General features: G+C 58.3%; 45 protein-coding genes (2 of these 45 cut by a window edge). 31 read left to right on the top strand and 14 right to left on the bottom strand.

Features of this window, described 5'->3' with window-relative positions; translation table 11 throughout:
- Positions 1–1,725 carry the 5' portion of a hypothetical protein gene (locus AC781_RS08285; RefSeq protein WP_141675827.1) on the bottom strand. It extends 336 nt beyond the left edge of the window, so the window shows 1,725 of its 2,061 coding nt (coding positions 1–1,725); it begins with the start codon at positions 1,723–1,725; its stop codon lies beyond the left edge, outside the window.
- 133 nt (positions 1,726–1,858) lie between these two features.
- A complete protein-coding gene (locus AC781_RS14080) occupies positions 1,859–1,996 on the bottom strand; it encodes a hypothetical protein (RefSeq protein ID WP_156850315.1) in 138 nt (45 codons plus the stop codon).
- Between the two features lie 29 nt (positions 1,997–2,025).
- Between AC781_RS14080 and ffh the strand changes: the two genes are divergently transcribed.
- Positions 2,026–3,504, top strand: a complete 1,479-nt coding sequence (gene ffh, locus AC781_RS08290; protein ID WP_083076827.1) for a signal recognition particle protein — start codon at positions 2,026–2,028, stop codon at positions 3,502–3,504.
- 83 nt (positions 3,505–3,587) lie between these two features.
- Here ffh and AC781_RS08295 read toward each other — a convergent pair whose 3' ends face one another.
- Together AC781_RS08295 and rplS are read right to left on the bottom strand one after the other, a co-directional pair.
- Positions 3,588–5,252, bottom strand: a complete 1,665-nt coding sequence (locus AC781_RS08295) for a tetratricopeptide repeat protein (RefSeq protein ID WP_067776429.1) — start codon at positions 5,250–5,252, stop codon at positions 3,588–3,590.
- Positions 5,253–5,367: 115 nt separating this feature from the next.
- A complete protein-coding gene (gene rplS, locus AC781_RS08300) occupies positions 5,368–5,712 on the bottom strand; it encodes a 50S ribosomal protein L19 (RefSeq protein WP_067776432.1) in 345 nt (114 codons plus the stop codon).
- A gap of 225 nt (positions 5,713–5,937) precedes the next feature.
- On the opposite strand from rplS, the gene AC781_RS08305 reads away from it, so the two are divergent.
- Positions 5,938–6,537, top strand: a complete 600-nt coding sequence (locus tag AC781_RS08305; RefSeq protein WP_067776433.1) for a hypothetical protein — start codon at positions 5,938–5,940, stop codon at positions 6,535–6,537.
- A gap of 22 nt (positions 6,538–6,559) precedes the next feature.
- On the opposite strand, the gene AC781_RS08310 is transcribed toward AC781_RS08305, so the two are convergent.
- On the bottom strand, positions 6,560–7,456 hold the full coding sequence (locus tag AC781_RS08310; protein WP_067776436.1) for an ABC transporter ATP-binding protein: 897 nt from the start codon (positions 7,454–7,456) through the stop codon (positions 6,560–6,562).
- Positions 7,457–7,478: 22 nt separating this feature from the next.
- Positions 7,479–8,816 (bottom strand): dipeptidase, encoded by a 1,338-nt coding sequence (locus AC781_RS08315; RefSeq protein ID WP_067776439.1) that lies wholly within the window; start codon positions 8,814–8,816, stop codon positions 7,479–7,481.
- Positions 8,817–9,029: 213 nt separating this feature from the next.
- Between AC781_RS08315 and AC781_RS08325 the strand changes: the two genes are divergently transcribed.
- On the top strand, positions 9,030–11,780 hold the full coding sequence (locus AC781_RS08325) for a hypothetical protein (protein WP_141675828.1): 2,751 nt from the start codon (positions 9,030–9,032) through the stop codon (positions 11,778–11,780).
- Between the two features lie 15 nt (positions 11,781–11,795).
- On the top strand, positions 11,796–12,899 hold the full coding sequence (locus AC781_RS08330) for a hypothetical protein (RefSeq protein WP_067776448.1): 1,104 nt from the start codon (positions 11,796–11,798) through the stop codon (positions 12,897–12,899).
- Here the strand turns inward: AC781_RS08330 and AC781_RS08335 are convergent.
- Complete coding sequence (locus tag AC781_RS08335; RefSeq protein WP_067776452.1) at positions 12,896–13,687, bottom strand: hypothetical protein; 792 nt, start codon at positions 13,685–13,687, stop codon at positions 12,896–12,898. The two genes, AC781_RS08330 and AC781_RS08335, sit on opposite strands and share 4 nt — an antisense overlap.
- Positions 13,687–14,085, bottom strand: coding sequence for a Jag family protein (locus AC781_RS14085; protein ID WP_172801750.1), 399 nt, complete (start codon positions 14,083–14,085; stop codon positions 13,687–13,689). The genes AC781_RS08335 and AC781_RS14085 overlap by 1 nt, the downstream gene beginning before the upstream one ends.
- A 296-nt stretch (positions 14,086–14,381) precedes the next feature.
- On the opposite strand from AC781_RS14085, the gene AC781_RS13715 reads away from it, so the two are divergent.
- From AC781_RS13715 to AC781_RS08385, 10 genes are all read left to right on the top strand, one after another.
- Positions 14,382–15,005, top strand: a complete 624-nt coding sequence (locus tag AC781_RS13715) for a type II secretion system protein (protein WP_067776457.1) — start codon at positions 14,382–14,384, stop codon at positions 15,003–15,005.
- A gap of 38 nt (positions 15,006–15,043) precedes the next feature.
- Entirely contained in the window at positions 15,044–16,108 is a 1,065-nt protein-coding gene (locus tag AC781_RS08350) for a 3-deoxy-7-phosphoheptulonate synthase (RefSeq protein WP_067776460.1), read from the top strand.
- An 81-nt stretch (positions 16,109–16,189) separates the two neighbouring features.
- The gene (gene galB, locus AC781_RS08355) at positions 16,190–19,168 is read left to right on the top strand and encodes a beta-galactosidase GalB (protein WP_067776465.1); all 2,979 of its coding nucleotides are present in this window, start codon (positions 16,190–16,192) and stop codon (positions 19,166–19,168) included.
- A gap of 159 nt (positions 19,169–19,327) precedes the next feature.
- Positions 19,328–21,778: a tetratricopeptide repeat protein gene (locus AC781_RS08360; RefSeq protein WP_067776469.1), complete on the top strand. Its 2,451-nt coding sequence runs from the start codon at positions 19,328–19,330 to the stop codon at positions 21,776–21,778.
- A gap of 220 nt (positions 21,779–21,998) precedes the next feature.
- Positions 21,999–22,175 carry a hypothetical protein gene (locus AC781_RS14090; protein WP_172801751.1) on the top strand — a complete coding sequence of 59 codons (177 nt, stop codon included), beginning with the start codon at positions 21,999–22,001 and terminating at the stop codon, positions 22,173–22,175.
- Between the two features lie 44 nt (positions 22,176–22,219).
- Positions 22,220–23,059: a tetratricopeptide repeat protein gene (locus AC781_RS08365; protein WP_172801752.1), complete on the top strand. Its 840-nt coding sequence runs from the start codon at positions 22,220–22,222 to the stop codon at positions 23,057–23,059.
- 84 nt (positions 23,060–23,143) lie between these two features.
- Positions 23,144–24,061, top strand: coding sequence for a tetratricopeptide repeat protein (locus AC781_RS08370; RefSeq protein WP_067776475.1), 918 nt, complete (start codon positions 23,144–23,146; stop codon positions 24,059–24,061).
- 107 nt (positions 24,062–24,168) lie between these two features.
- Positions 24,169–26,691, top strand: coding sequence for an SEL1-like repeat protein (locus AC781_RS13720; protein WP_067776478.1), 2,523 nt, complete (start codon positions 24,169–24,171; stop codon positions 26,689–26,691).
- Between the two features lie 92 nt (positions 26,692–26,783).
- Positions 26,784–27,968: an SEL1-like repeat protein gene (locus AC781_RS08380; protein WP_067776481.1), complete on the top strand. Its 1,185-nt coding sequence runs from the start codon at positions 26,784–26,786 to the stop codon at positions 27,966–27,968.
- A 38-nt stretch (positions 27,969–28,006) separates the two neighbouring features.
- On the top strand, positions 28,007–28,549 hold the full coding sequence (locus AC781_RS08385; protein ID WP_067776484.1) for a hypothetical protein: 543 nt from the start codon (positions 28,007–28,009) through the stop codon (positions 28,547–28,549).
- Here the strand turns inward: AC781_RS08385 and AC781_RS08390 are convergent.
- Complete coding sequence (locus tag AC781_RS08390; RefSeq protein WP_067776604.1) at positions 28,531–29,289, bottom strand: class I SAM-dependent methyltransferase; 759 nt, start codon at positions 29,287–29,289, stop codon at positions 28,531–28,533. The two genes, AC781_RS08385 and AC781_RS08390, sit on opposite strands and share 19 nt — an antisense overlap.
- Before the next feature lie 168 nt (positions 29,290–29,457).
- Here AC781_RS08390 and AC781_RS08395 point away from each other — a divergent pair, with 168 nt between their 5' ends.
- Genes AC781_RS08395 through AC781_RS08405 form a run of 3 tightly spaced genes read left to right on the top strand, consistent with a single transcriptional unit; the run spans position 29,458 to position 32,007 of the window.
- Positions 29,458–30,063: a hypothetical protein gene (locus tag AC781_RS08395; RefSeq protein WP_067776487.1), complete on the top strand. Its 606-nt coding sequence runs from the start codon at positions 29,458–29,460 to the stop codon at positions 30,061–30,063.
- Between the two features lie 16 nt (positions 30,064–30,079).
- Positions 30,080–31,402, top strand: coding sequence for an amidohydrolase family protein (locus tag AC781_RS08400; RefSeq protein ID WP_067776490.1), 1,323 nt, complete (start codon positions 30,080–30,082; stop codon positions 31,400–31,402).
- On the top strand, positions 31,378–32,007 hold the full coding sequence (locus AC781_RS08405; protein ID WP_197677912.1) for a 3'-5' exonuclease: 630 nt from the start codon (positions 31,378–31,380) through the stop codon (positions 32,005–32,007). The genes AC781_RS08400 and AC781_RS08405 overlap by 25 nt, the downstream gene beginning before the upstream one ends.
- A 31-nt stretch (positions 32,008–32,038) precedes the next feature.
- On the opposite strand, the gene AC781_RS08410 is transcribed toward AC781_RS08405, so the two are convergent.
- The 3 genes from AC781_RS08410 to AC781_RS08420 all read right to left on the bottom strand — a co-directional run bounded on the left by AC781_RS08410 (position 32,039) and on the right by AC781_RS08420 (position 35,723).
- A complete protein-coding gene (locus AC781_RS08410) occupies positions 32,039–34,585 on the bottom strand; it encodes a DNA translocase FtsK (RefSeq protein WP_067776493.1) in 2,547 nt (848 codons plus the stop codon).
- Between the two features lie 113 nt (positions 34,586–34,698).
- Positions 34,699–35,403 (bottom strand): LamG domain-containing protein, encoded by a 705-nt coding sequence (locus AC781_RS08415; RefSeq protein ID WP_067776496.1) that lies wholly within the window; start codon positions 35,401–35,403, stop codon positions 34,699–34,701.
- Between the two features lie 182 nt (positions 35,404–35,585).
- Positions 35,586–35,723 (bottom strand): lipoprotein, encoded by a 138-nt coding sequence (locus tag AC781_RS08420; RefSeq protein ID WP_067776499.1) that lies wholly within the window; start codon positions 35,721–35,723, stop codon positions 35,586–35,588.
- Between the two features lie 205 nt (positions 35,724–35,928).
- Between AC781_RS08420 and AC781_RS08425 the strand changes: the two genes are divergently transcribed.
- From AC781_RS08425 to aroA, 5 genes are all read left to right on the top strand, one after another.
- Positions 35,929–37,569, top strand: a complete 1,641-nt coding sequence (locus AC781_RS08425) for a beta-N-acetylhexosaminidase (protein WP_067776501.1) — start codon at positions 35,929–35,931, stop codon at positions 37,567–37,569.
- 155 nt (positions 37,570–37,724) lie between these two features.
- The gene (locus AC781_RS08430) at positions 37,725–38,807 is read left to right on the top strand and encodes a type IV pilus twitching motility protein PilT (RefSeq protein ID WP_067776504.1); all 1,083 of its coding nucleotides are present in this window, start codon (positions 37,725–37,727) and stop codon (positions 38,805–38,807) included.
- 27 nt (positions 38,808–38,834) lie between these two features.
- Positions 38,835–39,926: a type IV pilus twitching motility protein PilT gene (locus tag AC781_RS08435; RefSeq protein ID WP_067776507.1), complete on the top strand. Its 1,092-nt coding sequence runs from the start codon at positions 38,835–38,837 to the stop codon at positions 39,924–39,926.
- A gap of 23 nt (positions 39,927–39,949) precedes the next feature.
- Complete coding sequence (locus AC781_RS08440) at positions 39,950–41,011, top strand: peptidylprolyl isomerase (RefSeq protein ID WP_067776510.1); 1,062 nt, start codon at positions 39,950–39,952, stop codon at positions 41,009–41,011.
- Entirely contained in the window at positions 41,001–42,326 is a 1,326-nt protein-coding gene (aroA, locus tag AC781_RS08445) for a 3-phosphoshikimate 1-carboxyvinyltransferase (RefSeq protein ID WP_067776513.1), read from the top strand. The genes AC781_RS08440 and aroA overlap by 11 nt, the downstream gene beginning before the upstream one ends.
- 33 nt (positions 42,327–42,359) lie before the next feature.
- Here aroA and AC781_RS08450 read toward each other — a convergent pair whose 3' ends face one another.
- A complete protein-coding gene (locus AC781_RS08450) occupies positions 42,360–43,280 on the bottom strand; it encodes a hypothetical protein (protein ID WP_067776516.1) in 921 nt (306 codons plus the stop codon).
- 203 nt (positions 43,281–43,483) lie between these two features.
- Here AC781_RS08450 and purM point away from each other — a divergent pair, with 203 nt between their 5' ends.
- The 4 genes from purM to AC781_RS08470 all read left to right on the top strand — a co-directional run bounded on the left by purM (position 43,484) and on the right by AC781_RS08470 (position 47,770).
- The gene (gene purM / locus AC781_RS08455; RefSeq protein WP_067776520.1) at positions 43,484–44,479 is read left to right on the top strand and encodes a phosphoribosylformylglycinamidine cyclo-ligase; all 996 of its coding nucleotides are present in this window, start codon (positions 43,484–43,486) and stop codon (positions 44,477–44,479) included.
- A 42-nt stretch (positions 44,480–44,521) separates the two neighbouring features.
- Entirely contained in the window at positions 44,522–46,441 is a 1,920-nt protein-coding gene (locus tag AC781_RS08460) for an amidophosphoribosyltransferase (RefSeq protein ID WP_067776523.1), read from the top strand.
- A 36-nt stretch (positions 46,442–46,477) separates the two neighbouring features.
- Positions 46,478–47,086, top strand: coding sequence for an RNA polymerase sigma factor (locus AC781_RS08465; protein ID WP_067776526.1), 609 nt, complete (start codon positions 46,478–46,480; stop codon positions 47,084–47,086).
- A gap of 120 nt (positions 47,087–47,206) precedes the next feature.
- Positions 47,207–47,770, top strand: coding sequence for a hypothetical protein (locus AC781_RS08470; protein WP_067776530.1), 564 nt, complete (start codon positions 47,207–47,209; stop codon positions 47,768–47,770).
- A 65-nt stretch (positions 47,771–47,835) separates the two neighbouring features.
- Here AC781_RS08470 and AC781_RS08475 read toward each other — a convergent pair whose 3' ends face one another.
- Positions 47,836–49,248 carry an MATE family efflux transporter gene (locus AC781_RS08475; protein ID WP_172801753.1) on the bottom strand — a complete coding sequence of 471 codons (1,413 nt, stop codon included), beginning with the start codon at positions 49,246–49,248 and terminating at the stop codon, positions 47,836–47,838.
- A gap of 181 nt (positions 49,249–49,429) precedes the next feature.
- Between AC781_RS08475 and AC781_RS08480 the strand changes: the two genes are divergently transcribed.
- From AC781_RS08480 to AC781_RS08500, 5 genes are all read left to right on the top strand, one after another.
- Positions 49,430–50,953 carry an ankyrin repeat domain-containing protein gene (locus AC781_RS08480; RefSeq protein WP_067776536.1) on the top strand — a complete coding sequence of 508 codons (1,524 nt, stop codon included), beginning with the start codon at positions 49,430–49,432 and terminating at the stop codon, positions 50,951–50,953.
- 21 nt (positions 50,954–50,974) lie between these two features.
- A complete protein-coding gene (locus AC781_RS08485; RefSeq protein WP_067776539.1) occupies positions 50,975–51,205 on the top strand; it encodes a hypothetical protein in 231 nt (76 codons plus the stop codon).
- Between the two features lie 604 nt (positions 51,206–51,809).
- Positions 51,810–54,434: a two-component regulator propeller domain-containing protein gene (locus AC781_RS08490; RefSeq protein ID WP_141675830.1), complete on the top strand. Its 2,625-nt coding sequence runs from the start codon at positions 51,810–51,812 to the stop codon at positions 54,432–54,434.
- Between the two features lie 26 nt (positions 54,435–54,460).
- Positions 54,461–57,283, top strand: coding sequence for a hypothetical protein (locus AC781_RS08495; protein WP_067776545.1), 2,823 nt, complete (start codon positions 54,461–54,463; stop codon positions 57,281–57,283).
- Position 57,284: 1 nt separating this feature from the next.
- Positions 57,285–57,671, top strand: partial view of a hypothetical protein gene (locus AC781_RS08500; protein ID WP_067776548.1) — the start only. The gene runs 975 nt beyond the window's last position; 387 of the gene's 1,362 nt are visible here — the first part of the coding sequence; it begins with the start codon at positions 57,285–57,287; the stop codon falls past the right edge of the window.

The raw sequence follows: 57,671 nt of genomic DNA on the forward strand, positions 1-57,671 counted from the left end.
TTCTGCCAGAGAATAGACTGTTCCGCCGTTTCCGAAGGTCGATACCCGGAGAGTTTCAGGCATCATCTTTTCCCAATCCTTGCGGGACAATCCTTCCTTGAGGGCAAGTTGCTCCACTTGGGATAACAGGGCGTTCCACCCGGAAACGATCTGGCTGCGATCCCTGACGCTTGCATACAAAGCCACACGGGGAGCTGTCATTTGATCCAGAAGAGGCTGTGTCGCCGGGGAAATATCTTTCGGGAAAGAGCCCTTTCCGTCCACCAGAAGAGCTGAGTCCGTACCCAGCCCTTCCCACATGGTGCGGCACGATTTCCACATGGACTTGACGGTTTCCGCATACTGCCTTTCCTCTTCCAGCGTTTTGCGGCTGGAGATGCCTCCTCCTATCGTCGAACCGTACCAAATACAAGCAACAGCATTTTCCACCATATCCGCCAATGTCTTCGCGGCAGCCGGATTCACGGTCTGCTCCATCAGAAGAATCGTATCCGGATTGTCTGCCAGTGATGCCAGCGCCAGCGACCTGCCATCGTCGAACCATACAGACTTGCTCCCCGTCATTTCCACATGAAGACCGTCCTGCTCCCATGCGATGCATGTCGATGCACACGGTTCGGGCAACCCTTTGCCATCGGCCAGCGGATCAAGCACTCCGGCAACGGCGGCTTTGGCATCCTTCATCGTCTGACGGTCGGGCCAGTCGGCCATTTCCACGACTCGTTCCAGCAATTTTCTGGTTCCGGCATAGCGAGCCCGCTCGTTGGCTTCCATCGCGGCCACCAGCTCCTTGCCGGTATACATCAGGAAATTGGGCCGGTATGCCATCTTATCAGAGGCAAAAGCCAGCTTATCCGTCTTCAAAATGGATTCATCGGCATTGGCCGCCAGCTTGAGCTGGGTTGCAGGATCTTCCGTCATGGAGAGAATAAGCTTCCCATCGTGCACCGCACCCAGCACATAAATCTTTCTCCCCTTCAATCCCTCCAGCAGCTCGGTCAGAGGTTTCTTCATATTCGACTTCATGCTCTGGCCAAACACCCGCAACCGATCCGCCAATTGCGAACCTTCGATGCAAATGCCTGAGAAATGAACACCCGAATAATCACCCTCGTGATACACGCCCGCCCACTCTCCGGCACGCGATTTCAGCATGGCAATCATGGAAGACATCTGGGCTTCCACCATCGGCATCATTGAGCGTTCAGGGGTCACGACCGCCAGCAACGGAGGCATTGTGCCCGCATGCGCCCAGCCTTTCGCCGCAACCAACACATCCACCATGGCCTGGTCGGACAAACCGGAAATCCATGTACCCAGCGCTTCGTCGTCTTCCAGAAACTCATGCAGAGTTCGGCTATCCTTGGCGGCACGCACAGCTGCATACAAGGGAGCCATGCTGCGCATGCTCTCCGCCGATCCCTTGCCGCAAGCAATCACCGCATTGCGCACGCCAAGCACCGGCAACGGCACGTCGACAGCTTGACCGTCATTGAACAACCGGACGAGCTTCGAGCCGCACAAAGTCGTGGCTGTCTCGCCCACATCGAACGCACCCATGACGAATTCGGTATCGGCAGGAAAAAGCGACAATGACGATTGGAAATTCGAGCGATACTTCATCTCGGCGGTTTCAAGGCCGTTGCCCTGCCAGGACGCAGCCGGAGCGGGTTCCTGCGCATACACGCAGGGAATAAGCAAAGCTGCGAGGAACGTCGTCTTCATCTTCATGTTCATGATGTAATCGGGGAAATGTGGGTGATGGCAAAGCGGGGACACCTGTCCGGCACTTCGCTTGTCGAGTATAGAGAGGAGCATAATCGCTGTCAAGAAAGCAATCCTGCCCATCCTCCATATATCATGCCAGCAAGTCGCATACTATCGACTCCCTGCCGGTACCCGCTTGTCCGGAACGCGATACCCACCGCTCAACCTTCGTCCAATGCACCTTCCCCGCATCACGCACCATCACAGGATGCAAACTTGACTTTGCCATACGGGCTTGCTACCATTTCGACACGAATCATGTTTTCATTCCTTGCCGACAAACTGGACAATACCTTCCGCAAACTGCGCGGACTGGGAAAGATCTCCGAGAAGAACATCTCCGATGCGTTGAAGGACATCCGCGTCGCCCTGCTCGAAGCCGATGTCGAATTCTCCGTGGCGCGCGAATTCATCGCCCACGTCAAGGAACAGGCCATGGGTACGGAAGTACTCAAATCCATCAAACCCGGCGAGCAGATCGTCAAAATCTTTCGCGATGAAATCGCCGAACTCCTCGGTGGAGACGTCGCCACGCTCGACCTCACGGACCCCGCCCGCATCCTCGTCGTCGGCCTCAACGGTGCAGGCAAAACCACGACCAGCGCGAAACTTGCCCTCCGCCTCAAAAAAGAAGGCCGCCGCCCCCTTCTCGTCGCTTGCGACTTGATCCGCCCCGCCGCCATCGACCAGCTTGCTACGCTGGCGAAGCAAATCGACGTACCCGTCTTCACACCCGCTCCGGGGGAAAAAGATGTCGTCCGCGTTGCCAGGGAAGCCCTTCAGTGGGCCAAAACGCAGGACGGAACCGTCATCATCTTCGACACCGCCGGCCGTCAGGAAGTCGATGAAGAACTCATCGGCGAACTCAAACGCCTGAACGACTACATCGACCCGCGAGAAACCCTTCTCGTCGTCGATGCCGCTACCGGCCAGCAGGCCGTTCAGGTAGCCTGCACCTTCAACAACGCCGTCGGCATCACCGGCATCGTCATGACCAAGCTCGACGGCGATGCACGCGGCGGCGCCGCGCTCTCCATGCGCTCCGTCACCGGCAAACCCATCAAATTCGCGGGCGAAGGCGAAAAACTCGACCAGTTCGGACCCTTCGTACCTGACCGCCTCGCGGACCGCATCCTCGGCATGGGCGACATCGTGGGACTCGTGGAACACGCCGCCGCCCGCATCGACGAAGAACAGGCCATGAAATCCGCCCAGCGCATGGCGGAAGGCAAGTTCGACTTCAACGATTTCCTCGACCAAATGCGCATGATGCAAAGCCTCGGCCCGCTCGAAGGCCTGCTCGGCCTGCTCCCCGGCTTCGGCAAACTCAAAAAGCAGATACCCGCAGGCGCCCTCGACCCCAAGCGCATGAAGCACATGGAAGCCATCGTCCTCTCCATGACGAAAAAGGAACGCAGCAACCCCATGCTTCTGAACCCTTCCCGCCGCCGCCGCATCTCGGCAGGCTCGGGCCGCCCCATCTTCGAAGTCAACAAACTCATCAAAAACTTCACCGAAATGAAGAAAATGATGTCCGGCAAAGGCAAAATGGGCGCCATGATGAAACAAATGGCAGGCAGCATGCCCGGCATGGCTGGAGGCGGCGGCATGCCCGACCTCAGCGGCATCGACATGAAAAGCCTCGGTATGGGAGGCCTGAAAGGCATGGCCCTGAAAGGCGCCCTCAAGGGAGTCGGCGCAGCCAACAAAATAGGCAATCTGTTCCGCGGACGCTGAACGCGGAACCAAGCAACATCATCACCGGTACACCTCACAAGGCGTGCCGTTTCTTTTGGGACAGGGGAAGGAAATTCTCTGCCTCAATGCTTCTCGAGCCGTCCCACATTCGAACGCGCATCCGCATTGCCCAGGCCGGCGGCTTGCCTATACAAGGCAAGAGCCTTCTCCCGGTTCTTATCCACACCCTTCCCCCGCTCATACATGGAAGCGAGATTGTTCATCGCCTTATCGTCGCCAAGCTTCACGCCCTCCTGATAATAATGGACGGCCTTTCCTGCATCCGTCTCGCCCGCCAGCCCCTCTTCATACAGATAACCGAGGAAAAAAGCGACTCGAGGCATCGTGGGAGATTGGTCATACAGGCGCGACAACACTTTTCGGGCCATCTTCCCATCAGCTTCACAGCCGATACCGACCAACAGATAACGCCCCCACTCCACCAACGCTTCAGGATACAGGCTCGCAGCTGCGCGGAACACCAGTTCATAAGCCTTCTCAGGATTCTTCGCACAGGAACCGTACCCCTCTTCCTTATACCTGGCCAACCGCAACAGCCCGGGAGCATAATTCAGCACAGCCATACGCTGCGCCATCCCGCACGCCTTTTCCGGTTGAGGCGCACCACCGTACTTGCCCTCGTACAAATGGCAAAGCGACATCATCGCCGCACAACTATTCTGCTCCGCAGCACGCAGAAGCAGTTTTTCGACACGATCCACCACATCGCCCGAAGCCTCCTTATCCGAATCGATCCGTCCCAGCAACGCCATGGACACACGCAACAGAGCAATGACTTCACCACGCTCCGCCGCCTGCACCATATCCTCCTCGAAGCTGCCGTCCACCTCTCCTCCAACATCTTTTCCGACCCCCGCCCATAACAGCGAAAACTGCGGATACACCTTCATGGCCAGCGCATCCCCCTTTCCGGCGGAGCGGCGGAGCAACTCCAAGGCATCCTGATGAAACAGGGCAAGCCCCTGCTCCATCCATGCACCGACGGCCCTGGTATCCCCCATCGAAAGCCACCGCTGCAACACCCTGCAATAGGCCGCGGACATTCCCGGTTCACCCTTCACGGCGCGCATGCGCAAAGCCGCCATCCCCTGCGCCAGCGTTTCACCCATTCGGGCACGCAAATCCTCCCCTAATGCACCATGCTCATACTCCGACAGCAGAAAATCGATAAACAGCGGGTCTCCGTCGCGCGAACCATGCATCAGCAAAACAGCCTGAAACATATCGTTCCCTGCCGTCTTACCCTCCAGAGACCACCTCAAAGCCAGCGCCAGCATCCCGCGACCGTACGCCGCACGAGCCAGCCAGTAATCGTACCACCGTGAAGGCTCGTGGAACCATGGCGCATCGGCGGAGGTACCGGCGAACACATCGCCCCATACCTGCCGCTGCCCTGGGGAAGGCGGATTCATGGCATACAGATCGGCATTCTCCACCCCCTTGCGACTCCAGAACAGCACCAGCTGGAAAGCAGCGCGCACATCTCCCTTATCCGCAGCACCGAACAGCTCTTCCGAACTCCGGCACTCATACGGCAGTCCTTGCCCGCCGTCCGGAGAAGAGGATACCGCATCCGCCATGATCCATGACGAAAAACGGCACAAATCCGCCATCTCCTTTTCAGCTGCGCGCGTACCGTGCTGCTTTCCGGTTTCCTGCGCAAAAACGAACGAGGAAAGAGAAAACAAAGCACAGGCTATGGCGGCATGAGGGAATTGTATCGGCATAAAGTCAATGTAACAAAGCTTGCGACTTCCTGTGAAGAAAAAAAGGCGGCTGCACCACAAAAAAACGCCCTCTCCGGTTGGAGAGGGCGTCAAAAAAGAAAGACTATCGCAAAAATCAGCGGGCGGTCTTCACCGTCATGGCTTCCTTGCCGATACGGCCGCGGAGATAGTGAAGCTTCGCACGGCGCACGAGGCCGCGGGAAACGATTTCAACCTTGGCGATGCGGGGAGTGTGTACCGGGAAGGAGCGTTCTACACCTTCGCCGTAGGAAATCTTGCGGACGGTGAATGCTTCGTTCACACCGGAACCGCGCTTGGCGATCACGATACCCTGGAAAATCTGGACGCGTTCCTTACCACCTTCGATCACTCGGGTGTGAACCTTGACGGTATCACCGACGTTGAAGGGGGCGACCTCCGCCTTAAGTTGTTCCTGTTCGATCTTGTTGATAATGTTCATCTTGCTTTCCTTGTATTCGACGTTAAATGAGACTTGTAGTGAGTTGGGTGGCGGATTCTACATGAAAAATCCTGTCTTGGCAATGCAAATTTCTCATTGCAACCCATTTTTTCTTCCCAAAGCGCCGGACGAACGGAAAACAACGCCGCCGCCAACACCCTGTCGGAGAGGAGGAAACGCTATTTCCTTCTTTACTTTCGTTTCCGCATCCGTTAAAGTCGAAGCGTGGTTGCCATTTGCATCGTCGCCCTGTTTGCCTGCGTCGGACTGATCGATGCAGTCTGGCTTGCATGGAAAGGCGAATGGCTCATGCTCGCCATGCTGGCGCTCGCCGTCCTGACACCGGTTCTGAAATGGCTTTACGGCCTCGTCGCCTTTCTGCTGAAACTGTTCCTGTACTATCCCGTCCGCCGCATCGCGCCGGCCCCCGCATCGTCGCTGCAAGTATTCTCCATCTTCCTGTCGCACGTACTCGCCACCCTTTTAATCGGCAGCGGCCTGTTCGCCCTGTGCGCATGGAGCATCCCCCAAAGCCGCGCCCTTTCCCTGCTGACTGCGCTCATCCTCACGGTGAACACGGCCGTACCTCCCTCCCGCAAAGAAGAACAGAACGCCTTGGCGGACACCCTGCACACCGTCTCCTTCGTCGCAGCCCTGAGCACGTCCGGCGTCTTCATCCTCGGAATCCTCTTCCTGCATGCGGACGAGGTCATCTGCGGCCTGATGGCACTCCCCGTCGTCATCGCGGGTGCCGTCTTCAACATCAAGCTCTATCGCAAGCGCCTTCGCGCCACGGGAGGCACCACCCCGTGGGCCAAGCAATAACACGCGCCCAGTCGGTTCGGGCTTACTTTCCGGACTCCGCCTTACGGGCCTGATCTTCCCTGTCCTTCTCCATCTGGCTGCGAATGCCCGCCAGAAACACATCCTCCAATGAATTGCGGGGATGGCCGGAACCGAGCCACCTGGCCTCTCCATCCTCATCCACCACACGGCGCAGTCGTCCCAGAAGGTCGGAAGACGCATTCTCCAAAAGAATCTCCTCGCGTTTCGCATCACGAGTCAAATCGTCCATTGACCCCTCGGCAATAAGAAGCCCCTGATACAAAATCCCCACGCGGTCGCAAACCTCCTGCACCTGCTCAAGCAAATGCGAACACAGGAACACGGTCATCCCCTGCCCCTTCAACGCCATCACAATATCCCGGATCACGCGGGACCCGATCGGATCCACCCCTGCCGTCGGCTCATCGAGCACAATCAGCTTCGGCTTCTGCACCAAAGCCTGCGCCATGCCGATACGCTGGAGCATCCCCTTGGAATAGCCGCCGAGCCTTCGTTTTGCAGCATCCTGCAAGCCGACCAGCTCCAGCAGCTCATGGGTTCGCTCCTTCAACGCCCGACCGCGCAAACCGCACAGCTTGCCGTAAAAGCGCACCGTCTCCTCACCTGTCAGGAACTTGTAGAAATAGGGATTCTCCGGCAGGAAACCGATCTGTTCACGGTTGGAGGCATCCGTCGCCGAACGGCCGAACACCTCGCACTCGCCTGAACTCGGAGCCAGCAAGCCGATCAGCATCTTCATGATCGTCGACTTGCCGGAACCGTTCGGCCCCACCAGTCCGTACACGCTCCCCTGCGGAATCTGCAGGGAAACGCCTTTCACCGCATACACACCTTCCCTCCCCCAGGGAGAGGGAAACTGCTTGTGCACATGGCGGATATCGACGGCAGGAGCAGCCATAACTGAAAAATCGAAAAACGACTCACTCACTCTCGCCCAGCCTGCGCAACAGAGAGGCAGACATCTCAATCGCCTTCTCCCAGAGATCCAGCCGCATATTCTCGTTCGGCGAATGAATGCGGGCATCGGGCAGGCACAACCCCAGCAAAAGGGCATCTACGCCGAGCTGCTTGCTCATCTCCGCAATCACGGGAATACTGCCGCCCTCGCGCACAAGCACGGGCTTATTGCCGAAAGCCTCTTCCAGAGCCTGCTGGGCTGCCTTGCCGTAACGAGAATGAGGATCGCACACATACGCCTCGCCTCCATGCTGATTCACAAACCTGATCTCGACGCCCTTCGGCGCCACCTTCTCGAAATGGGCCTTCACGAGCTGCAAAATACGCTTGGGATCCTGCCCCGGAACGAGGCGACAGGAAATCTTCGCCACCGCCTTCGTCGGAATCACGGTCTTGCTACCCTCTCCTTCGTACCCGCCGAAAATACCGTTCAGCTCGAAAGTCGGACGAGCATAGATACACTCCGCTCCGGTATAACCGGCTTCCGTACGCAAAGCCTTCACACCCGTCAGGGCAGCCAGCGAAACATCGTCCATACCCGGCACCCGGCTCCACATCACGCGCTCCCAATCTGCCGGAGGCTCTACGCCGTCGTAAAAACCGTCGATCGACACGCGGCCTTCGGCATCATGGCACGTCGCCAGCATCTCCGCCAGCACCGTAATCGGATTGGCCACCGCACCGCCGAACACCCCGGAATGAAGATCCATCGCCGGGCCGTTAACGATCAGCTCGCCGCAGGCCACCCCGCGCAAACCGTAGGAAAACGTCGGCACATCGGGTGCAGCCATCCCCGTATCGGAAACGACGATCACATCACAAGCCAAAAGTTCCCTGTTCTTTCCCAGAAAATCGATCAAACTCGCGCTGCCGACTTCCTCTTCGCCTTCCAACAAAAACGTCACATTCACGGGCAGCGTACCGCCGCCTTCCTGCAACAGCGACTCCACACCGAGAATATGGGCGAAAAGCTCGCTCTTGTCATCCGAAGCTCCTCGGGCATAAATGCGCCCGTCACGCACGACCGGCTCGAAAGGATCGGACTCCCACAACTCGATCGGATCCACCGGCTGCACATCATAATGCCCGTAAATCAGCACACGGGGCTTCCCGGGAACCTCCGGACTCTTCGCAACGACAATCGGATGGCGCGCCGTCCCATGGCTACGCGCATCGAACCCCATGCCGGACAACTTGTCCACCAGCCAATCCGCACAATCCGCCACATCTCCGTCATGGGCACGCTGCGCCGAAATACTCGGAAAACGCAGCAACGTCATCAATTCATCCAGTCTGCTCATGACAACCACTCTACGCAAGAGCCTCAGGAAGGCAAGCCCCGAATGCGGCAGCGGCCACAATGCGCATGACCGCACGCTTCACCCGGATATGAACCGCGCCAACAATCTAACACAATCTAACTTATAACGTATTCACAATCCTGCAGCATACATTATACGCTTCCCAACCGCCAGCGAGTATGCTAGCATGTCGGCGGCCTTCTCCAACACCGTATGACCCGCCTCCGACAGCAACTCAACATCCCATGTATCATTCTTACCGGGCTTGTTTTGATCGACGCCTGCCCGGCAGTTCCTTACATAACGAATCGAACTGCTACAACTCGAGTCTCTGATCTCGAACAGCAACGACAAGCCGAAAAAGTAATTGCACAACTCGGCAGCAGCGACTTGAAACAATCGGACGAGGCCTTCCTGACTTGCGCCCGGCAAGAGAATGCCACGCTCACTCGCGCACTCCGCGAAGCAACCTATTCCGACAATCCGGAACTGGTGCGGCGCGCACAAATTGCATTGGCCCTCCAAACGCTCGCGTTGGCAGCTTCCACTGAAGACACCACCATTTTTCGGCTCAAAGCCCTGTACGAACTGGGAGACACGGAATTCACCACCATAGGCCTCAACCAGTGGGCGAGGGAACTGCTGACGGAAAACCGCGGAGGCAATGACGAAATCACCGCACTATGCACGGCGTTGGAAAGCTGGGACAACGTCAACCCCAAACTCGAAAGCGCCCTGATCTACCAAAGACTCATCCGCGCCTACAATCAGGGAGCGGATGACCCGCTCGGGGAACTCCGCCCATGGGTACAGGGATTGTACCGGCGCCTCAGAGGATTCAGCGACAACAAAATACTCCTGTATAACGACATCCTTCGCAACAACACCGAAGAAGTATACTTCCGCCATGGTCCGTGGCAATCCAACACCTGCCGCATCTGGACCGCCCCGCATGAATACGAACCGCTCGTTCTGGCAAACTCGCCGACGCGGTATGAACTCAGGCAGTTGCACTACCTCACCCACAACTTCAACACCTTGCGGACGGATATCGCGGAAGAAGGCATCAGCCGATTCAAACGCAAAGGGCAGGCCCTGCCTTCCTGCTGCATGAAATCCATGAACAGCCTGGCGGCGCGCCATCATCTAATACCCGTCGACATCCCTGCTACCGCCAAACAGATCAGAAACGCCGCAGCCACCATCCCGAAAAACATGCAGGGCTTCATCCCCCGCTGCCTGCTGGCACTTGGCGGAAAAATGCCGGCATGGGAAAAAATGGACGTCTATGATGACCTGAGCATCATGCACTTCCCGGACATCACCGCCGTCCGCCTGCCCCAATGGAACTGCGCTTACCTCATCACCCCGGATGAAAACACGGAATCGTACAGGCAGACATACAAACACAACCTGACCGAACTTGACGAACTCTGCAAACAGGCCAAGGCAAAAAACAAAACGGACCTGCTCATCGCACTCGCCCTCAAGGAATGCGACGACGCCCTCCCGGACAATCAGGAAACCCGCCACTCCGCCATCGCGACCAAACAAACGGCATGCTACAGCCTCCTGCTTGAAATGAACCTCGGCGACCTTGCCGTACCCGTTCCCTCCGAAGAAGGTCCGGAAAGCTTCAACATCATCGTCTCCAGCAACGATGCCAACCGCGACGAATTCGAACGCCTGCGGGAATTCGTTCCCCGCCAGCTCCACAGCTGCATCACCGGACTGGCCGTACTCGAAGAGCGAGGCGAATGGGATGCTCTCCGGACGGACTGCGCAGCCCTCGCTGAACTGCTCAACCGCTACGACGTCTGGTCACTCCTCATCTGCCAGCACGAACTCCGGGGCGTCAGCCCGCTGGCTCTGGCCGAACTCTTCTCACACTACGAACGCGACCCGCAACGAATCTCCCGCTATTTCGACATCCTTCGCTCTCCTCACTACAGCATCTTCCCGCAGTTCAACCGCGCATGGGGACTCGGAGGAGGCATACGCGCCGCCAACATCCTGGCAGGCAAAATCCCTGCCACAAACAGCGACAGGCAGGACATCCTTGACCGCATCGTCATCAACGGCATGGAGGGTTATCGGAACGGCACCATCGGCATCGACTCTCTCCATATCATGATCCGCCTCCTTGGCGAACAAGGCTATGGAGAAGCCGCTGGCGCACTGGCCTCACTCATTCCTGAATTCGGCAAAACGGGTTTCCCGTCTGCCGTCTATGCGATTGTCCACCACTTCATCGAGCAAAACAGGTTGGACCAGGCGGCCCCCTTCATTCGGGACATCAACGCCAGCAAACGATATGACCGCCCCCTGCTCCACCTCGCCATGTCTGAATATGAAGAAGCCCTCGGTCACGACGAACTGGCATGGAAACACTACAAAAACGCCGTCACCCTCAACGCACTCTTCTTTCAGGCCGGGTTGAGGGACGACTACGACCTTTTCGTGCAAACCCTTCTGACCTACGGCAACTACCGCGATGCCGAACGATTCTACTTCAACATGGGCCATCGTATCGTCGACATGCACAACCTGGCCGAAGCCTATGTTGAATCCGAACAATGGGACAAGGCGAACTACATCTACGAATACATCGTACACCGCGGCATCTGCGTCAACGCCCCGTCCTACACGGACCCCACCCATGAACAAATCGTCCTCTCGCGAGCCATGGCGGATTGGACTCGCGGCATGGTCCGGCTCGACCAAGGCAAACAAACGGAAGCATACCACCACATCGAACAGGCACTGTCGGACATCAGCGGACATCCCCGCCTCACCCAAGACATCCTGACCAGACTCCTGCCCAACACCGCCATCCCGGCAGAACGCCGCATGCAATGGAAAAACAATGAAATCCGGGCCCTCGAACAAAAACTTCACAACCAGCCGAAACACCCAGGCGCCCGCATGGCGCTCGACACCCTTCGCGCCACACGCCTACCCTGATCACGCCCCGCCGCCATGAACCGCACATCTCACATCCTCGCCTCCCTGACACTTGCCGGCAGCGTACTCGCGCAGGAAGACGCCACGCGCACATGGACGCTCGACAACGGCCAAACCATCCAGGCTGCAGCCATCTCCACTCCGGGAGACAGCATCTATCTTCAGAAAAAAGAAGGCCGCACCCTCCGCATCCCGCTCTCACGCCTGAGCGCCCAGGACCACGCCTACCTCCGCACCTGGAAAAAACCCGCTCCTCCCTCCGCCGTACCCATGCTTCCCCATACAATGGCAAGCGATGCAGACTCCATGCCTGTCCACACATGGAACATCGGCAACGGCCAAACCGTCCGTGCATCCATCCAAAGCCTGGGACCGAACGACCTCGTCATCCGCACCGGCGACGACCGCCTCTACAACCTGCAACGCAACGCGCTCACCCCGCAGGAAACGGCCCACGTCGAAGAATGGAAACGCTTGAACAGCATCCGTAATTGGAACGTATACTGCCAGTTGCACAGCAAGGAACCGCTCATCATCGAAGCATCCCTTTCCGACGCGATTCGGCGAACCGCCACACTGCGTCTGCTGGACGGCAGCCAGACCATTTACCGCTTCAGCCAATTCAAAGGGGAAGATCTGGACATCCTCCAGACCTGGGACACTCCGGACGAACGCATGGAACAAACCCTTGTCTTTCACACGGATGCAGCTGCTGCAGAAGCCGATGCCAAACGACACTCACGCCGGATCATGCTATTCCTCGTAGGGAAAAAGGGAAGCAGAGAAGAATCGCTCTGCGAACAATTCATCTGGAGCAACCCCTATTTGATCGAGTATTTGAACAAAAAATATACTCTAGTGCGCTATTACTGCGATGAAAACGGAAAATGGCCGGAACCCGTCCGTTTCCTCTTGGATAGGCAGACTCATCATCACGATTATCCATGGCATAAGACATTTCCTCAACTCATCATTGCCCATCATATCACACAAATCGACTACAATGCTCCCTCCTATTATCGCATCAACCTGAATGTCGTCCAGCCCTGTTCAGGCCTCAGCATCCCGGATGAACACTTTCCCAACTCCCATCCCGCCGCAAACCTGAAAACGCCTTAATCCCTCGTCTTGGCCTGCAAACGGGCACGCCGCAACTCCTCGCGCAACGCATGCGCATGCTTCCCCTCAGCCGACGACTTGTCCATATCGCGGGCATACTCCAATGCTGCCACGGCTGCATTGAAAGCAGCCTCGGAACGCGGAGAATGCACGCCATCATACAAAACAGCCGTCTTCCTCAGCAAAAGAGGATACAGCACACGAAGAGCAGCGGACTGGCGCAGGGCAACGGGCCGTCCGGCATCCTTGCAAAACGCGGCAACCTTGTCAATCACCGCCTTCAAGGAACGCGCATCGGCATTCGGGGACAAATCATGCACCTCCCCCATCAAAAGAAATAAATCCGCGCGATCGGACGCCTCCTTGACACGCCCCTGCAGCCTGCTTCTATCTGCCGATCGCAATGCGGCGGCGTCAGCCAGCCTATCGGCCAAAGGCAAACCATCGACCGTCGCCACAGCGCCGGCGACGCTGGCATACAGCCCATCCCGATCCGTCAGCACGAACGCAGGCGTATAAACCACCAGATCCCGCATCGCCTCCGCCGCATTCGAACGGCTCGCGCGATCAGCCGTCGCATCGCCAAGCTTCACAACCTCCCATGCCACATGGGCAAAACGGGCATCCCTCTTCAACTCGTCCAGCACGGCTCCCAATTCACGGCACGGAGCGGAATCGTCCACATACACGCGCCACACCTCGCCTTCCCGAGACGGCTCCGCATGCGCAACCTGCACGGAACACACGGCCGCAGCCGTGCAACATCCATAACCCAGACAGCGAAACATCAGACCCGGCGAATCGTAATCCGCTTATAACGATCATCACCGTCTTCCGACACCGTCACGACCCCTTCGATCTCCTTGAGTGCATTATGCACCAAACGGCGATGATAGGCATTCAAGGGCGGCATCTTCTGCTCCTCACCCGATTCCAGCACGCGTTCAGCCAAAGACCTTGCCTTGCCCAGCAGCCTCTCCTCACTCTTCTCGCGGTAATGGTCGCAATCGACCTTCACCCTCGGAGCATCCGGCAGAACATTCTGAATCATACGGTTGACGAGATACTGCAAATCGTCCAGACGATCACCGTCCTCACCGATGAGAAACCTGGCATCTTCCGATGCAATCTGAAGGCAGACGACACCGTCCTCCTCCGTCACATCGACATCATATGCGAAACCCATTGCATTCAGGATATCGCCCAACGACTTTTTGGCTACTTCAATCAAATCCATAGGACATCTACAGTATTGCCTCAAAATGCCTCCGAGACAAGCATAAAGTGAACCAGTCCGGAGTAAAATCCGGTATATGCTCCATTTCCGCACCACATGCAGCCATGCTGATTGCCCTGGTTCCAGCCCATCCGAGCCTCCGATCAACCTCACACGCAGGCACCAAGAACCAACCCCTCGCCCAAAATGCCATCCTCTCGCTTTCCACTTGCAAACCTCGGGGAACATGATACAATCGGCGTGATATGAAATTGCGCTCTTTTTCCAGTTGCAAACGCGGATTTACGCTCATTGAAATCCTGATCGTCATGGCTATCATCGCCATTCTCGCTGCGATTGCCTATCCCATCATCACCTCCAAACTCGTCGAAGCCAAACGCATGGAATCGCGAAAACAGTGCACCGACATCGAAAAAGGAATCAAAGACTTTTATGAGGACTACAACACCTATCCCGTCAAGAATGAAGGCTCCATTGCCGACAGCGGATCCGGCACCACCATCCGCACCACGGAAAGAGACCCGAACGACCTCATCACCATCCTCTTCGGCAAGGAAAAATCCGAAAACCGCATCAACGAAAAGAAAATCCAATACATCACCGGATCCATCGTTGAAACGAAAGTCAACGGCATCTACCGCCGCGGCGACAGCTACGGCTATTACGACCCGTGGGGCGAAGCCTACTACGTCGAAATCACCCACAATGTCGATGGAGAAGGCCTGAACGACCCCTGCGCCACCGGAACCAACAAATCCACGGATCAAAGCGTCATCGTCTGGGGTACCGGCCCCGACAAGGAAGGCCCTCGCGGCACCGGAGACAACACCAAAGACAACGTCTTCTCCTACAAAAGCGGCTCCAAATAACCTCTTCAAAACTTTCGATCACCACATAGCCTAAACCCATGAGCTGGTTCCAAACGGATGACGTGCGCATCACGTCCATCAAACCCCTGATATCCCCCGCCATCCTCATTGAGGACTTCCCCTGCACGCCGGAAGTGGAGCAACTCGTCTCCGAAACGCGCCACAACCTCCAGCAATGCATCAAGGGAGACGACGACCGCCTGGCCGTCATCGTCGGCCCCTGCTCCATCCACGACCCCGAAGCTGCCGTCGACTACGCCGGCCGCCTTCGCTATGCGATGGACCGCTACAAGGACGACCTCCTGATCATCATGCGCGTCTACTTCGAAAAACCGCGCACCACCGTCGGCTGGAAGGGCCTCATCAACGACCCCTTCATGGATGGCACATTCAAAATCAACCGCGGCCTGCGCATGGCCCGCGGCCTCCTCATCCGCCTCGCGGAAATGGGAGTGCCCGCCGCCACCGAATTCCTCGACACGATCTCACCGCAGTACATCGCCGACCTCATCACATGGGGAGCCATCGGAGCACGCACCACCGAAAGCCAGGTGCACCGCGAACTCGCCTCCGGCCTCTCCATGCCTGTCGGATTCAAAAACGGCACCTCCGGCAGCACGCAAATCGCCATCGACGCCATCGTCTCCGCCTCCAACCCGCACAGCTTCCTCTCCGTCACCAAACAGGGTGGAGCAGCCATCGTCTCCACCTCCGGCAACGACACCTGCCATCTCATCCTCCGCGGTTCCAGCCACGGCACGAACTACGATGAGGAACACGTTCGCAAAGCGTGGGAAACCCAGCAGAAAGCCGGCATCTCCAACCGCCTGATGATCGACTGCTCGCACGGCAACAGCAACAAGGACTGGCGCAACCAGGCCGTCGTCGCGCAGAACATCGCCGAACAACTTGCCGAAGGATCGGAACTCGTCGCTTCCGTCATGATCGAAAGCAACATCGTCTGTGGAGCACAGCCCAACAAGCCCCCCTTGAAATACGGGCAGAGCATCACGGACCAATGCGTCGGATGGGAAGAAACCCTCGACATCTTCGAAACGCTGGCCGAAGCAGTCCGGAAACGCCGGGCCCGCACACAGGCATAAAACCTCCGCCCGCATGAAAGAACCGCCTTCATGCGGGCGTATTATAGAAACCCGGCACCCATCGTCTCGCACCACATTCATATGAAAACACACTGGACATTACTTCTCACTCTCGGTATCTCCGTTGCCAACGCAGCGCCCTTGCCCGCTACCCAGCGTGAAACATTCGACTTCGGCTGGAAACACGCCCGCTTCGGCAACATGCCCGACGGCACCGTACAGCCTGAACCCGGAGCGGAATCCGCCCCCCTCACCTCTTCCAGCCACGAACACCAGAACATCGCCATGAACGCGATGGACGGCAACCGCAACACACGCTGGTGCGCCGCCAACGCCAACCCCGGCCACTACATCACAGCCGACTTCGGCAAACCCGTAGCCGTCAGCCAAATCAACGTCATCTGGGAAAAAGCTGCACCGCGCGACTACGTCATCTCCGGTTCCGATAACGGCAAAACGTGGACCGACATCGCCGCCCGCATCGGCGACAACGGAACGGAATCGGCGCAAAACCTCTACGGCAAAAACCAAAAACCTGCCGACTCTCGCGCTTACCGCTACTACAAATTCACCGTCAACGGAACTGGAGGCGGCAACTGGGCCAGCATCCGGGAAATCGAATTCACCGATGCCGCCGGAAAGAAAATCAAACCCGCCGGCGAAAAACTCAATGCCAACAAAGTACCGTTCGGAACCAACTTCGACGACACAAAATGGCGCTCCCTCAACCTCCCGCACGACTGGGCCATCGAAGGCCCCTTCCGCCCCGAACTTGAAAACGAAACCGGCAAACTCCCGTGGGTCGGCATCGGCTGGTACCGCAAAAGCTTCGACGTACCCGCCGATGCAGGAGAACACCGCTACTACCTCGACTTCGACGGAGTCCTCTCCATGCCCAAAGTCTACGTCAACGGCGAACTTGCCGGAGAATGGGGCTACGGATACTCCTCCTTCCGCGTAGACATCAGCAAACACCTCAAACCCGGCCAGAAAAACACCGTCGCCGTCCGTGCGGAAAACCTTCCGCGCTCATCGCGCTGGTACCCGGGCGCAGGCATCTACCGCCACGTATGGCTCACCAAAACCAACCCCGTCCATGTCGACAACTGGGGCGTATCCATCACCACCCCCCAAGTCTCCAACGACAGAGCCACGGTCGAAATCAAAACAACCGTCCTCAACACATCGGACAAACCCGCTACCGTCTCCGTTGAAAACGCCGTCGCAGGCGTAGCCGGAGCTGCGGGCAAACCAGAAACCGTCACCATCCCCGCCGGACAAAGCAAGGAAATCACCTCCACCATCCAACTCGGCAACCCCAAACTCTGGGATCTTGACACCCCCCATCTCTACGACCTCGCCACCACCATCAAACTGGACGGCAAAATCATCGACAAAGTCAACAACACCTTCGGCGTACGCACCGTCGAATGGAAACCCGATGGCTTCTACCTCAACGGCCGCAAAGTCCGCATCAACGGCGTCTGCCAGCATCACGACCTCGGACCGCTCGGTGCCGCCGTCTATGCGCGCGGCTACGAACGCCAGCTCGAAATCCTCAAGGAAATGGGGGTCAACTCCATCCGCACCTCACACAACCCGCCCGCTCCCGAACTGCTGGAAGCGTGCGACCGCATGGGCATCCTCGTCGACAACGAACTCTTCGACATCTGGGAACATCAGAAATACGACAAAGCCAACGGCTACCACATCCTCTGGAAAGACTGGCACGTCAAAGACCTCCAGAACTTCGTCAAACGCGACCGCAACCACCCCAGCGTCATCTGCTGGAGCGCCGGCAACGAAATCGACGAACAGGGCACCGCTCGCGGCAAAGAAGTAGCTCAGGAACTCGTCCGCCTCTTCCACGAAGCGGATCCCTCCCGCAAAGTCACCGTCGGCTGCAACAACCCCAATGCATGGAAAAACGGCTTCGGCGAAATCTTCGACATCTACGGCTTCAACTACAAACCCCACCTCTACGGCGAATTCATCAAACAGCGCCCGAACCAGCCGGTCATCGCCTCCGAAACCTCCTCCTGCGTCTCCACGCGCGGCGAATACTACTTCCCCGTCAAATGGGGAATCGGAGACGGCTTCTTCAACTACCAGGTCAGCTCCTACGACCTCTACGCCCCCGGCTGGGCCTACCGCCCCGACCGCGAATTCGCCGCACAGGACGCCAACCCCAACATCGCGGGCGAATACGTATGGACCGGATTCGACTACCTCGGCGAACCCACCCCGTACAACCAGGACCGCGCCAATGCAGGCAACTTCTCCAACCCTGAAGAAGCCAAAGCAGCCCTCGAACGCTTCGCCGCGCTCGGCAACAAAGCGCCCTCACGCAGCTCCTACTTCGGAATCGTAGACCTCTGCGGCTTCCCGAAAGACCGCTTCTTCATCTACCAGGTACACTGGCGTCCTGATCTGAAAATGGCCCACATCCTCCCCCACTGGAACTGGGAAGGCCGTGAAGGGGAAATCACCCCCGTCCATGTCTACTCCTCGGGCGACACCGCCGAACTCTTCCTCAACGGAAAATCGCAGGGTGTACGCGTCAAAAAACCGGGCAGCGACACCGAAGGCTACCGCTTCTTCTGGAACGACGTCAAATATGAACCCGGTGAACTCAAAGTAGTCGTCACCAAAAACGGCCAGCCCTGGGCAACCGCTACTCGCGCCACCACAGGCAAAACGGCAGCCATCGACCTTCAGGCCGACCGCACCGCCATCGCCGGAGATGCACGCGACATCAGCTACGTCACCGTCACCATGAAAGACGCCAAGGGCAACACCGTACCCACCGCCAAAGAACCGCTCACCTTCACCGTCAATGGCCCGGCTGAAATCATCGGCGTGTGCAACGGCAACCCGGTCGACCTCTCCGGCTTCCAGAAAAACACCATCGATGCCTTCAACGGCCTTGCACAAGTCATCGTGCGTGGCAAACGCGGCGAAAGCGGCCCCGTCACCCTCACGGCCACATCGCCCGGCATCAAAACAGCCACCATCAAACTCAACATCGCCAAACCGACTGCCGAACAACTCAAAAAATAACACGGCGTCCATTCGGAAAAACATCAAGCGCTGTTCCGCACACCGGAGCAGCTCTTCTTGTATCCCCTTAAAATCACAACTGCGTAACAACACCTCAACAACCTTGACCCGGAGGCGCAAATCTGTTCTATATAGAAAAGAACCACCCGCAGCCTCCCCATGCCGACCATCCGAACCCTCCTGCCGACCCTCGCCCTCCTGCTCCCGTCCATCGTCTGGAATGCCTCCGCAGACACCAGACGGGAAACGACCGAAATGCGTAAACTCAGGCAAAAAGCCGAACAAGGCAATGCCGAAGCGCAAAACAAACTTGGCAACCGATACGCCGAAGGCATCGGAACAGCCGCAGCCCCGGAACAAGCCTTCCACTGGTACAGCCGGGCAGCCGCACAAAACAACCTCGCCGCCACCACCAGCATGGGCATCTGCTACCTGCGGGGACTCGGCACCGAACCCGATGCGGAAAAAGCCCTCCAGTACCTCCATCGCGCCGCAGGCAGGGAAAGCCCCCGTGCCTGCGCCCTGCTGGGAGTCTGCTACATACAGGGCCATGGCACCCCGCAGAACATCAGGCAAGGCCTCACCTACCTCCGGAAAGCGGCAAACCAAAACAACGCCTCGGCCCAACACAACCTCGGAGCCTGCTATGCCGCCGGAATCGGCCTTGCCCAAGACGAAGTCGCTGCCTTCTTCTGGTACGAAAAAGCGGCCGAACAAGGCTACGCCCCTGCCCAGTACAACCTCGGCCTCTACTACGAACACGGCAAAGGCACCCCACCCTCGCGCCGCACCGCCGCCTACTGGTATGAAAAGGCAGCCGAACAGGGAAACACCGACGCCGCAACCGCCCTCGCCGTCCTCTGCCTGAACAGCGAAGGCATCCATCAAGACCTCCCGAAAGGAATCTCCCTCATGAAACAGGCGGCCGAACAAGGCAACCCGCAGGCGCAGTACAACCTCGCCCTCTGCTACAGAGAAGGCAAAGGCGTCTCGAAAAATCCGGCGCTCGTCCGGGCCTGGCTCATGCGCGCAGCCGAACAAAACCACATCGCCTCGCAATACCTCCTTGCCCGCACCTGCACATCCGAAGAAGGAATCATCCACACCCCGGAAGAGGCGGCCTCATGGTACCGGAAAGCGGCAGAACAAAACCACCCCGAATCCCAGTATGAACTGGGCATGAGCTACTACACCGCAGATGGCGTCCCATACGACCCCGAACAAGCCGTCGAATGGTTCAGGCGCGCCGCCGTCCAACACCACCCCAAAGCCCTGAACATGCTCGGCATCTGCTACACGCAGGGCATCGGAATACAACCGGACGCACAGCAGGCTTTCGAACACTTCTCCCGGGCAGCAGCCCTCAACGACCCGACGGCGCAATACAACCTCGCCGCCAGCCTCTCCACCGGCAGCGGCACCGCAACCGACCCGCAGCAAGCGGCACACTATTACCGGGAAGCCGCCATGCAAGGCCACCGCGAAGCCCGGTACCGGCTGGCAAACAGCTACGCCACAGGCACCGGACTCCCGCAGGACTGGGAACAAGCCATCCGCTGGTATCGAATGGCCGCCGCTCAAAAACATCCGGAAGCCCTCCGGCAACTCGGCCTCTGCTATGCCGAAGGCCACGGCATCCCGCCCGATGGACAACAAGCCATCCTCTTCCTTCAGGAAGCCGTCAAGCAAGGCAGCACCGCCGCATGGAACGACCTCTGCTCCCGGCAAAATCCCCCGGAACCGGCGCATGACTTCGACACCCTCCTCCTCCATGCAGAACAAGGCTCGCCGGAAGCCCGATACGCACTCGCGGAACAATACGCCCGCAGCGACCGCTCCGGGCCAGGCATGAAAAAAGCATTCCGATGGTACCTCCTTGCGGCGGAACAAGGCCTGCCGCAGGCTCAGCATAAAACGGCCCTTTGCTACGGAAAAGGCGCAGGCACACCGGCAAATGCACAGGAAGCAGCAGCCTGGCACCTCAAGGCAGCTCTTCAGGAGCACCCCGACTCCCTGTATCGGCTCGCCGTCTGCCGGCAATGGGGCATCGGCACTGCCATCGACATCCCTGCCGCCGAACGCAACTACCGGCAGGCAGCAAACCTCGGGCACCCGCAAGCCCAACGCAACCTTGCCCTGCTCCTCGCCACCCGGGCCAAAACGCCCGGAGACCGCGAACAGGCGCTCTCCTCCATGACCACCGCCGCCGAACACAACGATGCGGAAGCCCAGTACATCCTCGGCACATGGTTGGAACGAGGCACCTGCTCCGCTCCGAACACCGACGCAGCTCTGCACTGGTACTGCAAAGCTGCCGCCAACCGCCATGCAGGTGCACAAAACACACTCGGATGGCACTTCCAGCACGGCATCTGCGTCCCCCAATCCCATCGGCAGGCTGCCGACTGGTATGCCAAAGCCGCACAACGGGGCGACCCTACCGCCATCCTCCGATTCGCACTGGTCGGTAGAGGCATAACCCACACACCCTGGAACACCCACCCGGCACCGGAAACACCGCCGCGCCGCCATCGGGACGAACCGGACACGGCACCTCACTTATTGCCGCAGCCACCTCCCGTCCGCATCCATCTCGATGCAGCTCCCTGAAAAACGGGCCATCCATCGCGGCCACAACCATCCCGCCGCTCCCTGCGTGGAAAACGCCATACCCGTATCCGGAATGTACACCAATAAAAAAATTGGGAAATAATCCTTTTTTTTCAGACGATGCCATTCCTCAAACGTTATTCTAAGAGAAACCGCCCTAAAACGGCCATCCAGTCTACTCAAAAACAACCACCGGAACAACCGCATTCCCCCAAAACATATGGAACACGAACAACACCGCACCTCGTGCCAACCCCTCTTTCACCCGAACCTCCTCACACCTTCCACCAGCTCACCGCACACATTCCGGCAGCAACGGACGCAACTCACCCTGTGGATACCCTCCGCCCCGCCCCGCAAGCCTCTCCGGCGCCCCCGTATCACCCTGCCCAACTGACAATCAAAAACATCCCTTCAAACATGTCGAAACAATTCTCCCTCATGACCATAGATCACACCTCAACACCTTGGCTCGCCCCCATCCATCCGGCGGACACCTTGCCCCAACGCATCGAAAAACTCCTTGCCCCCGACAGCGACCCCGAACATAAAAAAGAAGCCTTCCAATGGCTCCTGCTCGAAGCCGAACTCGGCAACACCATAGCGCAGCACCGCCTCTGCCGCTGCTATCTCACCGGGTGCGGCACGCGCAAAGACTTCCGGCAAGCATCCCGGTGGTGCCGCAAAGCTGCCGAGCAAAACCACATCTCCGCCCAGTACGAACTGGCCGAACTCTACAGCCATGGCCGCGGCGTCACCCGCAACCAGGTCGTCGCCGCCAAATGGTACAGAAAAGCGGCACGCCAGAACCACCTGCCCGCGCAGGCCGAACTCGGCAGACGCTACGGCATCGGTAAAGGAGTGCCGCACAACGAAGGCAAAGCTGCATACTGGTACGGCCTCGCCGCCGAACAAGGCCTCGCCTGCGCCCAGTACCAGCTCGCCATCCGGTACATCCATGGAGCTGGCCTCCCAGCCAACCCGCAACATGCCTATGCATGGTGCCGCCTCTCTGCCGAACAGGGATATGCACAGGCGCAAACCTGCCTCGGCTGGATGTACGCGGACGGCTTCGGCACTCGTCACGACCCGGAACTCGCCGTCCAGTGGTACCTGAAAGCCGCAGAACAAATGCAGCCGCAAGCCCACTACAACCTTGGAAAACTGTATGCGGAAGGCTCCCGCATCAGGCAAAACATGCAGGAAGCCCGCAAACACCTCGAACAGGCCGCGGAATACGGCTACCAACCCGCTCAAGAAGCGCTGCTCACTCTACACTGAGGCATATGGTCACAGAAAATCGTCAAAATTATCCTTGACCTCAACTCACCGAAAACCATACCATGTAAACGGAAACCTTTTCCCATGAAAACATTACCTATCATCCTTGCCATCGGCCTCCTTGGAACGCCTCTCGGAGTCGGCAAACCCGAATCGCAACCGGCCTCCCCCGAAGCGGAACGCTTATTCCGCAAAGCAGCCGAACAAGGCAACAAGGATGCCGAAGAACAACGGAAAATAATCAGACAGACCTTGCAACCCGCTCTTTCAGAGAAGCCTGACAACATTCCCGAATCGCCTGATGCAGCGGCATCGCAACAGACTCTCCAACCGCTCGATCAGCAACAGCTCAAACAATTGATCACATTTGCCGAACAAGGAAATAGCAACGCCCAATACCTCCTTGGCGCCATTTTCATGAACGGAACCGGAATCGAAAAAAACGAAACCAAAGCATTCGAGTGGTTCAAAAAAGCAGCCGTTCAAAACCATACAAAAGCCCAATGCATGCTCGGAATGTGCTACTTACAGGGCATTGGAACGAAAAAAGATGAAAAACAGGGAATCGAGATCATACAAAAAGTTGTGGCACAAGGCGACGCAAAAGCCAAATACCTTCTCGGTTTGTGCTATCTCGAAGGTACGGGGGTTAAGAAAAATGCAACCCGCGGATTTCAGCTAATGGCTCAGGCAGCAGAACAGGGTGATAGCGAATCACAAAGCGCTCTCGGTGTGTGCTATGAGAAAGGTATCGGAACTGAAAAAAATACGGCGAAATCATTTCAATGGTTTAAAAAAGCAGCGGAACAAGGCGATAGCAACGCACAGTTCATAATCGGGTTACACTACATCCAAGGCACGGCCACAAAGAAAAATACGAAGGAAGCGGAACACTGGCTTCAGAAATCCGCCGATCAAGGCAATCAGGAAGCTGCGGAACTCCTGCAAATGATCCGCCAAACCATGCAACCGAAGCTCGAACCGGATAAAACTCCCGAATAGTCTTCCCTGCACCTGTAACTCATCAATCCCCCTCTGCCTCAAAACAATCCGCCTCCGGCCTATATCTTCAGCATCCGATTCCATCACAAACCAATTCAAGCACCCACATGAAAACAACCATCTACGTCTTCGCCGGCATCATGGCGGCTTACCTGCCTGCAATCGCTCAGCATAAACCTGTTACAGCCGTCACAGAACAAACCGGCAGCCCCGTCATGGAGAAGCTCTCCATCGAACAATTGACCGCTCGCGCCGAACAGGGAAACGCCGATGCCCAGTGCGAACTCGCCACACGCTACGGCAATGGTGAAGGAGTCAACGTCGATATCAAGCAGGCTATCCGTTGGTTCCGAAAGGCAGCCGAACAAAAGCACCCCCGTGCTCTCGGAGCCATGGGAATGGCCTACCTCCTAGGACGAGGCATCCCGCAGGACACGCAAAAAGCCATCAGCCTCCTCCAACAGGCGGCAGACATGGGAGACTCCAAATCCCAGGTACTGCTGGCAATCTGCTACGCATCGGGGCGCGGTGTCCCGCAGGACATGGCCAAAGCCGAACAACTGGCTCATCAAATTGCCGCACACGGCACTCCAAGTGCGAAATATGACCTCGCCGCCAGCTATCTGCGGGGAGAAGGATTCCCACCATCACCGGAACGCGGCTTTGCCCTCATGAAGGATGCCTGCGAACATGGAGTGCTGCATGCCAAGGGAGCTTTGGGAGTCTGTTACCTCCAGGGCCTCGGCACCGCACAGGATGCCGCACAAGGACTGCGCCTCCTGCAGGAAGCCGCCGATGAAGGAGACATCCAATCCGGGGCAAATCTTGGAGCCGCTTACATTCAGGGAATCGGCGTCGAAAAAAACATCGGCAAAGCCATTCCCCTCTTGCGCAAAGCAGCAGAACAGGGGGATAGCACGGCTCAATGCAACCTCGGCTTCTGCTACCAGGATGCCATCGGCGAACACCACGATCCCGAACAAGCCGCCTACTGGTTCGAAAAATCAGCCAAACAGGGCAATCGACGGGGGCAATACATGCTCGGCCTCAGCTACTACACGGCGGATGGCCTGCCCCGCGACCTCGAACAGGCAGTTTACTGGTTCCGCACGGCAGCAGAAAACGGCATCCCTGATGCCCAAACCCACCTCGGCCTCTGTTACGTGCAAGGAGGCGGCGTACAGGCCGACCCGGCGCAGGCATTCCTCTGGTTCACCAAAGCCGCTCAACAAGGAAATACGGACGGACAGCGCAACCTCGGCCTCTGCTATGCGGACGGCCTCGGTACCGACAAAAACCCGGCCAAAGCCATCGAATGGTTCACCAAGGCAGCCGAACAGCAGGACAGCCAGGCACAATATGCTCTGGCTTGCTGCTATGCTGAAAACAACCTCCCCGGACTGCCCGACATGGCCAAAGCCTTCTACTGGTTCCAAAAAGCGGCAGCACAGAACTACCCGGACGCCCAATACCGCCTCGGCAAATGCTACATCGAAGGCTCCGGAACCGAAAAGAACAGCAAACTCGGCATCGAATGGCTCAACAAAGCCATCGCACAAGGGCAGGAAGACGCCCGGCTCTACCTCACCCGCCAAGCCCCGTTAGCAGACACCGAACTCACCCTTGAACAAATCCGCCAACAAGCCGAACAGGGCAATGCGGAAGCTCAATTCTACCTCGGAGAATGCTACCGGCAGGGCATCAGCATGGAACAAAACCCCGCCAAGGCCTTCCAACTCTACACAAAATCGGCGGCTCAAAACTATGCCCCGGCTCAAGCGCTCCTCGGCTACTGCCATCAAAACGGAATAGGCACCGGCAAAAATCCTCAGGAAGCCGTCCTCTGGTACCGCAAAGCGGCAGACCAAGGCAATGCACAAGGCCAGAGAATGCTGGGCGTCTGGTACATGCAAGGAGACGGCACTCCGGAAAACATGGCACAAGCTGTTTCTTGGTTCGAAAAAGCCGCCATGCAGGGCAACGCCATCGCCCAGTACAATCTGGGTATCTGCCATCTGCAGGGCCAAGGCACACCTGCAGACCCGCAAAAAGCCATCCTTTGGCTCACCAAAGCGGCCGAAAACGGCGATGCCAATGCACCCTACACCCTCGGAGAACTCTACGGTAACAGCGGCCAAGTACCGAAAAACATGCAACTGGCCCTCCAATGGATCCGCATGGCCGCCGAACGAAATCAAGCCGATGCTCAATACAGGCTGGGAGCCACCCTTTTGCTGGGCGACGGTCTCCCTAAAGACGAAAAACAGGGTATCATGTGGACGCGCAAAGCCGCCGATCAAGGCCATATCGAAGCACAAAACAACCTTGGCCTCGCCTACCTGAACGGCACAGGCACACCGCGCGACTATGAACAGGCATTCTACTGGTACAAACAGGCGGCAGAACAAGGGAACGCCACCGCCCAATACAACCTGGGACTCATGTATTCCCAGGGCAAAGGCACCGAGAAAAACATCCTGGAAGCGGAACGCCTGTTCCGCAATGCAGCCGAACAAGGCTACAAGGATGCCGAAGAACAACTGAAAAAAATCCGCCAAACCATGCAGCCGAATCTCTACCCGGAAAAAGAACCGGATCACACGCCCGAATGGCCTACCTTACACCTGTAACTCATCAATCCCCCCCCTCCGCCTCAAAACAATCCCCCTCCGTCATATATCTTCAACATTCGATCTCATCACCAACCAATTCAAGCATTCACATGAAAACAAGCATCTACATCCTCGCCGGCATCATGGCGGCAGCCCTGCCCGCCTCCGGCCAGCAACCCACAGTCGCCCCCGAAAGCATCGTCCCTCAGCAACATCCTGAAAACAGCATGGACCAACTCTCCTTCACTCAAGTCAAAAAACTTGCCGAACAAGGGGACACCTATGCACAAGCCGCTCTCGGCATCCGTTATCTTGAAGGCAGCGGTACAGAGAAAAACCCGGAACTCGCCTTCCGATGGTTACAAAAAGCCGCCAAACAGGGTTTCCCATCCGCGCAACGTCTCCTTGGCTATTGTTATAAGGATGGGATCGGTACAGAGAAAAACATGGATAACGCGATCACGTGGCTCAAAAAAGCTGCCGAACAGGGCGATGCCCCAGCTCAATGTATTCTCGGCTTTAGCTACATGGAGGGTACCGGTACAGAAAAAAACATGCGTCTCGCTTTCTACTGGTTCAAAGAAGCCGCTGAACAAGAAAATGTACAGGCTCAAAAATACCTCGGCGTCTGCTATCTGGAAGGAAAAGGCACCGATAAAAATACAATTCTCGCTTTTCAATGGTTCAAAAAAGCCGCTGAACGAGGCGATGTTGATGCCCAATACAATCTCAGTTTATGCTACATGACAGGCGACGGGACTGAAAAACACCCGGAACTCGCGCTCCAGTGGTGCAAACAAGCAGCCGCACAAGGTCTTGCCCCGGCTCAATACAACCTTGGAGTCCATTACCTCAAGGGAATCATTATACAACAAAACCTGACGCTCGCTTTCCAGTGGATCCAAAAAGCTGCAGAACAAGGCTACGCTGAAGCAGAAAACGCCCTCGGAGGTTTCTACATACAAGGTACCGGTACAGAACAAAATCCGGAACTCGCTTTCCAATGGTTCAAAAAAGCAGCAGAGCAAGGTCATGCAAATTCTCAATATAACCTCGGAATCTTCTATATGGACGGCATCGGCATGGAGAAAAACTCAGAGCTCGCCTTCCAGTGGTTACAAAAAGCCGCAGCACAGGGTTTCACGGAGGCTCAAGGCTACCTCGGCTTCTGTTATATGGAAGGAAAAGGCACCGAAAAGAACCTCCGTGAAGCGGAACTCTGGTTCGGCAAAGCTGCTGCACAAGGCGACAAATATGCCGAAGAACAACTGGAACAAATCCGCCTAAAGCAATAATTTTACGGCTCGCGTAGGGTTCACTCCATCGGATTCAGATGAAACAAGCTCGCTTCTTCCTCGCCGGCATCATGGCGGCAGCATGGCCCGTGTACGCACTGTCGGCACCTGAATCTCCCGGCGAATATGTCCATACGCGGCACTTCATCACGGAACACGCGGATGGAAGCACGGCCTACCTTGACTATCGTATCACGAACAACGGCATCATTCTCGAAATCAACGACGGCACCGACATCTCCCGGCGCATCCTGTTCCTGCGCTATATCCCGGACGAAACGGGTAAACTCGTCGCCTGCCTGTTGACCATCCGCTACATGACCTTCGATGAAAAAATCAGCAACGACTACATCCCCGATTCCAACACCCCCGACCTGCACACGGCATGGGCTCGCAACAGGCAGGGCAGCATGGAATTGATCTCCTCGACTGGCGATGAGAAACTGAACAAACTCGACATCGAACGCGAATTCAAGCACCTCCTGCAGGAATGCCGCAAGCACGCAGGCCAGCTGGGTAATCGTCCACCCCAAACAGCTTCAGCAGCAGCCGAAGCCCCGGCTCACACCGCACCCCAGTAGCTCCGCGTCCTGTGAGGAATCGTCAGCACGCCATCCCTGCTTGCCGACTCGAACAGCCGCACCAAAGCTTCCAGATAAGCCGCATATCCCGCATCCCCTTCACGCAAAGCATAGGAGGCCGACAGATTTCTGCCCAAAAAACCTTCAAGATCGAATGTCAAATCATTGGCATACTCCCGGAACTCATAAACACCGTCCCGGAAAAAACGGCGAAATTGCGAATCTCCCTCTTCCTCCATGCCACCGCTGAACCCCTTGAACTCCGGGCAGAATTCGGCACACAGCCGGGCATTGGCAAGCACTACCGGATCATCCGCCACCCGGCTGTTCCAAACGAGGGCCACGCGGCCTTCATTCCTCAGAACTCGCCTGCACTCCTTCCGGAAGGCAGCCGCATCGAACCAATGAAACGCCTGCCCCGCCGTCACCAGATCGGCACATGCGCCATCCAGCCCCGTCGCCTCGGCCGTTCCCTTGCGTGCTCGGAACCCTTCATATCCTCCCAAAGTCCGCTCGGCCACGGCCCTCATCTCATCGTTCGGCTCCACGGCATACACGGACAAGCCCTTCTCCAGCAACTGGCGGGTCAGCTTGCCCGTACCGGAACCGACATCGGCCACGGCACATCCGGCAGACAACCCATGCTCCCGCACAAGATCATCCAGCCATTCCGCCGGATAGCCCGGCCTGAACCGCTCATACACATCGGACTTGCCTGAAAAACGCTCGGTCGAATCCATCATTCCCTCCTTTTGCGCAGGCAAACAGACAGCCTGCATACAATGCCATTGTACGCGGAAAATCCGGGCGGACAAGAACCCTCCGCGGCATCCCTGCACGGCCGCCGCCCATACCCGCCTTTTTGCTTTACCTCACAGGGGAAAGCATGTACTCTTTCTGCCAGACACATGCCAGAAAATTTCACCCAGTTCCTCCATGCCTACGACATGATCCCGCTCTCCTTGGCCGGATACATCCTCGGAGCCATCCTCATCCTTGCCCATGCCATCGCGCTCATCTTCCCGCAGAAAGTGCAAGGCATCCTGAGCCGCTCGGCACGCAACGACAAGGCGGCGGCCCTCCTGCTGGCCGTGGACTTCCTGTGGTTCGCCATCATGCTGGGAGGCTGGGGCCCCTTCGCGCCCATGAAAGTATGGCTTTACGAATTCGAAGGCATCCGCGGCCTCCTCATCATCCTCTGCCCCATCACCTGCATCCTGCTCATTACCTTCGTCAAAGACCTCCTCTTCCCCCGTGCGCTCGGCATGTTCGGCTTGCTCGCCGCAGCACCCTTCCTGTACGCCGCCTTCCTCGAAGACCCCGGCACGCGCCTCCTCATACCGATCTGGTGCTACGCGGTCATCACCCTCAGCATCTTCTGGATCGCCAAACCGTACCTGTACCGCAACATGGTCGCCGCTCTGCTCGCTCGCCCCAAACTCTGGGCGCAGCTCTGCATCGCCGGCATCGCCTACGGCATCGCCGTACTCGTCTCCGCCATCCTGTACTGGTAACACACATCTTCCCGGCATGAAACAAACCTGCGACACCATCTTCACCGCCGCCTTCGTCGTCACCCAGAACGAAACGCGCACCGTCATCCCGCAGGGGGCTATCGCCGTCTCCGGCAACCGCATCGCGGCAGTCGGCCCGGCAAGCGACATCGCCTCCGCATGGGAAGCCGGGGAAACCGTCTCCCTCGACAACGCCGCCCTCATGCCCGGCCTCATCAACGGCCACACCCACATCCCGATGAGCGCACTGCGCGGCTACTCGGACGACAAAAACCTGATGGACTGGCTCACGAAAGACATCTTTCCCATCGAAGCCCACCTCACCCCGGAAATCATCCGCACCGCCTCCGAATTCTCCTGCGCCGAAATGATGCGCACCGGCACTACCGCCTTCTACGACATGTACATGCACGAACGCTCCGTCTTCCAGGCGGCGGACCGCATGGGCATGCGTGCCGTCATGGGAGAATCCATGACCCACTTCTTCCCGGGACTCTCCGCCGCCTCCGAACAGGAACTCCGCGACCTCATCCTCGCCCTCGCCGAAGAATGGAAAGGCCACCCGCGCATCAAGGGAGCCATCGTCCCCCACGCCATCTACACCACCGGTCCCGACTTCCTCCAGCGATGCCGCGCCCTCGCGGACGAACTCGGCTGGCAATTCGGCATGCACCTCTCCGAAACTTCCGGAGAAACCGAACGATGCCTCAAACAGCACGGCCAGCGCCCCGTCGAATACTGCCGCAGCCTCGGCATCCTGCGCCCCGACACCACCCTCTTCCACATGGTCGATACCGACGGCGAAGACCTCGACACCATCGCCGAAGCCGGATGCGCCATCGTCCACAACCCGGCCTCGAACATGAAACTCACCTCCGGAGCCGCCCCCATCGAAGCCATGCTCTCCCGCGGCATACCTGTCGGCCTCGGCACGGACGGCCCTGCCAGCAACAATAGCCAGAACATGGTCCGGGAAATGTACCTCTGCTCTCTGCTCCAGAAGCTCGACACCATGGACCCCACCGCCCTGCCCGCCCAAACCGCTCTCGACATGGCCACCCGGGGCAGCGCCCGCGCCCTCCACTGGGAAGGCCTCGGCACCATCGAACCCGGCAGCATCGCCGACTTCGTCGCCCTCGGGCTCGACGAACCCAACATGCAGCCCGTCCACAACATCGTCTCGAACATCGTCTATGCCGCCACAGGACTCGAAAACCGCCTCACCGTCGTCGACGGGCGCATCCTCTACCGCGAAGGCCGCTACCTCTCCTGCGACTACGAAGCCCTGAAAGGCGAAATCGCCGCCATCCGGCAATGGATCGCCTCCAAGGCATCCTGACCGGAACCCCCATGCCAGCCCCCGCCGACATCATCCGCCACCTCTCCTTCGCCGCCATCGACTTCGAATCGGCCGGAGCCGCGCCGGGAGAAACGGACCAGCCCGTCCAGATCGGCATTGCCCGCATCGACGGCACGGCAGGCGCCATCCGCACCTGGACATCCTACATCGCCGTCACCCGCCCCGTCCGCTGGACCGCGTCCAAAATCCACGGCATCACCACGGAAATGCTCGCCGAGGCACCGCCCTACATCAGCCTCTGGCCCCCAATCAAAGAACATCTTGAAGGCACCGTCGCCATCGGCCACAACCACTCCACCGAACAGCGATTCCTCCGCCAATTTCCCGGGCACGGCTTCGGCCCGTGGCTGGACACCCTCGCCCTCGCCCGCGCCTGCCTTCCGGCTCTCCCCTCCCACAGCCTCGGCGACATCGCTTCCGCCCTCGGATTGACGGAACAAATCTCCGCCATCGTCCCCGGCAAAACATGGCACGATGCCCTGTACGACGCCACAGCCAGCCTCTGCATACTCCTCCACCTCATCCGGGAACTGCAACTCGAAGACGCGCCGCTCGACCGCCTCGGCTTCGCACTGACCTTCTGACAGCCGGTGCATTTCCCGGCCATCGGCAAACTCAATCCACCAGCACCTCGCGCGGGCGATTCGCCCCGTCGGAAGGAGCCACAATACCGCGCTGCTCCATCAGCTCCAGCATGCGGGCGGCCTTGCCGTAGCCGATGCGAAGCCTCCTCTGAAGCAGAGACGTACTCGCCTTGCGCTCCACAATCACAATCTCGATACATCGCTGCAGCAACTCCGCATCCTGGGCATCGATCGAATCGCCGCCGGATGAACCGTCGCCTCCATCACTCTCCATACTCTGCTGCACCTCCTCATGGAAACTCTGCTTCGCCTGCGTGGCGCAATGCTTCACGATCTTTTCCACCTCCTCATCGGAAACGAACGCACCTTGCGCACGCTCCAGCTTGGCGGAACCCGGCGGCAAATACAGCAGATCGCCCTTGCCCACCAGCTTCTCGGCGCCCGAAGAATCGAGAATGATGCGGCTATCCAGCGCACTGGACACCTGAAAGGCGATGCGCGACGGAATATTCGCCTTGATCATCCCCGTCACCACATCCGAACGCGGCGTCTGAGTCGCCACAATCAGGTGAATACCTGCGGCACGGGCCTTCTGCGTCAAACGGGCGATATAATTCTCCAAATCCTCCTTCACCACCATCATCAGATCGGCGAGCTCGTCGATAATAATCACGATATACGGAATCCTGTCCGGCATCTCGTCTCCAGCATCAAGATCAAGCTCGTCCTGTCCGTCGTCCTCATCTTCCGGCATCGTATCGTCGTCCTGGCTCTCCAGCTCGCGGGCGATGCGATCCGCCAGCTCGAAATCGGGTTCTTCCGGCTCTTCGCTTTCCTCCTCCACGGGCTCATCCTTCGGGCGTGCATTGAACGACTCGAAATTGCGCACCCCCACTTCCGCGAACATGCGGTAGCGGCGCTCCATCTCATTCACTGCCCAGCGCAAAGCGCCGATCACCTTCTTGGGATCCGTCACCACAGGCACGATCAAATGCGGCAGCTTGCGGTACGGCTGCATCTCCACCACCTTCGGATCCACGAGAATCAGGCGCAGCTCGTCCGGCTTGAACTTGTAAAGCATCGACGTAATCATGCTGTTGATGCACACGGACTTGCCGGAACCCGTAGCACCGGCCACCAGCAGATGGGGCATCGCCGCGAGGTCGCCGATCACCGTACGACCGTACACATCCTTGCCCAAGGCCACCGGAATACGCTTCTTCGGCGACAGGAACTCATCGTCCTGCAACAGCTCGCGCAACGCAACGGCAATCTTCTTGCTGTTCGCAATCTCGATGCCGATCGTATCGCGCCCCGGAATGGGAGCCAGAATATTGATACGCTCCGCCTTCGTCGCACGTGCAATATCCTTTTCCAAAGACGTGATCCTGTTCACACGCAACCCCTTGGACGGATAAATCTCATACCGCGTAATCGTCGGCCCCTTCGTAATATTGCCGGCAGCCACCTCCACCCCGAAGGAAAGAAGAGTCTCCACGATAATCTGCTGATTCTCCAGCAAAAGCGCGCGATCATCCTCCGTCTGCTCTCCGGCACTCTCCTCGTAATGCAAAATCTCAAGACTCGGCAGAGCATAGGCATCCATCGCCGCATCCGCCGCCGCTCCATCGTCGGAACGAAGCGTCAAAACCGGGCGTGGAGGCCGCGTGCGCGAAGCATCGATAATCTGAGGCTCCGGATTCTTCACGGAAAGGGGCAGAAAACCCGGCTCCGTCATCGCCACGATCTCCTCCTCCACCTTCTTCTCCAAATCGTCGAGCGGATCGCCGCTCTGGCGGGTACGGCGGGAAACGGCTGCCTTGCGGGAAGGTGTGGACAAAGGCTCCGTAGCCGACTGCAAATCGCCCGTCTCCAGCGCACGGCGGGCATTCTCCTCCTCTCGCTCCCGCATCAGCACAGCCTTGGCCTCCTTGCGGGCCCGGCGGCGCTCGCAGGCCGCCTTCAACCACTGGCGAAAATCATGCCAGAGCACGCGCCCGGCCGCTAAAGGAGTCGTCCCCAGCACATACACGAGAGACACGAGATACGCGAACACACAAAGAATCAGCGAACCGCCCATGCCCATCACCTGGGAAATGAAGCAATGCCCGAACAAATGCCCGAGCGCCCCGCCCGGACCGTACAGCTGGTGTTCCGCCGCCCATGCGGAAAGCACCCAAGGCTGCACGCTCAACATCATACACGCGGACAACACCGCGCAGCCGAAAGCAATCCACATCCGCAGGCGAATCTCGCCATGGTGCACGATCTTATAGCAACCGAGCCAGACGAGGCAGGCAGCAGCCATCCACGAAGCAGCGCCGAAACACCAATACGACAAGGCAGCCAGATACCGCCCGAAAAAACCGAAAAAATTGGTATTGGAGGCAACAACCTCCGCCTTCGCATTCAACGCCGTCCAACCCACCTCATTCAGGCGGAACGTCGCCAGAGACAACAACAGCATCAACCCTCCGGCTGCAATCAACGCACCGTAGGCCTTGCCGTGCCATGCAGGCACAGGCGCAGCGGCTTCTTCCTGCCTCACCGTCTTCTCTCTGTCGCGCTTGGACGCCATGGCGCCTATTCTACCGCCGCGAAATCAAAGATCAAGAGGATAATACGGCAGCCGCTGCCGGCACCGAAACGCCGCACGCACTCCCGGAGCACGCACGGCATCAGCACTCGGCATCAATCGTGGTAGGTATATTCCACCTTGTCGAACAGGCCGTAATTGTCCTGCGAAGCCGGGCGATCGCCCAGAAACTTCAAATTCTCCACGCTGCAATAAATGTGAAAGGCAAACTCGGGGCCGAACGTCTGCGTCAGCGAATGGCGCACCTTGCCGTCGATCAGCCACTGCACATGGTACTTGCCGTCCTTGTTCGACAAATCGATCTCGAACGTATGCCAGCCCGGCTTGACCAGCACGGGCACCGAAGAAAACGGATGCGCCTGAGTCGTCATATAGGCCACAAGATCGCCCGGCTTGGCGCCCAGCTTATCGCGCACCTCCTTCTTGCCGTAGCCCACTTCGAAATCGATCTCGTGCTGATCGTCACAGTAAATCCACGAACCCACGCTCGCCTGATCGCCCACGCCCATCTTGGGAACGTACGTCCTCCACTTGTAACGGCCCGTCGTATACACCTGCTCCACCGTCGAAGCCTTCTTGCGGTCATCGGAACCAGCGCGGGTGAAAATCTTCAGGCAACCCTTCTCGATCGAACACTGCTGATTCGGATTGGAATCCTGGCTGTACAGCTTCCATCCGTCCAGATTATCGAAATTCCACACCTTCTTGGCCGGAGACTTGCTTTGCTTGCTCTCGGCCGCAACCGCACCGGCTGCCAGAGCCAGCCCGCCGAACACGAGAAAACGAAATACATTCTTCATAAAACAATATTATATAAATGCACGAACAGCATCCTTTCGCAGACGCGATTCACGCACATCCTACAGAAAATATTCCATGAAGCAAGCTGAAAACGACAAAGTAAAACACCTCCTTCATCTGCCGCCGGGGCAAAATGAAGAAGGCGGTCAATCACAGAAACCTCTTCTCCGGACGAACCGGATCAAAGAGCTTCCTTGGCCTTTTGAGAACCCTCGGTAATCGTATCGCCGACAGTGGAAACATCCCTGCCGACTCCGCTCACGGTATTGCACGACGTGAGAGCCACACTGGCGCCAATAAGAATCAATATCTTTTTCATAATGTCGAATGGATCAATTGCACCTTCCTTCTAAACCATCGCGCGCATTCTGTCAATCAGGAAGAAGGACACCCCTCCTAATTGATAGAAACTGCATTCTCTCATGAAAAACAAGGCCTTCCGACTACTCATCAAAAGCGGCGAATCAACCGTCCATCGAAGAAAACCATGATAGAACAACCGGCCCTCCCGCGTATGTACGGGTATGGACAAATCCAAGCTCATCGGAACATCCCTTTGCACGGCAGGCCTTCTTGGAACACTCGCCCTTGCCGCTCCCTCCGCCCCCGTCAATGAAAAAACGGCCATCGTCCCCCTGCCCGCCAGCATCGCCGAACAAACGGGTACCCCGGGATTCTCCCTGAAAAACCCGATCATCACCGACAATCCCGCACTCTACCGGCACATGCAGCAGCTCGGATTGCCCACATCCCTCGCCCCGGACAACGTGGACCTCTTCATCGGTCCGGACATCTCCGCCAGCACATCGCAAGGCACCACCGGCAATCAGGAAGGCTACACCCTGACCGTCACACCGAACCGCATCACCATCGCAGCCAACTCCGATGCAGGTATCTTCTATGCCCTCACCACACTCGCACAAAGCATCGTCAAGGATGCCGACGGCAACGCCGCCATCCCCTCCATGAACATCACCGACGCTCCCCGCTTCGAATGGCGCGGCCTCATGGTGGACAGCTGCCGCCGCGCACGCTCCGTCGATGAAATCAAAAAAATGATCGACCTCATGGCGCATTACAAACTCAACCGCATGCACTGGCACCTCACGGACGACCAGGGCTGGCGCATGGAAAGCAAAAAATATCCCAAACTCACCGAAATCGGCGGCAAACGCTCCGAAACACCCATCATGGGCCAGCGCAACAAAGGAGACGGCACACCCTACCAGGCCTTCTACACTCAGGAGCAAATCCGCGACATCGTCGCCTACGCTAAGGCGCGCCACATCACCGTCGTCCCGGAAATCGAAGTCCCCGGCCATGCCGCAGCGGCCATCACTGCCTACCCCGAACTGGGCAACAAAGACATCCCCGGCTACAACCCCTCCGTCGTCACCCGCTGGGGAGTCTTCCCGTACATCTTCTCCCCCAGCGAAGAAACCTTCACCTTCCTCGACAACATCTTCGCCGAAGTCTGCGAACTCTTCCCGGACAGCCCCTACATCCACATCGGCGGCGACGAAGCCCCCAAGGACCAGTGGAAAAAATCACCCTTTGCGCAAAAAATCATGAAGGAAAACGGCCTCAAAAACGAAGAGGAACTCCAGAGCTACTTCATCCGCCGCGTCGAAAAACTGGCCAACGCCCGAGGCAAAAAAATCATCGGATGGGATGAAATACAGGAGGGCGGCCTCTCCCCCACTGCCACCATGATGGTCTGGCGCGATGCGAAATGGGCTCTCCACGCACTCCAGCAGGGCAACCACGTCATCATGGTGCCGAACAGCCACTACTACTTCGACTACTCTCAGGGAGCCAAACCCGCAGACCCCGCCTACGAAACCATCAACAGCGGCAACCTCGACTGGAAACGCGTCTACCAAAGCGACCCCATCATCCCGGGCGTCACCCCCGAACAGGAAAAACTCGTCCTCGGCGTACAGGGCAACCTGTGGAGCGAATACATCCCCACCATGCAAAAATGGGAATACCAGGCATTCCCCCGCGCCATCGCCCTCGCGGAAATAGCATGGACTCCCAAAGAGAAAAAAGACATCAAGGACTTCGAAACCCGACTCCAGAAACAACACCCCTACCTCGACGGAAAAAAAGTCAACTTCCGCATGGACGACGGCACCCCAAGGCAGGACAGAAACGCCAAATAACGCACCGAACAACTAAAACAGCAGGAAGCCGCCCAGAACGGGCGGCTTCTTTTCGTTCTCCCCATCCGCCGCACAATCCATGCAGCATTTTGAACTCGCCATCGGATGCACCGTGTGCTAGAGTCCCCCGAGCCTTTTACCTGAATGCCACGCATATGAGCGAATACATCCTTCCCCACGTCGATGGATACCTGAAAATCGGACAGGAATTCTCCTGTTCCGATATTCACCTTGCAGTCAACTGCCCACCGACATGGAGACGCTTCGGACAACTGCAACCCATCTGGACGGAAGCTCCGAAACTGCAGCCAGCCGACACGGAAATGCTCGTCAACAGCTTCCTCACCGATGTCGAATGGGCGCGACTTCGCGAAAAAGGCGACGTCGACTTCGCCTACCAGAACGAATACGGCCGCTACCGCGCCTCCGTCGTACGCCAGCGCCTCGGATACGACATCTGCTTCCGCATCATCAACACCACCATCCGCACCATGGAGGAAATCGGCCTGCCGACCGAATACATCAAACCCCTCACCCGCTACACGAACGGCCTCATCCTCGTCACGGGCGCAGTCGGTTCCGGCAAATCCACCACCCTCGCCTCCATCATCGACTTCATCAACACCGACAGGCACGACCACATCATCACGCTGGAAGACCCCATCGAATACATCTTCCCCTCCAAAAACTGCCACGTCAACCAGCGAGAAGTCCACAAACACACCGAATCCTTCGCCCGAGCCCTCCGAGGCGCACTCCGCGAAGACCCGGACGTCATCATGGTCGGTGAAATGCGCGACCTCGAAACCATCCAGCTTGCCCTCACCGCAGCCGAAACGGGCCACCTCGTCCTCGGCACCCTCCACACCGGCTCCGCCGCACGCACCATCGACCGCGTACTCGACGTCTTCCCGAACGAACAGCGCGACCAGATCCGCATCATGGTCAGCGAATCCCTCCGCGGCATCCTCTCCCAACAGCTCATCCCCAAAGCCAGCGGAGACGGCCGCGTCATGGCTCTCGAAATGCTCGTCAACACCGCCGCCATCGCCAACTGCATCCGCGAAGGCAAAACCTTCATGATCCCCGGAATCATCCAGACGGGGAAAGCACAGGGCATGCGCCTCATGGACGACTCCCTCCAGCAACTGTACAAATCCGGCCTCATCACCGCACAGGACTGCCTCAACCGCGCCGACAACAAAACGCTCATGAAGCAATTCCTCGGCATCCACTAAACCGCACCCCTTACCTCTTTCCGGCTCATGAACGAGATCGACCATTACTTCCAGTTCCTGATTGAATCCGGCGGCTCAGACCTTCACCTCAGCGAAGGCGAACCCGCCAAAATCCGCGTCCACGGCAGCGTCACCGGCATCTCCGAGGAAATCCTCGACCACGACACCATCCACCGCCTCCTCGGACAAATCTGCGAACCGAACGCCTTCCAGAAATACCTCCAGACGGGCGACCTCGACTTCGCCTACGAAATGGACGAAAACTCCCGCTTCCGCTGCAACTACTTCAAACAGCAAAAAGGCCTCGCCGCCGTCTTCCGACTCATCCCCACCAAAATCGCCACCCTCGACGACCTCGGCATCCCGCACGCCGTCCGCGAATTCGCCGACATGCGCTCCGGCCTCGTCCTCGTCACAGGACCGACCGGCTCCGGCAAATCCACCACACTGGCCGCCCTCGTCGACTACATCAACACCAACCAGGCGCGCCACATCATCACCGTCGAGGAACCCATCGAATTCGTCCACTCCAACAAACAAAGCATCATCACGCAACGCGAAGTCCCCATCCAGACGCCCTCCTTCGCGGACGGCCTCCGCGCCTCCCTGCGCGAAGACTCGGACATCGTCCTCGTCGGTGAAATGCGCGACCTCGAAACCATCCAGCTCGCCCTCACTGCGGCCGAAACCGGCCTCCTCGTCTTCGGCACCCTTCACACCAACAACGCCCGCAAAACCGTCGACCGCATCATCGACGTCTTTCCGTCCGACCAGCAATCGCAGGTACGCACCATGCTCGCCGCCTCCCTGCGGGGTGTCGTCGCCCAGCTCCTCATGAAACGCATCGACAAGCCGGGCCGCGTCGCCGTCAACGAAATCATGTTCGCTACCCCCGCTGTCAGCGCCATCATCCGCGAAGGCGCCACCCAGAAACTGGCAGACGTCATCGTCGGCGGCAAAGCCATGGGAATGCAATTCATGGACGACGCCATCTGGCAAAAACTCCAGCAAGGCATCGTTTCCCCTGAAGAAGCCTACATGAAAAGCATCGACAAATCCCGCTTCAAACGCTTCCTCCCCGCCAGCCTGCAGCACCTCGGCGATGCCGGAGGCGCCTGACCCCCAGCCAGCCTCCCGCCGCCATGACTCCGATCAAAAAATTCGCGATCAAACTCTACGTCTTCTCCGCCATCCTCCTCTACATGGCGGGAGACCTCTACGTCTGGCACGGCCCGCTCGCCCAAAAATTCGAACGCCACTTCAGCGCCCTGCGCATACCGCCCAACGACAACTCCCCCCTTCAAACCGTCGTCTATGGCGAAGGCATCACCAAAAACCAGTACGATCGCCGCACCAGGGAAATCGCCCTCGCCTCCGGCCATCGGGAGGCGACAACTGCCACCGCCCTGCCCGGCACCGTCAAACTCGGCCTCATCGATGAAGCCCTGCTCCGCCTGCGAGCCCGCGCCAACGACATGCGCCTCCCCGACACCCGGCAAGAAGCCGAACAAAGCGTCGAACGCATGGCCGCCCGCCACAGCGACCCGGCAGACTTCGAGGCATGGCTCGCAACACAGGGATACACCCGCGCCTCGCTCACCGACAAAATCGAAGCCCGCCTCAAGGAAGCAGCCACCGTCCACCGCTCCATCGACGACAACATCGTCCCCACCGACGAAAACGTAGCCGCCTACTACGAACGCCTTAAAAACAGACTCGCCACCCCTGCCTCCCGGCAAATCGGCCACATTTTCTACGCCTCCCTCCATCAGGAACCGGAAACGCTCGCAGCCAAAGCCAAAGAAACCTACGCGAAACTGGCCGCACAAACCGACCCCGAAACACTCAAACAGCAATTCGCCGAACTCGCACGCACGCAAAGCGAAGACGAACGCACCGCACCGAACGGCGGCAATCTCGGCACCATCCACGACAACACCCGACGCCCCTTCTCCGACCTCGCTCTCTTTGACGAACAAACCCTCCCCGCAGGCAAACCCGTCCTCCTCCAAAGCAAACTCGGCTGGCACATCTTCCTCGCCTCGGACATCACCCCCGGCAGCATCCCGCCGCTGGACGACGTCAAAGACAGCCTCCGCACCGCCATCCTCAACTGGCAAACCCGATACGCCGCCGAACAATACCGCGAACAACTGCGCAAAGAAGCATTCTTCAAGAAAAAAATCCAGCATCATGACCAATAGCGCCCACACCCTCTCCACACGCCGGACTCAAGGACTGCGAGGCACCATCACCATCCCCGGAGACAAAAGCATCTCCCATCGCGTCGCCATCCTCGGCGGGCTGGCAGCCGGGCGCATGACCGTCAAAAACTACCTCTGCAGCCAGGACTGCCTCAACACCCTGCGCGCCATGCAGCAAATCGGCGCCAAAATCACCCCCCTCCGGGAAACACCCGGCTACGGAGTCACCGACTTCATCCTCGAAGGCTGCTGCATGCAGCCGCAAGCTCCCGCCCAGGACATCGACTGCGGCAACTCCGGCACCGGCATGCGCCTCCTCGCAGGCATCCTCGCCGCCCTCCCCTTCACCAGCAAACTCTACGGCGACGCCTCCCTCTGCTCGCGTCCCATGCAGCGCATCATCCAGCCGCTCTCCCTCATGGGTGCGGACATCACCGCCCTCGGTGAAAAACCCGGCTGCGCCCCCCTCCTCATCCGCGGAACCCGCCTCCAGCCCATCCATTACAACCTGCCCATGGCCAGCGCGCAAGTCAAAAGCGCCGTCCTGCTGGCAGGCATCTTTGCGGAAGGCACCACCAGCGTCACACAGCCTGCCGTCACGCGCGACCACACCGAACGCCTCTACGCCCACTTCGGCATCCCCTACACGGTAAACGGCCTCATCATCTCCACCACCGGCCCGGCAGACATCCGGGCAAAAGACATCACCGTCCCCGGAGACATCTCCTCCGCCGCCTTCTGGCTCGTCGCTGCCACCATCTGCCCGAACTCGGACATCACCCTCCTCAACGTCGGCCTCAACGAAACGCGCACCGCCGTCATCGACGTCCTCCGCCGCATGGGAGCAGACATCCGCATCACCCTACGCAGCGCAGAACACGAAGGCGAACCCTACGGCGACATCTCCGTTCGCACGCCCGCACGCCTCGTCGCCACCGACATCCTTCCGGAAGAAATCCCCAACCTCATCGACGAAATACCCATCCTCGCCGTAGCCGCCGCCTTCGCCGAAGGCACCACTGGCATCCGCAACGCCAAAGAACTGCGCGTCAAAGAATCCGACCGCATCGCCACCACCGCGGGCAACCTCCGCCGCATGGGGGCCAACGTCGAAGAATACGAAGACGGCATCACCGTCACAGGCGGAGCGCCGCTGCATGGCTGCGCCCTCCCCGGATACGGAGACCACCGCATCGCCATGAGCTTCCTCATCGCCGGACTCAATGCCGAAGGCACCACCACGCTGGACACGGCAGACGCCATCGACACCTCCTACCCGGGCTTCGCCAGCCACCTCGCCAAACTATCCCGCTGATTCGGCAACAAACCGGCAGCATCCTGCTGCCGCTCAAAACCGCGCCCGCAGCCACCCCGCCACATCGGCCAGCATCGAGCCCACCGCATGCAGGCGATCCATGAAATCGGCGCCCAAACCGCTCAGGGACACCAGCCCGAAACAGCGGAGAATCAGCACGATCGTCAACAAATTGACGACATACACCAGCATAAACGAAAAAAACGTCCCGTTCTCGTCCAGATCGGGCTGCTCGCGGGGAATAATCCAGGCCGTCCAGTACAAATGGAACCCCCATAAAAACCCCGCGCCCAGATAAAACAGCTCCTCATACCCCGCAAACGTCCAGAACATATGGAGCAGGGACATCAGCCCCATCCACAGCAATGCCCAAAGAGGAATGAAATATGGTGACAGCGCGATAAACAGATTATTCTTCGTCGTCTCCACATAGCCGCCCTCCACCGTCACGGAAAAACTCTCCACCTTCCCGAAACTGCACAGCACCGCAGCGGCATGAGTCAACTCGTGCCCCAGCACATACAAATAAATACAGGCCAGATCGCACACGTGGCTGAACCCGATCACGCACCACAGCAAAATCCCCATCAGCGAATACCACACCGCCACCGAAGAAAAGAAACTCACATCGATCTCCCGGGCGGACAACTGCTGAACCAGAGCCATCAATCCCACCACCGCAACCGGCAGCAGCACGAACAGCCCGATCAGCCTCCGCAGCCACTTCGTCAGCGGGCGCATCGGCTCGAAAAAACCCGCCTCCCCCTGCACATCCTCATACGTACCCGCCGCTGCAGCCACCTGCATCCGGTGCACGGCACGGCTCCGGCAACCCTGCCAGATACGCCGCAGCGGAGGCACCTTCTCCGGCACATCCTTACCCGACACCTCCACACGCCAATCCCCATGGATCGGGCGTTTCGGAAACTCGGACGACTTGCGCGGCGGTGGCATGCGGCAACATCCTACCTGCAGCGCTGCCCCCGTGCAATCCAAAAAGACGCCCGCAAACGCAAACGAAACATACAGAGGCAAAAAACACACTCCGCACCTCCAACCCCGCCCCGGACAAGAAAGAATCGCAATACGCGTTTTAGGCTCGCCCTTTCTCCTTTACTGGTGTACCATTGGTCGCACATTCCCCGCCAATATTCTTTATGTCCGGAAAACTGACTTACAAGCAATCGGGAGTCGATACCAAAGAGGCTCAGGCATTCGTATCCGACATCAGCACGCATGTCAAACGCACCCAGCAAAACCGCAAACTGCATCAGGCCTTCGGACTGTTCGCCGCGGCATACGACCTCAGCTCCTACAGCGAACCCGTCATCGTCACCGGATGCGACGGCGTAGGCACCAAAACCGAAATCCTCTTCGAGCTCGACATGCTCGAAACCGCCGGTAAGGACCTCGTCGCCATGAACGTCAACGACATCCTCACCACCGGCGGCGACCCCCTCCTCTTCCTCGACTACCTCGGCATCTCCAACCTCGAAACCGAACGCCCCCGCATCACCCGCCTCGTCGCAGGCATGTGCGACTACCTGCAGGACTGCAACTGCATCCTCGCCGGCGGCGAAACGGCGGAAATGCCCGGCGTCGTTCCTGAAAACATCGTCGAACTCTCCGGCTTCTGCATCGGCTGCGCCGAAAAGAAAGACCTCATCGACCCCACCACCGTCACCACCGGAGACATCCTCATCGGCTACAAATCGGACGGCTTCCACGCCAACGGCTGGAGCCTCGTCCGCCGCGTCATCGAAGAAAACCCGGACGTCATCTCCGAAAGCGACCTTCGCACCCTCCTTGCTCCCACGCGCCTCTACCATGACGTCGTCAACGACATGCGCTCCATGAACATCATCCCGAAAGCCTACGCCCACATCACCGGCGGCGGCCTTCCCGAAAACCTCGAACGCTTCCTCGGCGACTACGGTGCAGACCTCGTCATCCCCGCATGGGACAACGAAGGTGCACAGAAAATCCTCGCCTACGTCGACGAACACGACCGCTTCAACACCTTCAACATGGGCATCGGCTGGGTCGCCATCGTCAAACCCGAAGACGTCGAACAAGCCGTCAAGGCCGGTCCCGGCGGCACAGTCATCGGCACGCTCCGCCCCGGGCATGGAATCAACGTCACCGTCAAATAATCACAGACCAGAACATCGGCAACACCCGAGCCCGGAGCAACCATGAGCGACCCTCTACATCATGAATGCGGCGTGGCGGCCATCCGCCTGCTGAAACCCCTCTCCTACTTCGCCGACAAATACGGCACCCCCATGTGGGCATTCAACAAGCTTTTCCTCCTCATGGAAAAGCAGCACAACCGGGGGCAGGACGGCGCAGGCATCGGCTGCATCAAGCTCGGCATGCCCCTCGGAGAACCCTACATCTTCCGTTCCCGCGACGCCACCAAGGACGCACTCAGCAACATCTTCAACAGCCAGCAGAAACGCGTCCGCAAACTCATCCGCAAAGGAGGCATATCCCCCTCCGATGCCGACTCCTTCAAAAACAAATTCGACTTCGGCGGAGAAATCCTCATGGGCCACCTCCGCTACGGAACCTCCGGCCGCTTCGACGAAGGCTCCTGCCACCCCTACCTGCGCCGCACCAACTGGGCCACGCGCTCCCTCATGCTGCTGGGCAACTTCAACATGACGAACGCATGTGAACTCAACCAGCGCCTCATCGAACGCGGGCAACACCCCGTCTTCGGCACCGACACCCAGACCGTCCTCGAAGAAATCGGCTTCCACCTCGACGAAGCCCATACCGACCTCTACCGCGAACTCCGCGATGCCGGCATCCCCGGCTCCGACATCCCGCAGAAAATCTCCGAACGCATCGACATGGTGGACATCGTCAGCCGCGCCTCCCAAGGCTGGGACGGCGGCTTCACCATCCTCGGCGCAGTCGGCAACGGCGACTTCTTCTGCCTGCGCGACCCGCACGGCATCCGCCCCTGCCACTACGTCATGACCGATGAATACATCGCCATCGCTTCCGAACGCGTCCCGCTCATGAGCGTACTGGAAAAGGAAAGCGAAGAAGTGCAGGAACTCGCACCGGGGCACATCCTCTGCGTCAAAAACGACGGCACCGTCCGGCTCGGCACCTACACCAAGCCCCTCGAACCCACCCCCTGCTCCTTCGAATCCATCTACTTCTCCCGCGGCAACGACCCCATCATCTACCGCGAACGCAAAGCCCTCGGAGCAGCCCTCACCGAACAGGTCGTCGCCTCCCTCGACGGAGGATTCGACAAAGCCGCCATCACCTACATCCCGAACACCGCGGAAACCGCCTACTACGGCCTGCTCGAAGGACTCCGGCTCTACCGCCGCCAGCGCGTCCACAAACGCCTCCTCGAAGCCTACCGCAACGGCACCATGACCGAAGACCTCATCGAGGAAGCCATCCTGCGACGCTGGCCGCGTGCTGAAAAAATCGCGCACAAAGACATCAAAATGCGCACCTTCATCACGCAGGAAAAAAGCCGCCACCAGCTCGTCTCCCTCGTGTACGACCTCACCTACGGCGCCGTCAGCAATGAAGACACCCTCGTCGCCATCGACGACTCCATCGTCCGCGGCACCACGCTCAAAACCTCCATCCTCCACATCCTCGGCCGGGCGCGCCCGCGTAAAATCGTCATCGCCTCCACCGCACCGCAAATCCGCTACCCCGACTGCTACGGCATCGACATGTCGGAACTCGGCAAATTCATCGCCTTCCAAGCCGCCGTCTCCCTCCTGAAAAAACGGGAACTGCACCACATCCTCGAAGCCACCTACCAAGCGTGCAAACAGCAGCTGACCCTGCCGAAAGAACAGAGAATCAACTGCGTCAAAGCCATCTACGAACCCTTCACCGACGACGAAATCTCGGAAGAAATCACCCGCCTCGTCACCCCTGACGATGCTGCCTGTCCCGTTCAGGTCATCTTCCAGAGCATCGAAGCTCTTCACAAATCCATCGAAGGACCCTGCGGCGACTGGTACTTCTCGGGCAACTATCCCACGCCCGGCGGCTACACCACCGTCAACACCGCCTACATCGCCTGGTATGAAGGCCGCACCGGCCGATCCTATGCCCTCCCTCTCTGAACCGGGAGAGGAAGCTTCATCGACACAAAGCCTCTCATGAACGACAGCAGCAAACCGATCAACCCCCACGAGCTCGACGACGCCGAACTTGTCGACCTCACGCGCAACGGAAAAACGCGGGCCTACGACGAACTCGTCAGAAGGCACAGCCGCAAGCTGCACGCCATGCTCTACCAAATGATCGGCAGTGAAGCGGACGCCTACGACATCGCACAGGAATCCTTCCTCAAAGCCTACAACTCCCTCCACTACTTCAACGGGAAAAGCACCTTCTACACCTGGCTCTACTCCATCGCGGCCAACCAGGCCCGCAACTTCCTGCGCCGGAGAAAAAGGGAAAACAGCTACAGCATCGACAACGACGAACACGGCGACGCCCTTGAAAAAGACGTACGCCTTGCCGACACCTCCATCACCTCCGACCCTGCCCGGCAAGCCTACATCAGCGACCTCAAGGCCAAACTCGGCAAAGCGCTCGGCAGCCTCTCCGAAAAACACCGTGAAGTAGTCACCCTCTTCGACATACAGGGCATGAGCTATGCGGAAATCGCAGCCATCCTCCACATCTCGGAAGGCACCCTGCGCTCCCGCCTCCACTACGCGCATAAACAGCTGCAGGGAATGCTCTCCGACGAAGTATCCTAGTTTTTTTCCGCAAGACCCAAAAAAATTGAACATCGGCCTCCCCCGAAGCGTCAACACTTCATACCTTAGCCATAGCGATCACGCACCAAGGTAACACCGTTTCACACCATCCGATACATCATGGAAACAGAGTCTACAAAAGAAGACGATCCCCTTGCCTGTACAGTAAGCGAACAAGAGCTCTCCGCCCTTCTAGCTTCCCTCAGGCGCGAACCGACCAAGGAAGCGAATTTCGAAGACCGCTTCCTCGCCGACTTCAAGGATCGCCTCGCCCACAAGGCCATGCATCATTCCGTCCGGAGCCTCATCCGCGAACGTCTCAAGGCCTTCTTTGAACACAACAGCGGCTGGAGCTGGGCATACGGATGCCTCCTCGCCGTCACCGTCGGAGCCGTCTCCTACACCGTTTGGCCGCAGGACGAACCTGCCGCCCAGTATACAACGCAGGACAGCATCTACGACCCCACCCCCACCCATCTGCCTGAAATCAGGCGCGTCTCGCAGGAAACAACGACCGACATCCAAATCACTCCTGTCACCGACGACAAAATGCCGACCATCGGCCACGACCTGATCGACAGCCGCCTCTTCCCCCAGCATAAAGAAGAAAACCTCGACAGTAAAATCATCGAACGCCTCCCCCTTGGTTCGACGAACTCCGGATTGATCCCGGACATATACTGAAACCCCGGCACTCCCGACAACTTCATCTATCGAAATGCCGCCTGCATGGCGGCATTTTCTTTTATTTATGAAAGGCGGCCCTGCTTCGCCCGAGACTCCTCCCCCTGTATCCGGGCAAACAAAACACGGCGAGTTCTCATGAAACGCCGCACAAGCAACAGCGCCGTCAACGACAACGCCACGATAAAACTCGTCCATGCCCCTGCAGCCCCCATCGCAGGCACCAGCCAATCAGTACGGGACAACACATAGCAAAGCGGCAAACCTACTCCCCAATAGCACAGCATATTCACGCGGAAAATAACCTGCGTATCGTGGCAGCCGCGCAAAAACCCTCCGCATAAAGCCTGCATGCTATCCGGAATCTGGTACAGGGCACACAACACCAGCAGCACCCGGGCCACCTCGACCAAAGAGGCATTCCCCGGCTGGAACAACTCCGCAATCTGCACACGAAAACAAATCAGCACCGTCATCAGCACCGTCGTAATCACCGCCATGCAGGCACACGACGTACGCGTCAGCAAATCGAACCGCACCAAATCCTTGCGCCCCACGAAATAAGCCATGCGAATCGAAGAAGCCACCGCCACCGACAAAGGCAGCATGAAAGCCATGGCAGACACATTGATGCACACCTGATGCGCGCCCACCACAATCTTCCCGAGCGGAGCCAGCACCAAAGTCGATGCACTGAAAAACGACACCTCGCACAACAGCGACACCCCCAGCGGAAACCCAAGCTTCGAAATCGCACCCACCGTCTTCCACGCAGGCTTGCGCACCGCCACCATCTGCTTCCTGTGGGGAGCATGCTTCTTGTGCGACCACACCAGCAGCAGCATCACACCCAACTGAAGCCAGTTAATCAATGCCGTAGCTACGCCGCACCCCACGCCACCCAGCTTCGGCAACCCGAAATAGCCGAACACCAGCACATAATTCGCGGGAATATTCACCAGCAACGCCGCTATACCCACGATCATCGCAGGGCGCGTCATCGCGAACCCCTCGTTCAAACTCCTCAAAGCGCAAAAACACAACACCCCCGGCACCCCGCACATCACGGCCATCAGATAATCCTCCGCCATCTCTCCCACCGCAGCCTCATCTGCCAGCCATCCCAGCACGGGACTGAGAAAAAACATCGCCGCCATCGCCAGCACGGACAACATCAAAGCCAGCACCACGCCGTTATGCATCAAATGCCCGATACGTCCATGGCGATTCTCACCGCGCAACCTCGCAATCATCGGCCCGAGAATCGAAAGCAACCCCGTACAGGCCAAAGTCACCGGCGTGGCAATCGAAAAACCGAGTGCCACCGCCGCCAGATCGTCAGGGCCGGCACGTCCTGCCACCAAAGTATCCACCACCCCCATGCCCGTCTGAGACAAATTGCCGATCAGCAACGGCAAAGCCAGCAGCAGGAACTGCTTCATCTCCGTCTTATCCACCAAACCTTTCAAATTGATCATAGCCATCGTCATACAGCCTCCCGTCAAGGCAGGCGGAGGGTAACACACGAACACGGACATGTCACGGACATTCCCTTTCCTCCCGTCATACCGGCATGCACTCATCCCTCTCGCAGCTCCCTCTGAACCGGCCGCAAATTCCTCTCGCCATCCGCAAGGCAAAAAGGTATAAAAACAGGCGATGAAACTACACCTCCCCGCATCCTACTGCATCATCGCAGCTCTGACATGCTCCCTGCTCCAAACTACACACGCCACACTTCAACCCTCACTCTCCCTGCACACTGCCGAAAACAACCAACCGAGGCAAACCGTACGGAACATCCTCGACGAATGGATCCGCTTCATACCCCGCATTCCCGAACTCCTCGCATCTCCCGACCCGCAACAGGCTATACAGGAATGGGAGCAATTCACCTCCCGCCTCGAAGAATGGGACGACCGGATCGACCACAAGCAATACAGCAACAAGGCGCGATTCGCCACCCTCGCCCAGCAGGCACAGCTTGCACTCCCTCTCATCGAAAAGGCCATCAAGGAAAAACCGGAATCACCCTTGATCCGCAAAATACAGCCATCCACCGTCCTTGAAGAAATCCGGCAACTGGCGCAATACCCCTCCTCGCCCCCGGCACTCTATCGATACCATTATTCATGGACTGGACACAACGCCTATGCTTACACAACTTCCGGAACACGCATCCCCATCCGCGCCACGCGCAACTCGAAAGAGTGGGATACGCTCATACAATTGAACAGTGCCATCCGGAGCCAGAGCCAAAAGGGAGCCAACATCATCATCAAAGGCACACGTGAACCCATCACCGGATTCTTCGTCATGGAAGAATGGCACTTGGCCACACCCTTCATTGCCGAGCAGAAAAACCCTCTGCTTTATTCAGGCGACACCATCGAAGGCACATTCCGAAGATACACACTATATCCGGAAGACTTCCCCTTCAGATCAATCCGGCACCCGGAACAATATTGCAAACCCGCCGGCGACCTCCCCGGAGAACTACTCGTTCAGCCTGACACACCCCCGGACTACGACGCAAAACATCCAAATACCGCACTCCTGCTCGCTGCCATCTACGACGATCAGGAAACGGCGATTCAGGCTCTGGCTCAAGGAGCCGATGCAAACACATCCCACCCGCAAATCGGTACGCCTCTCCTGCTCGCCTGCCGGAACGAAAACCTCGGCATGGCACGCCTCCTCGTCGAACATGGAGCCTTGCCACAGGCAATAATCACCGACCACTCTCTGAACACTCCTAAAATGACATTCTCCGAATGCCTCGCGGACGCCCCTGCATACAACGAAACCATCTGGAACGATCTCCTCCAGCACGGATTGAAAGCCGATCCCGCGTGCCTGCCCATTGCCGCCAGCCGAGATTCAGAAAAACTCGTCAAACGCCTCCTCGACATGGGCCTCGACATAGAAGCCCGCGATTCACAAGGCCGCACAGCATTCATCAATGCAGCTCTTCAACGCAACCAATCCCTTATCCGCCTGCTTATTGAACGGGGGGCCGACATCAACGCCACCACCCCCGACGGTTTGACCGCTCTCGATTTGGTCTACGAACAGGAAACATCCAGAACACACCCTTCCGTAGAATTCCCCCTCTACCTCATGAAGATCGGAGTCAAACTCAACAAACCGCAGCGTGCCCCCAAACTGCCAATCGAGAGATAACACTTCGAACAGCCTCTACCCATGCGCCCATTGATCCGATATCAAACACTGCTCGCGGCCACTCTCGCCCTATCGATCACATCCTGCCAACTCATACCTTGGACCGAATGGCAGCACGAACCGCCCCTGTCCACCACCCCCGGCCTTGCCCCCTGCGACATCTCCGGCCACCAAATCCGCTTCACTCCTGCCGAGCCGCACGGCAAAATCGAAACATACAACTTCCTGCACGGCAGCTCCATTCAGAAATGATCCTTGTCAAGAGGGGTGAGATAGCATTGGATAAGGGTTAAAAGCCTTGAAAACACGGAGAGAGAGTACAGTCCAGTGTAAAGGTGCATTTAAGATGAAAACCCGAAAAGCTATAGAAATTGACGGGTAGTTTAGATATGGAGCAAACTTCGTTTCAATCGAAAATTATGACAAGGCTCTATAGTCTTTCACGCAAAGAGAGATGAAAGATTCTTCTTCGTAAGATGATACTTTAAAAAATTCCGAGACAATAATATGATGGTTCGGAGGCTCCCCACTTTCTGTCTATGCCCCCGATGGGTACTCCCAATGCATGTACCATGCACGGATTACAATCATGTATAGTCTCCGAGTAAAAGGGTGATATCGTTTTACCAATCGTCATGTTCATCGTCTTCTGGCTCAACATTTTTTGATAGATTATCCATCCAACGGGAAAGCAGCAGATTCAGTGGTTCTTTTAGCTCTTTCCTTTTCTGTCACATCTTATTTATCAAGAAAAAATAATCAACCTGTTACATACTTGTAATACTTTTTTATCTTGCAGTCATGCCGAGAACTGATAGATTGGGATTCATATAACAAACCACATCCATCTCCTACCATGCAACATACTCTATTCTCCTATCTTCCCGTAACCCTCGCATTGGGCGTGGTTCTTGCTCCCGGCCTGCACGCCACCCCGGCCAGCCTGCCGCAGGCTCCCACCCCGTACATCACGGAAGGACTGCTGACCGGAGACGGCACTGTCTGGATCGCCACGGAAGGCAAAGGCATCTACCGCTGCACGGACGGCGGCACATGGGAACCCATGCACCTGCAGCCGGGCTATCCTGACACCCTCAATGCCTATGCCCTGGCCGAAGACGCCTCCGGCAACATCTGGGCCGGCACGGACAACCGGGGCATCGCCGTCTGGAACGGCCAATCGTGGAAAACATACTCCCGGGAAGACGGCATCCCCGGCGAACGCATCTACGACATCGCTACATGGAAAAACCGCGTCGCCGTCGCCACCTCCGGCGGAATCGCCCTTTACAAAGACAACAAATGGACCTTCTTCACCCGGGCCGAAGGACTGGCGGACGATGCCGCTGCCGCCCTCGCCTTCGACGGCGAAGCCAACCTCCTCGCCGCCTACAACTGCGGCGGCATCGGCACCTCCACCTCCGCCAACGGATATGCCTCGTGGAAAAACACCCAGGCGCCGTGGCATTACGACAACCGCAACCGTGTCCGCCAGCCCTACGATGCCGCAGGCACCGGCCTCCCCTCCAACCTCGGCAACGCCATCGCGGCGGGCGGCCAAGACCGCATCTGGTACGGCAGCACCGCCGGAGTCGCCACCTCCGGCAATGCAGGTGCCACCTGGAACTACCTGCGGGGCCGCGACTACGAAGCCAAAAACAAAGGCCTCTACGACACCAAACTCCCCGCCGCCATCCGCCAGGCCGCCCCCGGCGACCTCCTGCTGGAAGACCACGTCACCGCCCTCTACCCTTGCGAACAGGGCCTCTGGATCGGCTACCGCCAGGCGGGCGCCCAGCTCGTCGACCCGGCCACCCTCGCCCCCATGCAGGAAACCGCCGAACTCAACAAACAAAAAGACCCGCGTGCGAAATGGGTCACCGGCTTCCTCCGCCTCCCCTCCGGCATCCTCTATGCCACCACCTATGGCGGCGGCCTCCAGCGCGTCGCCCAGCTCCCGGCCCTCCCCGGGTCTAAGGCTCCTGCCGCCAAAACGCCGCGCACCCATCCCTTCGCACCCACCATCCCCCGGGAAGAAGAAATCGCCCGCCTGCAGAAAAACGCCTCCTCCGGCCAGCCCTCCGAAGAGCCCGCCTTCTACTGGCATGAAGACTGGCTCACCCGCGGCAACTGGTTCGAACGCTACGGCCGCAGCGTCGCCATGCTCTGCGCCGCCGCCTCCCCCGAAAACGTCTTCATCGACCTCGAAGCCCAGGACGAACCTCCCTCCATCGGCGGCATGATCGGTCCCCACCGCCAAAAAGGCGACCACCTCCGCCTCTGGCTGCACGACGGCCACCTCCCCGGCAATCCCAACGTCCTGCGCAACCCGGAAGCCGGCACCCGCACCGAAGCCGAATGGGACGACCACGGAGAAGAATACCCCATGAGCCACGACGGGCCGGATGTCTGGGTCAAAACCACCATCCCCGAAGGCCCCCACCTCCTCTCCCTCTACTTCTACAACCCCAACGGCCACGTCAAACGCAGCGGCTACCGCGACTACCTCGTCGAACTCCGCACCGGCGACACACACACGCAGGAAAAAGACCTCGCCTCCCTCCAGTCCTTCAACCCCGTCCTCGCCCGCACCCGCATCCGCGACTTCTCCGGCAGCGGCTGCTACAAAAACTTCTACGTCACCGGCCCCGCCACCTACCTCGTCCGCGTCTGCCGCAACAACTCCTTCAACACCATCTTGAACGGCGTCTTCATCTCCCCCATACGTGAAAGCCGCCTCATCATCAAGCGCCCGCCCACCCTCATCGGCAAACTCGCCACCAGCCAATCCCCGGCCCCCTTGAGCGACTGGGACTACCGCGGCCTCCAGCCCGGCGACCTCCCGGCCGCTCCCCTCGCCCTTTGGAGCCGCGCTACCCACCCCGAACTCCTCCCGGACAAAGACCGCCTCCGCTCCCGGCTCGATGCCCTCACCGCTTACCGCTACATGCAGGGCTGCGGCCTCGCCCCCTCCGGCTACCTCGACTACTGCCGCTGGCAACTCGGCCTGTGGACCCCCGCCACCGAAAAAGCCTACGACGCCGCCATGGACAAAGCCTGGGAAGGAGTGCAGGAACTCTACGTCCATGCCCGCTCGGCGGCATGGAGACCCTTCAGCCCCGGAGTCGTCCCCTTGAGCATCGAAGAACTCGAATACCTCGACCTCCACCGGATCGACTGGAAACAATACCGCAAAGGCTACAAAGGCACGCCGAACCCCGACCTCGCCACCCTGCGCCAGCGCATCGCGGAGCGCAAGGAACTCGCACGCAAGGAAGAAGCCCGCCTCCGGGCTGAAGAAGAGGCATGGAAGCAGGAACAGGAACGCCTCGAGAAAGAAAGGAAAGAACACCCCGAACGCTTCCAAAATGAAGATGAAAGCGAAAGTCCTTTCGATCCGGAACCGTCCGGCAAAGCACCCCAACCGACCGGCACGCAAACTCTGCCAGACGAAGACGATGACGAAATCTTCGGTATCTGACTCAACTTCCCCACCCCGCTACGACCATGAAAGCCACCCTCTCCCTCGCGCTGGCATCCTGCCTCTCCTGTGCGGTCTCCCCCGCCGCTCCGTCCCCTCGGGCGGGAGACGTCATCATCGAAGACACGGATGATGACCAAACTCCCAACCCCGGGGCGGAAGACAAGGCCGCCAAACGCGTCCGATTCGTCTCCCTCACTCCGGACATCCTCTACGAAGTCGACCCCTCGCGTTACGCGGAAAATCCCCGCACGCTGGCGGGCGCCCAGCTCTTCTACGGCGCACGCCCCGACCTCCTCGGGGCAAAAGTCGCCTGCGTCGCCCCCTATGACCCCGTCTGGCGGCAGGAACTGGCCGAAAAGAAGAAATCCATCGTCTGGGGCAGGCTCGACAACCTCTGGCCCGTACCTGCAAAACTCGTAGCAAAAGACCAATGGGTATTCGACTTCTGGGCACGCCCTTCCACCAGCTTCTATGCATGGAGGCACCCGCAGAATGCTCAGAAAATCATTGCCATCGACTTTGCCTTGTGGAAAAACTGGACTACAACCGCCACAGAGGCGGTGAAGAAGTTTACATACAAGGAAGCAAGCCACCGAAAGGACATCACGGCAGCTTTGGATACCGGGCGTTTGAATACAACCCAGCACTCATTCGAAACATGCCCATGGAAAGACATGCTTGAACGAGGCAGGTCCGGAAACACGGTGAGCGATTATGTAGCGGATGCCGACCGTGTCAGAACATGGCAAACAGCGGTCAACAAAAGCGGCAGGACGATCCGTGCCCCCAAACTGCCGTGGACGGACGACTGGGTCGAACACACCTCCCTTTATAATCAAAAGGGTACTTACCATCAAAAGAAAAGAGCGGCAGAGATCAACTGGGGTGAAACCTTCTATCAGACACTCAATGAGAGCATCAAGCTTTACGACGGATTCCTCTGCCTGAAAGACGACGCCTCTTTGATCGATGTCGGAAAGAACACATCCGCCGACCACAGCCGCGTCGTCCCCTTCGATGCCCAAGTCAGATGGAGCGGGTTTGCCGCCGGATCCTCCGAAGAAAAAGTCTACCTTGAATCGGACATCGCCAAAGCCGTCGTCATCTCGGACAAAAACGCCTCGCCGGACTTCGTCGTCCTCGCCGTCGCCTGCGACTGCATCAAGGGCGACTCGGCGGAAGACGCCATCACCATCCTCAAGGAATTCCGGGGAGAAGAAGTCGCCGTCGCCGAATACATCGCCGAAGGAACCGTCTCCGGCACGGGAGGCAAGGACTCGCCGCTCACCTACGCCACCGGCATAGGGTATGCGAAAGGCACGGGTACGGGCAACCTCGGCTCCTTCACCGTCAAAAACCCCGAAAACCTTCGCTACAACCGCTCCGTCGCCCGCCTGCGCTCGGAAGAAACCGCCGCCTACAAGGCGGGCATCACGCCGCGCTACAAAATCCTCTTCGCCGTCAAGGAAGCTCTGGCGGCGGATCCTGCCAAACTCACGCTGACGGGCGATGCCACCAAAACACGGAGTGCGGACGGCAAACCCGCGGCACTGGAAGAAAACGAAGGCGGCGACTCCCTGAACGGATATACTTATAAGAATATGGCTGTCGCTTTGAATGCGGCCACCAACATCACCCCCGTCGGCAGCGGATCGATCGAACTCTTCCGGCTGCCGCTTCCTCGTGCCAAATACCGCCTCTTTCAGGCGGATGTACAGGCCGAAAAAGCTCTATCCCGAGACATCCGCATGGGCTTCATGGACTACACGTGGACGCTGCGCACCGAAAACGAGGAACTGGGCAAGGACTCCTCACGCATCGGCCGGGTCTTCGCCGTCTTCGGCGAATCCACCTTGAAACAGCGCACCCCCGACACCTCGGCGGCGTACTCCTCCTGGCGCTTGCTGCTCAGCGGATCGGGCCGTGAAAAATGCGAACAGTACAAAATCGCCATCTCCATTCCCGGCTTGAAGCGGGAACTGACCGATGCAGAGAGAAACTACCTGCTGCGGGGGTCGTCCTATACATGGTCTTTCGGGAAAGACGCCGAACCGGCGATTTCTTTCATTCCTGATCGTTCGCAAACGGATGGTGTGGCATCTGCGGAATACACCATGGTGAAAGGGAAAGACTACGAATGGGTCGCCCTCTCCGGCATGAAGGAGCAGAATACCATGGAACGGCCATGGATCGACGCGCTGGAAGCCTTGACGCGACATCTGCTGCTGGAAACCAAGCTCAAGAATCCGATCGAACTGGCCGTGCCGTCCCGCCCGGGAGAAACGCCACCTCCACCGGAATACAAAAAGCTGGAATGGCCGACCAATGCCGCCGGAGCGCAAGCCAATGCCGTCAGCGTCTTCTCCTACGGGTTGAAAACAATGGGAGACTACAATCTGGCGGCGCTGGAGAAAGGTATCATCGTCTCGACCGTGCTGCAATACATGGACGACCGCTATTTCCTGAAAGGAGGGCACGCCACCAGCATCGATCTCCCCCAATGCACGCGGCGGCTGTGCGGAGGAGACCACCCCGTCATCATCTGTGAAGAAGGCGTCGCCTTGATCCATTCTTTGTTGTCGCTCTGCGGGATGGAATACGGTACGCTCTCGCGGATGCTGGATACGAAGAAAGGCCATGCACTCCTCGGCCACGGAAACAGGATCTATGATCCCACTCCGTTTTTTGTGCGCCCGAATTCGGGGCAGTTGCCGCTGCCGAGAGCTGATTCTCGGTTGGTCGATTACGAACAGTCGCGCTATGTGACATTGTACGATGCCGTTTTTGAAACACCGAAACCGCACCACATCATGCTGCACACTCACAACAAACAAGCTTCCCAATAAAATGACACCTTCATCCTTCTACAAAAACATCGTGTTCATCGTCTGCGCCATGGCCGGATTGCCGGCCATGGCGGAAGGCGACTACCTTCTCTTGTCGGGCAAAGACGGAAAAGGCCTCGTCCAAACGAGAGCAGAAATCGTGACCGAATTTCATAATCAGGAACATGAAGCATATCCCTATCCTGCTGATTCCGGCCATGCCGCCGCCCCTCCCTTGTGGCAAGAAGCCTTTCCCTGGTATAACCGCACCTTCCGCATCAAGGATTATTACATGCAATTCAAAGCCGGGTGGTTGCATGTGTACGGTCTGAACGGCAAATGTATCCTGTACTGTAGCCCCATGTACGGCTCCAGCCATGACATCATGCAGGCATGGTGGTTTCACGGG

It is taken from the genome of Neoakkermansia glycaniphila, assembly GCF_001683795.1.
In the GTDB taxonomy this organism is placed as follows: domain Bacteria; phylum Verrucomicrobiota; class Verrucomicrobiia; order Verrucomicrobiales; family Akkermansiaceae; genus Akkermansia; species Akkermansia glycaniphila.

Coding starts and splice junctions, on each gene's coding strand:
- AC781_RS14080 (WP_156850315.1), bottom strand. CDS start 1,996: ATGGCAAAGTCAAGTTTGCATCCTGTGATGGTGCGTGATGCGGGGAAG.
- ffh (WP_083076827.1), top strand. CDS start 2,026: ATGTTTTCATTCCTTGCCGACAAACTGGACAATACCTTCCGCAAACTG.
- AC781_RS08295 (WP_067776429.1), bottom strand. CDS start 5,252: ATGCCGATACAATTCCCTCATGCCGCCATAGCCTGTGCTTTGTTTTCT.
- rplS (WP_067776432.1), bottom strand. CDS start 5,712: ATGAACATTATCAACAAGATCGAACAGGAACAACTTAAGGCGGAGGTC.
- AC781_RS08310 (WP_067776436.1), bottom strand. CDS start 7,456: ATGGCTGCTCCTGCCGTCGATATCCGCCATGTGCACAAGCAGTTTCCC.
- AC781_RS08315 (WP_067776439.1), bottom strand. CDS start 8,816: ATGAGCAGACTGGATGAATTGATGACGTTGCTGCGTTTTCCGAGTATT.
- AC781_RS08325 (WP_141675828.1), top strand. CDS start 9,030: ATGACCCGCCTCCGACAGCAACTCAACATCCCATGTATCATTCTTACC.
- AC781_RS08330 (WP_067776448.1), top strand. CDS start 11,796: ATGAACCGCACATCTCACATCCTCGCCTCCCTGACACTTGCCGGCAGC.
- AC781_RS08335 (WP_067776452.1), bottom strand. CDS start 13,687: ATGTTTCGCTGTCTGGGTTATGGATGTTGCACGGCTGCGGCCGTGTGT.
- AC781_RS14085 (WP_172801750.1), bottom strand. CDS start 14,085: ATGGGTTTCGCATATGATGTCGATGTGACGGAGGAGGACGGTGTCGTC.
- AC781_RS13715 (WP_067776457.1), top strand. CDS start 14,382: ATGAAATTGCGCTCTTTTTCCAGTTGCAAACGCGGATTTACGCTCATT.
- AC781_RS08350 (WP_067776460.1), top strand. CDS start 15,044: ATGAGCTGGTTCCAAACGGATGACGTGCGCATCACGTCCATCAAACCC.
- galB (WP_067776465.1), top strand. CDS start 16,190: ATGAAAACACACTGGACATTACTTCTCACTCTCGGTATCTCCGTTGCC.
- AC781_RS08360 (WP_067776469.1), top strand. CDS start 19,328: ATGCCGACCATCCGAACCCTCCTGCCGACCCTCGCCCTCCTGCTCCCG.
- AC781_RS14090 (WP_172801751.1), top strand. CDS start 21,999: ATGGAACACGAACAACACCGCACCTCGTGCCAACCCCTCTTTCACCCG.
- AC781_RS08365 (WP_172801752.1), top strand. CDS start 22,220: ATGACCATAGATCACACCTCAACACCTTGGCTCGCCCCCATCCATCCG.
- AC781_RS08370 (WP_067776475.1), top strand. CDS start 23,144: ATGAAAACATTACCTATCATCCTTGCCATCGGCCTCCTTGGAACGCCT.
- AC781_RS13720 (WP_067776478.1), top strand. CDS start 24,169: ATGAAAACAACCATCTACGTCTTCGCCGGCATCATGGCGGCTTACCTG.
- AC781_RS08380 (WP_067776481.1), top strand. CDS start 26,784: ATGAAAACAAGCATCTACATCCTCGCCGGCATCATGGCGGCAGCCCTG.
- AC781_RS08385 (WP_067776484.1), top strand. CDS start 28,007: ATGAAACAAGCTCGCTTCTTCCTCGCCGGCATCATGGCGGCAGCATGG.
- AC781_RS08390 (WP_067776604.1), bottom strand. CDS start 29,289: ATGGATTCGACCGAGCGTTTTTCAGGCAAGTCCGATGTGTATGAGCGG.
- AC781_RS08395 (WP_067776487.1), top strand. CDS start 29,458: ATGCCAGAAAATTTCACCCAGTTCCTCCATGCCTACGACATGATCCCG.
- AC781_RS08400 (WP_067776490.1), top strand. CDS start 30,080: ATGAAACAAACCTGCGACACCATCTTCACCGCCGCCTTCGTCGTCACC.
- AC781_RS08405 (WP_197677912.1), top strand. CDS start 31,378: ATGGATCGCCTCCAAGGCATCCTGACCGGAACCCCCATGCCAGCCCCC.
- AC781_RS08410 (WP_067776493.1), bottom strand. CDS start 34,585: ATGGCGTCCAAGCGCGACAGAGAGAAGACGGTGAGGCAGGAAGAAGCC.
- AC781_RS08415 (WP_067776496.1), bottom strand. CDS start 35,403: ATGAAGAATGTATTTCGTTTTCTCGTGTTCGGCGGGCTGGCTCTGGCA.
- AC781_RS08420 (WP_067776499.1), bottom strand. CDS start 35,723: ATGAAAAAGATATTGATTCTTATTGGCGCCAGTGTGGCTCTCACGTCG.
- AC781_RS08425 (WP_067776501.1), top strand. CDS start 35,929: ATGGACAAATCCAAGCTCATCGGAACATCCCTTTGCACGGCAGGCCTT.
- AC781_RS08430 (WP_067776504.1), top strand. CDS start 37,725: ATGAGCGAATACATCCTTCCCCACGTCGATGGATACCTGAAAATCGGA.
- AC781_RS08435 (WP_067776507.1), top strand. CDS start 38,835: ATGAACGAGATCGACCATTACTTCCAGTTCCTGATTGAATCCGGCGGC.
- AC781_RS08440 (WP_067776510.1), top strand. CDS start 39,950: ATGACTCCGATCAAAAAATTCGCGATCAAACTCTACGTCTTCTCCGCC.
- aroA (WP_067776513.1), top strand. CDS start 41,001: ATGACCAATAGCGCCCACACCCTCTCCACACGCCGGACTCAAGGACTG.
- AC781_RS08450 (WP_067776516.1), bottom strand. CDS start 43,280: ATGCCACCGCCGCGCAAGTCGTCCGAGTTTCCGAAACGCCCGATCCAT.
- purM (WP_067776520.1), top strand. CDS start 43,484: ATGTCCGGAAAACTGACTTACAAGCAATCGGGAGTCGATACCAAAGAG.
- AC781_RS08460 (WP_067776523.1), top strand. CDS start 44,522: ATGAGCGACCCTCTACATCATGAATGCGGCGTGGCGGCCATCCGCCTG.
- AC781_RS08465 (WP_067776526.1), top strand. CDS start 46,478: ATGAACGACAGCAGCAAACCGATCAACCCCCACGAGCTCGACGACGCC.
- AC781_RS08470 (WP_067776530.1), top strand. CDS start 47,207: ATGGAAACAGAGTCTACAAAAGAAGACGATCCCCTTGCCTGTACAGTA.
- AC781_RS08475 (WP_172801753.1), bottom strand. CDS start 49,248: ATGATCAATTTGAAAGGTTTGGTGGATAAGACGGAGATGAAGCAGTTC.
- AC781_RS08480 (WP_067776536.1), top strand. CDS start 49,430: ATGAAACTACACCTCCCCGCATCCTACTGCATCATCGCAGCTCTGACA.
- AC781_RS08485 (WP_067776539.1), top strand. CDS start 50,975: ATGCGCCCATTGATCCGATATCAAACACTGCTCGCGGCCACTCTCGCC.
- AC781_RS08490 (WP_141675830.1), top strand. CDS start 51,810: ATGCAACATACTCTATTCTCCTATCTTCCCGTAACCCTCGCATTGGGC.
- AC781_RS08495 (WP_067776545.1), top strand. CDS start 54,461: ATGAAAGCCACCCTCTCCCTCGCGCTGGCATCCTGCCTCTCCTGTGCG.